General features: G+C 68.9%; 55 protein-coding genes (2 of these 55 only partly in view). 31 read left to right on the top strand and 24 right to left on the bottom strand.

Features of this window, described 5'->3' with window-relative positions:
* Window positions 1–880 carry the 5' portion of a metallophosphoesterase gene (locus WBG06_RS09460; protein WP_336736335.1) on the bottom strand. 41 nt of this gene lie to the left of the window's left edge, so the window shows 880 of its 921 coding nt (coding positions 1–880); it begins with the start codon at window positions 878–880; its stop codon lies beyond the left edge, outside the window.
* A 26-nt stretch (window positions 881–906) separates the two neighbouring features.
* Between WBG06_RS09460 and WBG06_RS09455 the strand changes: the two genes are divergently transcribed.
* Complete coding sequence (locus WBG06_RS09455; RefSeq protein WP_336736334.1) at window positions 907–1,365, top strand: GatB/YqeY domain-containing protein; 459 nt, start codon at window positions 907–909, stop codon at window positions 1,363–1,365.
* 60 nt (window positions 1,366–1,425) lie between these two features.
* On the opposite strand, the gene WBG06_RS09450 is transcribed toward WBG06_RS09455, so the two are convergent.
* Window positions 1,426–3,867: a penicillin-binding protein gene (locus tag WBG06_RS09450; protein WP_336736333.1), complete on the bottom strand. Its 2,442-nt coding sequence runs from the start codon at window positions 3,865–3,867 to the stop codon at window positions 1,426–1,428.
* Between the two features lie 227 nt (window positions 3,868–4,094).
* On the opposite strand from WBG06_RS09450, the gene WBG06_RS09445 reads away from it, so the two are divergent.
* On the top strand, window positions 4,095–4,370 hold the full coding sequence (locus WBG06_RS09445; protein ID WP_336736934.1) for a WhiB family transcriptional regulator: 276 nt from the start codon (window positions 4,095–4,097) through the stop codon (window positions 4,368–4,370).
* Between the two features lie 175 nt (window positions 4,371–4,545).
* On the opposite strand, the gene WBG06_RS09440 is transcribed toward WBG06_RS09445, so the two are convergent.
* From WBG06_RS09440 to WBG06_RS09430, 3 genes are all read right to left on the bottom strand, one after another.
* Window positions 4,546–5,712 carry an ArsA family ATPase gene (locus WBG06_RS09440; protein ID WP_336736332.1) on the bottom strand — a complete coding sequence of 389 codons (1,167 nt, stop codon included), beginning with the start codon at window positions 5,710–5,712 and terminating at the stop codon, window positions 4,546–4,548.
* Window positions 5,709–6,725, bottom strand: a complete 1,017-nt coding sequence (locus WBG06_RS09435; protein ID WP_336736331.1) for an ArsA-related P-loop ATPase — start codon at window positions 6,723–6,725, stop codon at window positions 5,709–5,711. Before WBG06_RS09435 ends, WBG06_RS09440 begins: the two co-directional genes overlap by 4 nt.
* 153 nt (window positions 6,726–6,878) lie before the next feature.
* Window positions 6,879–7,694 (bottom strand): maleylpyruvate isomerase family mycothiol-dependent enzyme, encoded by an 816-nt coding sequence (locus WBG06_RS09430; RefSeq protein WP_336736330.1) that lies wholly within the window; start codon window positions 7,692–7,694, stop codon window positions 6,879–6,881.
* A 92-nt stretch (window positions 7,695–7,786) separates the two neighbouring features.
* Here WBG06_RS09430 and WBG06_RS09425 point away from each other — a divergent pair, with 92 nt between their 5' ends.
* From WBG06_RS09425 to WBG06_RS09405, 5 genes are all read left to right on the top strand, one after another.
* Window positions 7,787–7,942: a DUF4177 domain-containing protein gene (locus tag WBG06_RS09425; RefSeq protein WP_336736329.1), complete on the top strand. Its 156-nt coding sequence runs from the start codon at window positions 7,787–7,789 to the stop codon at window positions 7,940–7,942.
* Complete coding sequence (locus WBG06_RS09420) at window positions 7,939–8,397, top strand: RidA family protein (protein ID WP_336736328.1); 459 nt, start codon at window positions 7,939–7,941, stop codon at window positions 8,395–8,397. Before WBG06_RS09425 ends, WBG06_RS09420 begins: the two co-directional genes overlap by 4 nt.
* Before the next feature lie 138 nt (window positions 8,398–8,535).
* Window positions 8,536–9,411 carry an NUDIX hydrolase gene (locus tag WBG06_RS09415; RefSeq protein ID WP_336736327.1) on the top strand — a complete coding sequence of 292 codons (876 nt, stop codon included), beginning with the start codon at window positions 8,536–8,538 and terminating at the stop codon, window positions 9,409–9,411.
* Window positions 9,408–10,202, top strand: a complete 795-nt coding sequence (locus tag WBG06_RS09410; RefSeq protein WP_336736326.1) for an MBL fold metallo-hydrolase — start codon at window positions 9,408–9,410, stop codon at window positions 10,200–10,202. Before WBG06_RS09415 ends, WBG06_RS09410 begins: the two co-directional genes overlap by 4 nt.
* Before the next feature lie 17 nt (window positions 10,203–10,219).
* Entirely contained in the window at window positions 10,220–10,816 is a 597-nt protein-coding gene (locus WBG06_RS09405) for a YdeI/OmpD-associated family protein (RefSeq protein ID WP_336736325.1), read from the top strand.
* Between the two features lie 154 nt (window positions 10,817–10,970).
* Here the strand turns inward: WBG06_RS09405 and WBG06_RS09400 are convergent, their stop codons facing one another.
* The gene (locus WBG06_RS09400) at window positions 10,971–11,648 is read right to left on the bottom strand and encodes a Crp/Fnr family transcriptional regulator (RefSeq protein ID WP_008356269.1); all 678 of its coding nucleotides are present in this window, start codon (window positions 11,646–11,648) and stop codon (window positions 10,971–10,973) included.
* Window positions 11,649–11,835: 187 nt separating this feature from the next.
* On the opposite strand from WBG06_RS09400, the gene nth reads away from it, so the two are divergent.
* The 4 genes from nth to WBG06_RS09380 are packed head-to-tail and all read left to right on the top strand — an operon-like array spanning window position 11,836 to window position 15,051.
* Window positions 11,836–12,552, top strand: a complete 717-nt coding sequence (gene nth / locus WBG06_RS09395) for an endonuclease III (protein WP_336736324.1) — start codon at window positions 11,836–11,838, stop codon at window positions 12,550–12,552.
* Window positions 12,552–13,199 carry a TlpA family protein disulfide reductase gene (locus WBG06_RS09390; RefSeq protein WP_336736323.1) on the top strand — a complete coding sequence of 216 codons (648 nt, stop codon included), beginning with the start codon at window positions 12,552–12,554 and terminating at the stop codon, window positions 13,197–13,199. The genes nth and WBG06_RS09390 overlap by 1 nt, the downstream gene beginning before the upstream one ends.
* Complete coding sequence (locus tag WBG06_RS09385; protein ID WP_336736322.1) at window positions 13,196–13,876, top strand: NUDIX hydrolase; 681 nt, start codon at window positions 13,196–13,198, stop codon at window positions 13,874–13,876. Before WBG06_RS09390 ends, WBG06_RS09385 begins: the two co-directional genes overlap by 4 nt.
* Window positions 13,873–15,051 carry a MarP family serine protease gene (locus WBG06_RS09380; protein ID WP_336736321.1) on the top strand — a complete coding sequence of 393 codons (1,179 nt, stop codon included), beginning with the start codon at window positions 13,873–13,875 and terminating at the stop codon, window positions 15,049–15,051. The genes WBG06_RS09385 and WBG06_RS09380 overlap by 4 nt, the downstream gene beginning before the upstream one ends.
* Window positions 15,052–15,170: 119 nt before the next feature.
* Here WBG06_RS09380 and WBG06_RS09375 read toward each other — a convergent pair whose 3' ends face one another.
* From WBG06_RS09375 to nhaA, 3 genes are all read right to left on the bottom strand, one after another.
* Entirely contained in the window at window positions 15,171–16,103 is a 933-nt protein-coding gene (locus WBG06_RS09375; RefSeq protein ID WP_336736320.1) for a type IV toxin-antitoxin system AbiEi family antitoxin domain-containing protein, read from the bottom strand.
* Window positions 16,104–16,270: 167 nt separating this feature from the next.
* Complete coding sequence (locus tag WBG06_RS09370; protein ID WP_336736319.1) at window positions 16,271–16,678, bottom strand: phage holin family protein; 408 nt, start codon at window positions 16,676–16,678, stop codon at window positions 16,271–16,273.
* A 43-nt stretch (window positions 16,679–16,721) separates the two neighbouring features.
* The gene (gene nhaA / locus WBG06_RS09365) at window positions 16,722–18,020 is read right to left on the bottom strand and encodes a Na+/H+ antiporter NhaA (protein ID WP_336736318.1); all 1,299 of its coding nucleotides are present in this window, start codon (window positions 18,018–18,020) and stop codon (window positions 16,722–16,724) included.
* Window positions 18,021–18,503: 483 nt separating this feature from the next.
* On the opposite strand from nhaA, the gene WBG06_RS09360 reads away from it, so the two are divergent.
* Window positions 18,504–19,103 (top strand): C40 family peptidase, encoded by a 600-nt coding sequence (locus WBG06_RS09360; protein WP_336736317.1) that lies wholly within the window; start codon window positions 18,504–18,506, stop codon window positions 19,101–19,103.
* A gap of 52 nt (window positions 19,104–19,155) precedes the next feature.
* Here WBG06_RS09360 and acs read toward each other — a convergent pair whose 3' ends face one another.
* The 7 genes from acs to WBG06_RS09325 all read right to left on the bottom strand — a co-directional run bounded on the left by acs (window position 19,156) and on the right by WBG06_RS09325 (window position 27,277).
* On the bottom strand, window positions 19,156–21,141 hold the full coding sequence (gene acs, locus WBG06_RS09355) for an acetate--CoA ligase (RefSeq protein WP_336736316.1): 1,986 nt from the start codon (window positions 21,139–21,141) through the stop codon (window positions 19,156–19,158).
* A gap of 111 nt (window positions 21,142–21,252) precedes the next feature.
* Complete coding sequence (locus WBG06_RS09350; protein WP_336736315.1) at window positions 21,253–22,872, bottom strand: solute symporter family protein; 1,620 nt, start codon at window positions 22,870–22,872, stop codon at window positions 21,253–21,255.
* Complete coding sequence (locus WBG06_RS09345) at window positions 22,872–23,222, bottom strand: DUF485 domain-containing protein (protein WP_336736314.1); 351 nt, start codon at window positions 23,220–23,222, stop codon at window positions 22,872–22,874. The genes WBG06_RS09350 and WBG06_RS09345 overlap by 1 nt, the downstream gene beginning before the upstream one ends.
* A 197-nt stretch (window positions 23,223–23,419) precedes the next feature.
* On the bottom strand, window positions 23,420–24,949 hold the full coding sequence (locus WBG06_RS09340; protein WP_336736313.1) for a sodium/solute symporter: 1,530 nt from the start codon (window positions 24,947–24,949) through the stop codon (window positions 23,420–23,422).
* On the bottom strand, window positions 24,946–25,314 hold the full coding sequence (locus WBG06_RS09335; protein WP_336736312.1) for a hypothetical protein: 369 nt from the start codon (window positions 25,312–25,314) through the stop codon (window positions 24,946–24,948). The genes WBG06_RS09340 and WBG06_RS09335 overlap by 4 nt, the downstream gene beginning before the upstream one ends.
* Before the next feature lie 9 nt (window positions 25,315–25,323).
* The gene (locus tag WBG06_RS09330; RefSeq protein ID WP_336736311.1) at window positions 25,324–26,097 is read right to left on the bottom strand and encodes a LytR/AlgR family response regulator transcription factor; all 774 of its coding nucleotides are present in this window, start codon (window positions 26,095–26,097) and stop codon (window positions 25,324–25,326) included.
* A gap of 76 nt (window positions 26,098–26,173) precedes the next feature.
* Entirely contained in the window at window positions 26,174–27,277 is a 1,104-nt protein-coding gene (locus WBG06_RS09325; RefSeq protein ID WP_336736310.1) for a sensor histidine kinase, read from the bottom strand.
* Between the two features lie 114 nt (window positions 27,278–27,391).
* On the opposite strand from WBG06_RS09325, the gene WBG06_RS09320 reads away from it, so the two are divergent.
* Window positions 27,392–27,865: a hypothetical protein gene (locus tag WBG06_RS09320; protein WP_336736309.1), complete on the top strand. Its 474-nt coding sequence runs from the start codon at window positions 27,392–27,394 to the stop codon at window positions 27,863–27,865.
* Between the two features lie 12 nt (window positions 27,866–27,877).
* On the opposite strand, the gene WBG06_RS09315 is transcribed toward WBG06_RS09320, so the two are convergent.
* From WBG06_RS09315 to WBG06_RS09305, 3 genes are all read right to left on the bottom strand, one after another.
* Window positions 27,878–28,252, bottom strand: a complete 375-nt coding sequence (locus WBG06_RS09315) for a low affinity iron permease family protein (RefSeq protein ID WP_336736308.1) — start codon at window positions 28,250–28,252, stop codon at window positions 27,878–27,880.
* Window positions 28,249–28,710 carry a low affinity iron permease family protein gene (locus tag WBG06_RS09310; protein ID WP_336736307.1) on the bottom strand — a complete coding sequence of 154 codons (462 nt, stop codon included), beginning with the start codon at window positions 28,708–28,710 and terminating at the stop codon, window positions 28,249–28,251. The genes WBG06_RS09315 and WBG06_RS09310 overlap by 4 nt, the downstream gene beginning before the upstream one ends.
* A gap of 140 nt (window positions 28,711–28,850) precedes the next feature.
* Window positions 28,851–30,299 (bottom strand): glucose/sorbosone family PQQ-dependent dehydrogenase, encoded by a 1,449-nt coding sequence (locus tag WBG06_RS09305; RefSeq protein ID WP_336736306.1) that lies wholly within the window; start codon window positions 30,297–30,299, stop codon window positions 28,851–28,853.
* A gap of 163 nt (window positions 30,300–30,462) precedes the next feature.
* Here WBG06_RS09305 and WBG06_RS09300 point away from each other — a divergent pair, with 163 nt between their 5' ends.
* From WBG06_RS09300 to WBG06_RS09290, 3 genes are all read left to right on the top strand, one after another.
* Window positions 30,463–31,410 (top strand): 5'-nucleotidase, encoded by a 948-nt coding sequence (locus WBG06_RS09300; RefSeq protein ID WP_336736305.1) that lies wholly within the window; start codon window positions 30,463–30,465, stop codon window positions 31,408–31,410.
* Between the two features lie 430 nt (window positions 31,411–31,840).
* Window positions 31,841–33,298 (top strand): alkaline phosphatase PhoX, encoded by a 1,458-nt coding sequence (locus WBG06_RS09295; protein ID WP_336736304.1) that lies wholly within the window; start codon window positions 31,841–31,843, stop codon window positions 33,296–33,298.
* A 178-nt stretch (window positions 33,299–33,476) separates the two neighbouring features.
* Window positions 33,477–34,928 carry an MFS transporter gene (locus WBG06_RS09290; protein WP_336736303.1) on the top strand — a complete coding sequence of 484 codons (1,452 nt, stop codon included), beginning with the start codon at window positions 33,477–33,479 and terminating at the stop codon, window positions 34,926–34,928.
* Window positions 34,929–35,027: 99 nt separating this feature from the next.
* Here the strand turns inward: WBG06_RS09290 and trpS are convergent, their stop codons facing one another.
* The gene (gene trpS, locus WBG06_RS09285) at window positions 35,028–35,981 is read right to left on the bottom strand and encodes a tryptophan--tRNA ligase (RefSeq protein WP_336736302.1); all 954 of its coding nucleotides are present in this window, start codon (window positions 35,979–35,981) and stop codon (window positions 35,028–35,030) included.
* 185 nt (window positions 35,982–36,166) lie between these two features.
* On the opposite strand from trpS, the gene WBG06_RS09280 reads away from it, so the two are divergent.
* From WBG06_RS09280 to WBG06_RS09260, 5 genes are all read left to right on the top strand, one after another.
* Window positions 36,167–37,372 carry an acetoin utilization protein AcuC gene (locus WBG06_RS09280; protein ID WP_336736301.1) on the top strand — a complete coding sequence of 402 codons (1,206 nt, stop codon included), beginning with the start codon at window positions 36,167–36,169 and terminating at the stop codon, window positions 37,370–37,372.
* On the top strand, window positions 37,320–37,784 hold the full coding sequence (locus WBG06_RS26515; RefSeq protein WP_442945421.1) for a helix-turn-helix domain-containing protein: 465 nt from the start codon (window positions 37,320–37,322) through the stop codon (window positions 37,782–37,784). The genes WBG06_RS09280 and WBG06_RS26515 overlap by 53 nt, the downstream gene beginning before the upstream one ends.
* A gap of 186 nt (window positions 37,785–37,970) precedes the next feature.
* Window positions 37,971–38,072, top strand: a complete 102-nt coding sequence (locus WBG06_RS09270; RefSeq protein ID WP_008356322.1) for a 30S ribosomal protein bS22 — start codon at window positions 37,971–37,973, stop codon at window positions 38,070–38,072.
* A gap of 14 nt (window positions 38,073–38,086) precedes the next feature.
* A complete protein-coding gene (locus tag WBG06_RS09265) occupies window positions 38,087–39,103 on the top strand; it encodes an NAD-dependent epimerase/dehydratase family protein (RefSeq protein WP_336736300.1) in 1,017 nt (338 codons plus the stop codon).
* Window positions 39,100–40,056 carry a lysophospholipid acyltransferase family protein gene (locus tag WBG06_RS09260; RefSeq protein ID WP_336736299.1) on the top strand — a complete coding sequence of 319 codons (957 nt, stop codon included), beginning with the start codon at window positions 39,100–39,102 and terminating at the stop codon, window positions 40,054–40,056. The genes WBG06_RS09265 and WBG06_RS09260 overlap by 4 nt, the downstream gene beginning before the upstream one ends.
* 103 nt (window positions 40,057–40,159) lie before the next feature.
* Here the strand turns inward: WBG06_RS09260 and WBG06_RS09255 are convergent, their stop codons facing one another.
* From WBG06_RS09255 to WBG06_RS09245, 3 genes are all read right to left on the bottom strand, one after another.
* Window positions 40,160–41,359 carry a DUF5667 domain-containing protein gene (locus tag WBG06_RS09255; protein WP_336736298.1) on the bottom strand — a complete coding sequence of 400 codons (1,200 nt, stop codon included), beginning with the start codon at window positions 41,357–41,359 and terminating at the stop codon, window positions 40,160–40,162.
* 142 nt (window positions 41,360–41,501) lie between these two features.
* Window positions 41,502–42,284: a sigma-70 family RNA polymerase sigma factor gene (locus tag WBG06_RS09250; protein ID WP_336736297.1), complete on the bottom strand. Its 783-nt coding sequence runs from the start codon at window positions 42,282–42,284 to the stop codon at window positions 41,502–41,504.
* 124 nt (window positions 42,285–42,408) lie between these two features.
* Window positions 42,409–43,308 (bottom strand): HAD family hydrolase, encoded by a 900-nt coding sequence (locus WBG06_RS09245; protein ID WP_336736296.1) that lies wholly within the window; start codon window positions 43,306–43,308, stop codon window positions 42,409–42,411.
* Window positions 43,309–43,370: 62 nt separating this feature from the next.
* Here WBG06_RS09245 and WBG06_RS09240 point away from each other — a divergent pair, with 62 nt between their 5' ends.
* The 7 genes from WBG06_RS09240 (at window position 43,371) to WBG06_RS09210 (ending at window position 50,400) form a co-directional block, all read left to right on the top strand.
* Window positions 43,371–43,610 (top strand): glutaredoxin family protein, encoded by a 240-nt coding sequence (locus WBG06_RS09240; RefSeq protein WP_336736295.1) that lies wholly within the window; start codon window positions 43,371–43,373, stop codon window positions 43,608–43,610.
* A gap of 178 nt (window positions 43,611–43,788) precedes the next feature.
* Window positions 43,789–44,514, top strand: coding sequence for a redox-sensing transcriptional repressor Rex (locus tag WBG06_RS09235; protein ID WP_336736294.1), 726 nt, complete (start codon window positions 43,789–43,791; stop codon window positions 44,512–44,514).
* A complete protein-coding gene (locus tag WBG06_RS09230; RefSeq protein ID WP_336736293.1) occupies window positions 44,511–45,806 on the top strand; it encodes a glutamyl-tRNA reductase in 1,296 nt (431 codons plus the stop codon). The genes WBG06_RS09235 and WBG06_RS09230 overlap by 4 nt, the downstream gene beginning before the upstream one ends.
* Window positions 45,803–46,816 (top strand): hydroxymethylbilane synthase, encoded by a 1,014-nt coding sequence (gene hemC, locus WBG06_RS09225; protein ID WP_336736292.1) that lies wholly within the window; start codon window positions 45,803–45,805, stop codon window positions 46,814–46,816. Before WBG06_RS09230 ends, hemC begins: the two co-directional genes overlap by 4 nt.
* Window positions 46,813–48,510: a uroporphyrinogen-III synthase gene (locus WBG06_RS09220; protein ID WP_336736291.1), complete on the top strand. Its 1,698-nt coding sequence runs from the start codon at window positions 46,813–46,815 to the stop codon at window positions 48,508–48,510. Before hemC ends, WBG06_RS09220 begins: the two co-directional genes overlap by 4 nt.
* A 120-nt stretch (window positions 48,511–48,630) precedes the next feature.
* Window positions 48,631–49,614, top strand: coding sequence for a porphobilinogen synthase (hemB, locus tag WBG06_RS09215; RefSeq protein ID WP_336736290.1), 984 nt, complete (start codon window positions 48,631–48,633; stop codon window positions 49,612–49,614).
* 66 nt (window positions 49,615–49,680) lie between these two features.
* Window positions 49,681–50,400, top strand: coding sequence for a TetR/AcrR family transcriptional regulator (locus WBG06_RS09210; protein ID WP_336736289.1), 720 nt, complete (start codon window positions 49,681–49,683; stop codon window positions 50,398–50,400).
* Window positions 50,401–50,612: 212 nt separating this feature from the next.
* On the opposite strand, the gene WBG06_RS09205 is transcribed toward WBG06_RS09210, so the two are convergent.
* Window positions 50,613–51,872, bottom strand: coding sequence for a lytic transglycosylase domain-containing protein (locus tag WBG06_RS09205; RefSeq protein ID WP_336736288.1), 1,260 nt, complete (start codon window positions 51,870–51,872; stop codon window positions 50,613–50,615).
* Window positions 51,873–52,231: 359 nt separating this feature from the next.
* On the opposite strand from WBG06_RS09205, the gene WBG06_RS09200 reads away from it, so the two are divergent.
* The 3 genes in view from WBG06_RS09200 to WBG06_RS09190 are tightly spaced (at most 43 nt apart) and all read left to right on the top strand, a layout consistent with a single transcriptional unit that may run on beyond the window.
* Complete coding sequence (locus tag WBG06_RS09200) at window positions 52,232–54,040, top strand: LamG-like jellyroll fold domain-containing protein (protein WP_336736287.1); 1,809 nt, start codon at window positions 52,232–52,234, stop codon at window positions 54,038–54,040.
* A 43-nt stretch (window positions 54,041–54,083) separates the two neighbouring features.
* Window positions 54,084–55,412, top strand: a complete 1,329-nt coding sequence (gene hemL, locus WBG06_RS09195; RefSeq protein ID WP_336736286.1) for a glutamate-1-semialdehyde 2,1-aminomutase — start codon at window positions 54,084–54,086, stop codon at window positions 55,410–55,412.
* Window positions 55,409–55,510 carry the 5' portion of a histidine phosphatase family protein gene (locus tag WBG06_RS09190; protein WP_336736285.1) on the top strand. 585 nt of this gene lie beyond the right edge of the window, so the window shows 102 of its 687 coding nt (coding positions 1–102); it begins with the start codon at window positions 55,409–55,411; the stop codon falls past the right edge of the window. The genes hemL and WBG06_RS09190 overlap by 4 nt, the downstream gene beginning before the upstream one ends.

The raw sequence follows: 55,510 nt of genomic DNA, 5'->3' as shown, positions 1-55,510 counted from the left end.
TGGCCTCGGGACGGCAGGCGATGCGGATCCGGGTGTAGGGCGAGGTGCCGAGACCGGCCGATACGTGGAGCCAGGCCTGCCGCCCACCGTGGGTGTGGGTGTGCAGACCGCGTGCCCGCTCAGGATCGATGTCGCAGTTGGTCGCCAGGGCGCGCCCGCCGGGCAGGCAGACCTGACCGCCGTGGGTGTGGCCGGCCAGGATCGCGTCGTAGCCGTCGGCGGTGAACTGGTCCAGGACCCGGAGATAGGGAGCGTGAGCGACCCCGAGACGTACGTCTGCCGACGGGTCGGCAGGGCCGGCGACCGCAGGCAGGTCATCGAGCCGGAGGTGGGGGTCGTCGACGCCGGCGAAGGCGATCTCGATGCCCTTGACGGTGAGGGAGGAGCGCGTGTTGGTGAGGTCCAGCCAGCCGGACTTGCTGAAGGAGGCGGAGAGGTCGCGCCAGGGAAGCTCAGGAACATTCGTACGCCGCTTGCCGCGGTCCGGCAGCAGGTAGCCGATCGGGTTGCGCATCCGCGGCTCGTAGTAGTCGTTGGAGCCGTGCACGAAGACGCCGGGTGCGTCGAGCAAGGTGCCGAGCGCGTTGACGACCGCCGGCACCGCCTGTCGATGGGCGAGGTTGTCCCCGGTGTCGACGACCAGGTCCGGCTTCAGCGCAGCCAGCGAGGCGATCCAGTCGAGCTTCCGGTGCTGCGTGGGCACCACGTGCATGTCGGAGAGGTGGAGCACCCGGAGCGGCTCCGCGCCCTCCGGGAGCACCGGCAGCCGCACGTGGCGGAGCGTGTATTGACGGGCCTCCCACAGGGCGTACGTCGTCAGGGCCGCGCCGGTGGCAAGCCCGGTGCCGAGTGCTGTGCCGATCACTGAGGCGAGCCGCATGGCTCCACCCTGCCACAATGGGTTTCATGAGCTCTTTGAAGGACCGTCTCCGCACCGACCTGACCTCCGCGATGAAGGCTCGTGACAAGGACCGTGCCGGGACGCTGCGCATGGTCATGGCGGCGATCAGCGAGGCCGAGGTCGCCGGCAAGGAGGCCAAGGAGCTCAGCGACGACGAGATCACCACGATCCTCACCCGCGAGGCCAAGAAGCGCCGCGAGGCGGCCACGGCCTTCGCCGAGGGCGGTCGCACCGAGCAGGCCGAGAAGGAGACGGCGGAGGCTGCGGTGATCACCGAATACCTCCCCGCTCAGCTGAGCGCCGAGGAGATCGCCGACCTGGTCAGCCAGGCCATCGCCACGACCGGCGCGGCGGAGGAGGGGATGCGTGCGATGGGCAAGGTCATGGGCATCCTGACCCCGCAGACCAAGGGCCGTGCGGACGGTGGTGCTGTGGCGGCGGAGGTACGCAAGCAGCTCGGCTGAGCAGCACCCGAGAACGCCCGTGGCCCCCACCGGATCGGTGGGGGCCACGGTGATGTCAGATCAGCCTGTCGGCCATTCCCAGCCGAAGTCGGGCTCGTCCTCGACGGCGGCCGGCTTCTCGTCGCGACCGTTGTCCGGCTTCTTCTTGTCGGGCTGCTTCTTCTTCTCGGGCTTGGGATCGGGCTTCGGCTCCGGGCCGAGCGAGGTGTAGATCGTGATCGGCGACCCCTCGGCGGCGTCGCCGGACGGGGTGGTGAAGGCGACCAGGCCCTGGTCGTAGTCCGAGTAGGCCTCGGGGCCGACCTGGACCTGGAAGCCCGCGCTCCGCAGCACCTTCGTCGCCTTCTCGACCGTCATGCCGCCGACCCAGGGGACGTCGACCGTGTTGCCAGCGATCACCTTCGGGTCGGGCTCGTGGAAGTCCACCGACTTGAGATACTTGTCGATCACCTTCATGGCATCGCCCCACATGGGGCCTGCGAATCCGGATCCGGATGCGGTGTAGATGTAATCGCCGCCGATGTATTGGCCTTGGAGGCCTTGGGGCGTACCGGAGTAGTTGGCGCCGGCGATCATCGCCGCGGTGGCCAGCTTCGGGGTGTAGCCCATCAGCCACACAGCCTTGTTGTTCTGGGTCGTGCCGGTCTTGCCTGCGCTGGGCACGGACAGGGCCTGCCCGGCAGCGAACCCGCCGCCCTCCATCACGCCGCGGAGGATGTCGTTGACGGCGTCGGCGGTGCCCTTGGCCATGACTTGCTGGCAGGTGGGCTTGTAGGTCTTGATCACTTTGCCGTTGGCATCGAGGATCTCGTTGACCGGCACCGAGTCGCAGTGGGTTCCGCGGGCACCGAACGTCGCGTACGCCTCGGCCATCTCCAGCGGGCTGACGTCGACGACGCCGAGGGTGAAGGTGGGGACGCGCTCGGCGCCGCCGCAGCCGGTCTCGCTCGGCTTGCACGCGTGTCCGTCCTTGAAGCTGACGCCGAAGGGAGCGGTGAGCTTGACGCCCATCTTCTGAGCCAGCTTGTAAGGCGTGCACATCCCGGTGAGCTGGAAGAGCTGGGCGTAGAAGGTGTTCACCGACTCCCGAGTGCCGGTGTAGGCGTCCTTGCTGCCCGAGGTGGTGGAGTTGTGGAAGGTGTGGCTGCCGACGCGGTTGCCGTCGCCCGGGCAGCCGGCGAAGGTGGACTCGTTGAGCGTCAGCTCCTCCGGTGAACTGATCTGCTGCTTGAGCGGGAAGCCCTGCTCGATGGCCGCGGCCAGCGTGAACGCCTTGAAGGTCGATCCTGCCTGGAAACCGTTGGAGTCGCCCGCCTTCTCCTTGGGAACCAGGTAGTTGAGGTAGGACTGGCCCTTCTTCTTGTTGTCACCCATCGGGCGTGACTGGGCCAGCGCTCGCACCCGGCCGGTGCCGGGCTCGACCATCGCCAGCGCGCCGATGGCTTGGTCGGTGGCGTAGACGTGGTCCTCGACGGACTCCTGAGCGGCGTCCTGGAAACGCTGGTCGAGCGTGGTCTTGATCGTCAGTCCGCCGGACTTGATCAGTGCGAGCCGGTCGGCTTCGGTCTCGCCGAAGGCCGGGTCCTTGACGAGGTAGCGGAGCACGTAGTCGCAGAAGAACTCCGCAGACGAACCGAGGCAGCCGTTGCGCTGCTTCTGGACGTTCAGGCCGAGGCTGGCGTCCTTCAGCTTCTCCGCCTCGGGGCGGGAGACGACCTTGAGCGCGGCCATCCGGTCGATGACCACGTTGCGGCGGGCGATGGTGGCGTCGGGGTAGTTGGTCGGGTCGTAGCCCGTCGGGTTCTTGACCATCCCGGCCAGCATCGCGGCCTGCTGCCAGTTGAGGTCGGAGGCATTGACGTTGAAGTAGTGCTTGGCGGCCGCCTGGACGCCGTAGGCGCCGTCGCCGAAGTAGGCGGCGTTGAGGTAGCGCTCGAGGATCCAGTCCTTGGAGTGCTTCTCCTCCAGCGCGATCGCGTAGCGCAGCTCGCGGATCTTGCGGGCGGTCGACTTCTCGATCGCGGCCTTGCGCTCGGCCTCGGTCTTCGCGGAGTAGACCAGCGTCGTCTTCACCAGCTGCTGGGTGATCGAGGAGCCACCCTGCACCGAGTCGCTGGCCTGGTTGGTGATCAGCGCGCGCAGCGTGCCCTTGAGGTCCATCGCGCCGTGCTGGTAGAAGCGGTAGTCCTCGATCGCCAGCAGTGCCTTCGTCATGTTGGACGAGATCTGGTCGAGCGGGCGGTAGACCCGGTTCTGGTCGTAGAGCGTCGTGATCAGGTTGCCCTTGCGGTCGACGATCTTGGTCGTCTGCGACAGATCGTCGACCTCGAAGGCCTGCGGGAGCGAGTCCATCTGCTCGGCGGTCTCTTTGGCGGCGATGCCGGCCACCCCGGCGAACGGGATGGCCAGACCAGCGGCGACCACTCCGAGGACGGCCGCCACCCCGCACATGACGGCGAGGTGCTTGAGCACGGTCTGCGGGCGCAGCGACGGCGAGGACATGCTGGTCATCGTAGGTGATCACGGCTAATAGCACACGATTCGCAACAGGGCCCCGACAGGGCGGTCACCAGCGAGTCCCGGGACCCCTCCTAGTCATTTAGGACTACGTACTTTGGGTAAGAAGGGTGTGTCACTCGACAGGTTCGGGTCCTTAACCTTTAGTCCGCACGGGCGCCCACGCCGTCAACTGGGGAGGGCGAAGCGCTCCGATGAAGGGATGGCACACAATGTGGGTTGATGAATGGTCCTTGCAGGCCGCGTGTCGTGAAAATGAGCCCGACGAGCTCTTCGTGAGGGGAGCCGAGCAGAACAAGGCCAAGATGGTCTGTTCTGGCTGCGTAGTTCGCACCGAATGCCTCGCCGAGGCGCTCGACAACCAGATCGAGTGGGGCGTCTGGGGCGGCATGACCGAGCGCGAGCGTCGTGCCCTGCTCCGTCGCAGCCCGAACGCCTCGTGGCGCGCCGTGCTCGAGGCCGCGCGCACCCGTGCCGAAGTGGAGTGAGCACTCGTCCCCTACTCGAGTGGATCGCTGAAGATCTTGGTTGAGCCAGGACGTACGTGAGCGAGCGTCAGCGAGCGAACCAGACAACCCACACGCCGCCGTGTCCGTAAACTCGCGCTTGCGCTACGGACGTGGTGGCGTGACGTGCGTCCTGGCTCGACTCGTTTCCGGCTGCTCAGCCCTGGGCCAGCAGGCGGCCGATCTCCCGGAGCCCGTCCAGATCGTGTACGTCGCCGGGCAGCGCGGGCACGACGGCGGTCGGGACCTGCGGGTGGGCGACGGCGAAGCGCTCTCGCAGCTGATGCTGGCGCTCGACCAGCAGGGCGCGGTCGGCGTGCAGCCGCAGTAGCCCGGCGGTGAGGGGCGCATCCGGAAGCCGCTCCGAGGCTGCGCCGGCGGCAGCGGCGGTGAGGGAGGCGTCGTCGGGCAGGGTCGCGCGGTTGACGACCAGCCCCTGGAGCGGCATCCGGTCTCCGGAGAGCCGCTCGACGAAGTAGGCAGCTTCCCGGAGCGCGTCGGGCTCGGGCGCCGCGATCACGAGGAAGGCGGTCTCGTCGGCCTGGAGGAGCGCGTACGTCTCCTGGGCCCGCTGCCGGAACCCACCGAAGACGGTGTCGAGCGCGGTGACGAAGGTCTGCAGGTCGGTGAGCATCTGCCCGCCGAGAACCTTCTTGAGCGCATTGGTCACGATGTTGATCCCCGCCGACATCAGCCGGACCGGTCCCTTCGCAGGCGCCAGCATCAGCCGCAGGAACCGGCCGTCGAGGAAGCTGGAGAGCCGCTCGGGGGCGTCGAGGAAGTCGAGGGCGCTCCGGCTCGGGGGCGTGTCCACGACGATCAGGTCGTAGTCGCCGTTGCCACCGTTGTGGGCGAAGGAGTCGCGATAGAGCTGGCCGAGCTTCTCCATCGCCATGTATTCCTGCGTGCCCGCGAAGCTGGAGCTCAGTGCGATGTAGAACTGGTTGTTGAGGATCTGCTGCGCCTTCTCGGGGCTGGCCTGGGACTCGACCACCTCGTCGAAGGTGCGCTTCATGTCGAGCATCATCGCGTCGAGCCGGCCCGGACCGATCCCGGGAACCGGGCGCGGGGTGTTGTCGAGCTGGGCGATGCCCATCGACTGGGCGAGCCGTCGGGCGGGGTCGATGGTGAGGACGACGACCTTGCGTCCGCGCTCGGCTGCCCGGAGTGCGAGCGCGGCGGAGGTGGTCGTCTTACCCACGCCACCGCTGCCGCAGCAGACGATGATGTGGGTGTCCCGGTCGTCGAGCAGCCGGTCGACCTCGAGGTGTCGGGTGTCGTTCGCGTGGGCGGCCAGCGGGCCGACGCGTGGATGTGACGTCATGCCAGCCCCTGGTCCTTGAGCTCCGCCGCGAGCTCGTAGAGCCCGCCGATGTCGATCCCGCCCGCGATCCGGTCGAGCTCGTAGGTCGGGACGCCGAGACCTGCGACGAGGCCACGCTGGGCATCCTCGAGGGCGCGCCGCTCGGCGTACTCCTTCGCCTCGGCGGTCAGAGCGGACACCAGGGCGGGGTCGGGTTCGACACCGGCGCGGTCGAGGTCCTTGGCGATGGCCTCGGCGTCGAGGGTGCCGGCCAGGGCGGGAGCGAGGGAGTCGTCGGGGAGGTCACGGGGGCGGACCTGGTTGACGATGACGCCGCCGACCGGGAGGCCGGCGGCACGCAGCTCGCTGATGCCGTCGGTGGTCTCCTGGACCGGCATCTCCTCGAGCAGCGTGACCAGATGGACGGCGGTGCGGCGGGAGCGGAACAGGGTCATCATCGTGTCGGCCTGGTTCTTGATGGGGCCGACCTTGGCCAGGCCCGCGACCGACTCGGACACGTTCAGGAAGGTGGTGATCCGGCCGGTCGGGGGAGCGTCGAGCACGACGGCGTCGTAGGTTCGCGCTCCCTTGTTGCGGCTGTTGCGCTGGACGGCCTCGAAGAGCTTGCCGGTGAGAAGGACGTCGCGGACGCCGGGCGCGATCGTGGTCGCGAACTCGATGACGCCGAAGCGGTCGAGCGCGCGGCCGGCGGGGCCGAGCTTGTAATACATCTTGAGGTATTCGAGGAGGGCTTCCTCCGGCGCGATGTGCAGGGCGTAGACGTTGCCCGGCTCGGCGTCGGCGCCCGACCGGGTCCGCATCCGCAGTCCGGTCGCGATGCGGGTCTCGGCGTAGGGCAGCGGGTCGACGTCGAACATCCTCGCCACCCCCTGGCGCCCCTCGACCTCGCACAGCAGGACGTTCTTCCCATGGGATGCCAGCCCGAGCGCCAGCGCCGCGGCCACCGTCGACTTGCCGGTGCCGCCCTTGCCTGTCACCACATGCAGCTGCACGTGGGGCCAGTCGGAACTCATGCCGCCGCCTCCGTAGCGCAGGCGCCAGAATACGGACGCAGCGGCATGAGGCCGATGGTCACTCGCTGGCGCTCGCTCATGACCCCGACTGTATCCAGCCACCGGGAGTTGTGAACCTCAGAGTGACCTATACGTCACTCTCGGCTTCACAACTCAGGGGGTGATGTTGAGGTTCTCGACGATCTTGGTGCCGAGGGTGGTGTCGCCGGTGATCGTCACCTTCGAGGGGTCGGCGGACGCACGGCCACCGGCCAGGAGGACGTACGTCTCGCGGTCGGCGGAGAGCGTGACGGTCGGAGTGCTCACGGGGTCCGCGACCGGGACCCCCTTGCCGTCCTTGGTGACCGAGAACGCGTACGGAGCGTGGCCCTCGACCTCGACGACGACCGTCGAACCGGGCTCCCCGCCGGCCTTCTTGGCGAGCACGAAGCCGACGCCTTCGAGGAGGTAGTCGGCGGTGTGGAGGGCGCCGGCGGTGTCGAGACTGCCCGGCCGGCCGGTCGCGCGGCGGATGTCCTGCTCGTGCATCCAGACGTCGAGCGGTCGGTTGCGGAGCAGCTTGCCGGTGCTCCACCCGATCGCGCCGAACACCCCGGGCGCGGGTGCTGCGGGGTCCTCCGGCGGGGAGGCGAGCAGCTCGTCGTGGCGTACGGCGGAGTAGCGGCGGATCTCCTCGATGATGCTCGCTGGCGCGGCGTCGCGACGGGTGAGGACGCCGATCTCGGTGAACTGTCCCATCGGGGACGTGATGTGGGCCGACTCCGGGACCTCCGCCTCCTCGCGCGGTGCGCCACCGGTGAGGCCCTCGAGGTGAGCGACGTGAGAGGCGATCGCGCGTACGTCCCAGCCCGGCAGGTCGGTGGCCAGGTCCCAGTCGGTCTCGGACAGGTCGTCCAGGAGCGCGAGGAGATCCTGCACCGAGGACCACCAGGTGTCGACGTACGTCTTCAGCTGCTCTGTGGAAGTCACGGCCCCGACGGTAGTGCGTCCGTGCTCCGGTCGGAAGGGTCAATCCTGTCGCCGGGGGACCGGCTGGCCGGGTCGGGAAGTAGGGTGCCGCTATGACCAAGTGGGAATACCAGGTGGCGCCGGTCCTCAACCACGCAGCGGCGCAGATCCTCAACAACTTCGGCGCCGACGGGTGGGAGCTCGTCTCCATCCTCGACAACGGCACCGGCAACTACGTCGGCTTCTTCAAGCGGGCGGTCTCGGAATGAGCGCGCCCGAGGAGGTCCTCGCCGAGCTCGGCCTGAGCGTTCCGGAGGTGGTGCCTCCGGTGGCCGCCTACATCCCGGCGATCCGGTCGGGCAACCACATCTTCACCTCGGGCCAGCTCCCGATGAAGGACGGCGCGCTGCTCTCTGTCGGCAAGGTCGGCGGGGACGTCTCGGCCGAGGAGGGCTACGCCGCGGCGCAGCAGTGTGCGCTCAACGCCCTGGCCGCGGTCAAGGCCGAGATCGGTGACCTGTCGCAGGTCAAGCGCATCGTCAAGGTGCTGTGCTTCGTCGCCTCCACTCCTGACTTCACCGGTCAGCCGGGTGTCGCCAACGGTGCCTCCGAGCTGTTCGGGAAGGTGTTCGGCGACGCCGGCCGGCACGCGCGCTCGGCCGTCGGCGTGCCCGTTCTGCCGCTCGACGCGCCGGTCGAGGTGGAGATCATCGTCGAGATCTGAGCCTCGGACGGCGCTTGCGCCGGCCGAACGCGAAGAGGTCGAGCGAGCGCACGGCTGAGCTTGCGAAGCCGTGACCGCGGGTCGAGACCCAGCAAGTTGGAGATCGTGCTGCGGGTGAGCGTCGCTACAGTGACGAGCGTGCGCATCCCGATCCCTCCAGTCCGGCTTGGTGACGACATCGTGGCGTTGGCCGGGGAGTACGCCCAGGGCGTACGCACCCCGGTCGAGCCGCGCGACGCGGCGACGGTCCTGTTGCTGAGGCCGGGAGCGGGCTCTGGCCCCGAGGTCTACCTGCTCCGCCGCCAGCTGACGATGGGGTTCGCCGCCGGCATGGCCGTCTTCCCCGGCGGCGGTGTGGACGTACGCGACGCCGACCTCCCCGACTCCTGCTGGGCCGGGCCGTCGGCCGGCGAGTGGGCCCGCCGGCTCGGCGTCGACGAGTCTCGCGCGCGGGCGCTCGTCGCCGCGGCCGTGCGGGAGACGTTCGAGGAGAGCGGGGTGCTGCTCGCCGGGGCGTCCCCCGATTCCGTGGTCGGCGACGTGTCGGGCGCGGAGTGGGAGGCGGACCGGGTCGCGCTGGAGTCGCGGTCGCTGTCGTTGACCGAGATGCTGACCCGGCGCGGGCTGGTGCTGCGTACGGACCTGCTGGCGCCGTGGGCCGCCTGGACGACGCCGATCTTCGAGCCGAAGCGCTTCGCGACCTGGTTCTTCGTCGCCCGGCTGCCCGAGGGGCAGGTCACCCGCGATGTGTCGAGCGAGTCGTCCTCGGTGGACTGGTTGGCGGTCTCCGATGCCGTTGCCCAGGTCGAGGCCGGTGAGCTGGCGATGATGCCGCCGACCTATCTCAACTGTCTCGAGGTCGCCTCCCTCGGCACCGAGGACGAGGTTCTCGCCGCTGCCGCAGAGCGTGTGCTGACGATGTTCACGCCGTCCGTGACCGAGGTCGACGGTGGTCACATCCTGTCGATGATGCCGCTGCACGCGAACCTCATCGCCGGGAGGTCGCGCGCATGAGCGAGACCTGGGCCGGCGGGGTGTTCGGTGAGCGAGGGCGGTGCATCCTCGCGCCCAACCCCGGGATCATGTCGCTCGACGGCACCAACACCTGGATTCTCCGTGAGCCCGGCGCGCGCCGGTCGGTCGTGATCGATCCCGGGCCCCTCGACGAGGGACACCTCGATGCGGTCGCGGAGGCGGCCGGCGAGGTGGCGACGGTGCTCCTGACCCATCATCACTACGACCACTCCGAGGCGGCTCGCGCCTTCGCCGAGCGGATGGGGTGTGGCGTACGCGCTCTTGATCCGGAATACCGCCTCGGGTCCGAGGGGCTCGGGGACGGCGACGTCGTCGAGGTCGACGGGCTCGAGGTCCGCGTCGTCGGCACGCCCGGCCACACCTCCGACTCGCTGTCCTTCTGGCTTCCAGCGGACGGCGCGGTGCTGACCGGGGACACCGTCCTCGGTCGCGGGACCACGGTCGTCGCCCACCCCGACGGCGAGCTGGGCGCCTACCTGGATTCCCTCGACCGTCTTCACGCCTTGGCCTCCGAGCACGGCATCGGCAACGTCTGGCCAGGTCACGGCCCGGTCATCGGCAACGCCCTCGGCGCGCTCGACTACTACATCGCCCACCGCCGCGAGCGCCTCGGGCAGGTCGAGGCTGCTCTTGCCGGACTGGGTGTCACGCCCGCCGAAGCGGATCCGCGAGCGATCGTCGAGATCGTGTACGCCGATGTCGACCAGGTCCTCTGGGGCGCCGCCGAGCTCTCCGTCCGAGCGCAATTGGCTTACCTCGCTCAGCGCTGAGGCCTACTGTTCGACTCATGGCGACCCTGTCCGGAGACGAGCTCCTGCTTCCCGATCCGCCCGCGTGGCGGGCCTGGCTGGAGGTGCACCATGCCGACACCCGCGCGGTCTGGCTGGTGCTGACCAAGAAGGGCGGGACGCTGACCACGCTGACGTGGCAGACCGCGCTCGATGAAGCCCTCTGCTTCGGCTGGATCGACGGTCAGGCGCGACGACGCGACGAGCAGTCGTCGTTCCAGCGGTTCACCCCGCGCGGGCCGAAGAGCCGCTGGTCACTGAGGAACGTCGAGCACATCGGTCGACTCGAAGCCGAAGGCCGGATGACCGCGGCCGGGCGGGCCGCCGTGGAGGCGGCGAAGGCGGACGGGCGGTGGGAGGCGGCGTACGCCGGTCCTGCCACCGCCGAGACCCCGCCCGACCTTCTCGCTGCGATCGCCGCGGTGCCCGAGGCGCAGGCGATGTACGACGTCCTCACCTCGCAGAACCGCTTCGCCCTCTACCACCGCATCACCTCCCTGAAGACCGAGGCCGCACGGGCGCGCAAGATCGAGGAGTACGTCGCCATGCTCGCCCGGCACGAGACGCCCCACCCCCAGAAGCGCCGGCCTCAGTAGCCGCGTTCCCGGAAGCGAACGCCGATCTCGCCGAGAAGTCAGTTTTTGACGCCGACACGTCGAAAACTGACGCCGAGAGGTCGATTCTCGAGCGTTCCGGTTGTTGCCGGCTCCAGAAACTGACTTCTCGGCGTCAGAAAATGACGTCTCGGGGTTAGCGGGCTCGGCGGGCCATGCGCTCGATGTCCATGATCACGACGGAGCGCGGCTCGAGGCGGAGCCAGCCGCGGCTGGCGAAGTCGGCCAGCGCCTTGTTGACCGTCTCGCGGGAGGCGCCGACGAGCTGGGCGAGCTCCTCCTGGGTGAGGTCGTGGTGGACGTGGACGCCGTCGTCGGCGGTGCGGCCGAAGCGGTCGGCGAGGTCGAGGAGCGCCTTCGCGACACGGCCGGGGACGTCGGAGAAGACGAGGTCGGCGACGACGTCGTTGGCCTTGCGGAGGCGGCCGGCGAGCTGGGCGAGGAGACCGCGGGCGACGACCGGGCGGCCCTCGAGCCACTTGAGGAGGTCCTCGTGCGACAGGCTCGCGAAGGCGGAGTCGGTGACCGCGGTGACGGTGGCCGAGCGGGGGCCGGGGTCGAAGAGGGAGAGCTCACCGAACATCTGGCCCGGGCCCATGATCGCGAGCAGGTTCTCGCGGCCGTCCGAGGAGGTGCGGCCGAGCTTCACCTTGCCGTCGATCACGACGTACAGCTTGTCGCCGGAGTCGCCCTCGTGAAAGAGCACCTCTCCGCGGCGGAGCTTCGACTCTGCCATCGAGGCGTGCAGGGCCGTCATCGACTCGTCATCGAGTGCGCTGAAGAGCGGTGCCTGACGGAGTACGTCGTTGTCCATTGCGGCCATTCCTCCTGGATTTTCCCCACATCCGCGGGTATTACATCGGGAATCCTATCTGTGGAACGTCTCACAAGTGCACATCACCCACCGATAAGGGCAGAAAGTGCATGTATGGGGCGGTATTCGTGCTAGTCGTCTGCTGGGCCGGATCGGGATTGTCGGTGCGGCCGCGTAGCCTTGCTGCGTGCCTGCCCAGAAGTTTGCGACTGAGACGCGCCTGGGTCTGGTGCGTCGCGCCCGTCGGATCGACCGCATCCTCGGTGAGACCTACCCGGACGCGAAGGCCGAGCTCGACTTCACCAACCCGTTCGAGTGCCTGGTCGTGACCGTGCTGAGCGCGCAGACCACGGACAAGCGGGTCAACCTGGCTTCACCCGCTCTGTTCGCGGCCTATCCGTCCGCCAAGGAGATGGCGGCGGCACCCCGGGAACACCTGGAACAGCTGGTCGGTCCGCTCGGTTTCTTCCGCGCCAAGACCGACGCCCTGCTGAAGCTGAGCGCTGTGCTGGTGGAGGAATACGACGGGGAGGTGCCGTCCCGGTTGGAGCAGCTCGTGAAGCTGCCCGGCGTCGGGCGCAAGACCGCCAACGTGGTCCTCGGCAACGCCTTCGGCAAGCCCGGCATCACCGTCGACACCCACTTCGGCCGGCTCTCACGGCGCTTCGGCTGGACGACCGAGAAGGACCCGGTCAAGGTCGAGCACGAGGTCGGCGCGCTGTTCGAGAAGCGGGACTGGACGATGCTGTCCCACCACGTGATCTGGCACGGGCGGCGGATCTGTCACGCCCAGAAGCCGGCGTGCGGTGCTTGTCCGGTGGCACAGCTGTGCCCGGCGTACGGAGAGGGTCCGACCGACCCGGTCGCGGCAGCGAAGCTGGTCCGCACGGAGGGCCGCAACTGATGGTTCGTGTCCTTGGGAGCAGAGCCCGGGCCGCGACGACAGTTGCACTGCTGGTGGTCGCTCTGGCCGGGTGCGGCAGCGCGCCGCCGGACGGAGGTGGGCAGGCCGGTGCTCCGCTCACCGAGAGCTCGTCCTCGACTGCGGAGAGTGTGGCCACCCCGGAGATGGTGGCTGCGAAGAAGGCCTCGAAGGTGGAGGACTGTCGCCCCGGATCCGCGAGCGACGGTGGACTGCCGGCGGTCGAGCTGCCGTGCCTCGGCGGTGGCGAGTCGGTCGACCTCTCCTCGTTCGAGGGCCCGATGGTGATCAACCTCTTCCAGGGCTTCTGTGCGCCCTGCAAGGAGGAGATGCCGGCGCTGCAGGACTTCTACGAGACCTATGGCGACGAGGTGCCGGTGATCGGCATCGACGTCATGGACACGGTTCCGGGGGTCGCGCTCGAGGAGGCGATCTCTCGCGGGGTGACCTTCCCGATGTACGCCGATCCCGAAGGTGAGCTGCAGGGCGGGTCGCTCACGGCGCGGGCGGTGCCCACGACCTACGTCCTGTCTTCTTCCGGGGACGTCGAGCTGCTGCAGATGGGCGGCATGACCAGCGCGAACGAGGTCAAGGACCTCGTGGAGAAGAAGCTGGGGATCACGCTGTGACGGTCGGGGCGCTACCGGAATGGTTCGAGGAGATCGTCGACGCCGCGGCTCGGATCCAAGGAGAGGACATCTCGCAGTTCCTGCCCCCGACGGATGGGAGCGCGCGGGAGTCTGCCGTGCTCATGCTCTTCGGTGAAGGTCCGTCTGGTCCCGATCTGCTGCTGACCGAACGTTCGCACACGATGCGCTCGCACCCCGGCCAGGTGTCGTTCCCCGGGGGCAGGCTCGATCCGGGCGAGACCGTCGAGGAGGCGGCGCTCCGTGAAGCCTGGGAGGAGACGGGGCTGGACCCGGCGGGGGTCGACGTGGTCGGCCGGCTGCCGGCGCTGTGGATCCCGTTCTCCAACCATGCGGTGGTGCCGGTCCTCGCCTGGTGGCGGGAGCCCTCCCCGGTGACGAACCGATCGGTCGAAGAGGTGCACGCGGTCTATCGGGTGCCGTTGTCCGAACTGACCGACCCGGCCCACCGGATCCAGGTGGGCTTCCCTTCTCGCAAGGACTGGCTCACTCCCGCGTTCTTGATCGGACCGGAGAAGGATGTCATCCTCTGGGGCTTCACCGGTGGAATCATCAACCGCTTCTTCACCTATCTCGGGTGGATCTCGGAGATTCCGGACGCCCCGATCAAGGAGTTGCCCGAATACATGCTGCAGGGACGCGAACGGAACCGGCCATGAACTTCCTCGACTGGATCCTGATCATCCTCGTCGCGGCCTATGCGCTCTCCGGCTACTGGCAGGGCTTCATCACCGGTGCCTTCGCCACCGGTGGACTGCTGCTCGGTGGTTTCCTCGGCATCTGGCTGGCGCCCAAGGTGCTCGGCGGTGCCACCCCGTCGTTGTGGGTCTCGCTCGGTGCCCTGTTCGTCGTGATCGCGTGCGCGTCCATCGGTCAGGCGGTGCTTCAGTACGGCGGCGTACGTGTGCGCGACGAGATCACCTGGCAACCCGCGCGGATCGTCGATGCGCTCGGCGGGGCGCTGCTCAGCGCTGCCGCTGTGCTGGTCGTCGCCTGGGCGCTCGGCGTCGCGGTCTCCGGGGCGCAGATCAACGGACTGACGCCGGCTGTACGCGGGTCGGCGATCCTGGCCAAGGTCGACTCGATCATGCCGGCGCCCGCCGACCGCGCGCTGGGCGCGTTCAACGACGTCGTCGGCACTTCGTTCTTCCCGCGCTATCTGGAGCCCTTCGCCCGTGAGCGGATCGTCGAGGTCGGACCCGGGCCGCGCCGCATGCTCACCGATCCCGACGTCGTGCGCGCCGGAGAGTCGGTCCTCAAGATCCGCGGAGCCAACGAGTGCGGCAAGGGTGTCGAAGGCACCGGGTTCGTGATCGGTCGCGGATATCTGATGACCAACGCCCACGTCGTGGCCGGGGTCGACGACCCCAACGTGATCATCGGAGACGGGGCCAACGACGCCAAGGTCGTCCACTACGACCCCAAGATCGACATCGCCGTCCTGAAGTTCAAGGGTGGCGGCAACCTCAAGCGTCTCGAGTTCGACAGCTCCGCAGCCGCAGAGGACCCGATCGCGGTCCTGGGGTATCCGCAGGACGGCCCCTTCGACGTACAGCCTGGCCGCATCCGTGCCGAGCAGCGCCTCCGCTCGCCGGACATCTACGGCGTCGGCACCGTCATCCGTGACGTCTACTCCGTGCGCAGCCTCATCCGTCCCGGAAACTCGGGCGGCCCCATCGTCGACTCCGAAGGTGACGTCGTCGGTGTCGTCTTCGCCGCGTCGGTCACCGACTCGGAGACCGGCTACGCCCTCACCACCGACCAGGTCATCGAGATCGCCCGCGAGTCGCGCTCGCAGACCGCGGCTGTCGACACCGGAGCCTGCGCGAGCTGACACACGGCCGAGGCGTCACCCGCGTCGGCCGAAACGTCGCTCCCGTCGGGCGAGTTGGCAACGCAGTGCCAACTCGCCCGACGGGGCTGACGCTTCGGCCGACGGGGTTGACGCTTCGATCAGAACCGGCGGGAGGTGTAGGCCGGGGTCAGAGCTTCCTTGATCTCGCGGAGCCAGGCATCGAGGCGGTCTCCGGTGAAGTCTCCCTTTCGGACGATCACGATCGTCCAACCGTGATCGATCAGCCACCCGCGGCGCTCCTCGTCGTAGATTCGCTGGTCGGGATCGTCGTGGTCGTCACCTTCGTATTCGATGGCGACCTTGGCGAGTCGATAGGCGAAGTCGAGGCGGTAGGTCGGGATTCCCTCGACATCCACCCAGACCTGTGCTTCGGGAAGAGGCAGTCCAGCATCGCTGATCGCGAGCAACGTCCACGACTCGCGCTGGGATTCGAGGCGGCGGTTGATGAGCGGAACGAGCTCGCGGAGCTGGACGACACCGCGACGTCCCCGAAAACGCGGCAGCTGCTGGTCGAGAGCGCTCCGAGTGATCCCGTGGTGTCGAGCGAACTCGTTGAGCGCGGCCATCGCCTCGCGCCGGTTCAGGTTGCAGCCGAGGTCGAGCGCGGTCCGCAGCGGCGTCGTCACCCGTACGCCACCGATCACGGTGATGTCATCGGGGAGAAGGTCGCGCGAGCGCCCATCGGTTCCGGGACGCCTGGTGCGGGTGTGGCCGCGCAGGGCACATGTCTCCACGGCCGGGAGCTGAGCCATCTCGGCCTGGGTGAACGTGTTGACGCCGTGCACCCACGCTGCGGTGCGGTCGCTGATCACCTGGTGCTCGGATAAGACATGGACGAGCGCCTCGGCCCGCTTCACCGGATCGTCCTCCGCCTGGGCTGGAAGATAGACGCCTCGAAACGGGCGGCGAAGGTCGCCATGGCGGATCGCCTGAGCGAGTGCGTAGCGGCTGGTCGCCACCGACTCGATGTCCGACGTGGTGAAGGGACGCTCAGGCAGGGTGCTGCCGGTCTTGACGAGTGAGATGTTCATGGCCGCAGCGTGCGCCAGCTCGCGTACGAAATCATCCGCAATCGCAGAGGCTGTGGATAACTCCGGATTCAAGGTCACCTGTGGACAGATTCTGGCCCGTCACGGTGACGTCTCGGCCGACCGGAGTGACGCCTCGGCCGGCGGGGGTGACGCCTCGGCGATGTGGGTCAGCGCTGACCCTTGAGAGCCCGGGGGATCTCCTTGCCCTGAGCGATGGCCTTCTCGGGAGCCTTGACCTTCTTCACCTTGAGTACGCCGATGTAGCCGAGCAGGGCGGCGATGAGGACGTAGAAGGCGAAGACGATGAGGAAGGACCAGTGAAGGCCGAGGCCGGTCAGGTGGATGAAGTAGGCCGCCGAGACGGAGAGCATGATCACCGCGAGGACCAGCAGGAACGCGGTGGCGGCGAAGAGCCCGACGCCGACGCCGGCGTTGGTCATCGAGACCTTGAGCTCCTGCTTGGCGAGCGTGATCTCCTTGTTGACCAGCTCGGAGATGTCTCGGGTGGCGTCGACGACGAGCTTCCCGATCGTCGGGTCCTCGTCACCCGGGGACTTCACGATGTCGGCTGCCATGGGAACCCTTCGCTGTTACGTGTGTTGTCGAGCGGCTCCGACCTTACCGGTCGCGACCCTCTTCCTCTTCGAACACGTCCGGCACGCCGTCCTTGTTGGCATCGATCGTCTCCAGCTCCTCGATGCGGCGATAGACCTTGTTGCGGGCGCGCAGCACCACTGTGGCCAGCGCAGCGGCGAGGACGGACCCGAACAGAACACCCACCTTCATGTGGTCGTGCGCGGACGGATCGGAGTGGAAGGCCAGCTCACCGATGAGCAGCGAGACGGTGAACCCGATGCCCGCCAGCATCGCCATGCCGATCACGTCCCACCAGGCGAGGTCGTCGTCGAGGGACGCCTTGGTGAACCGGGACAGCAGCCATGTCGAGCCGGCGATGCCGACCGTCTTGCCGACGACGAGGCCGAGGATGATGCCGAGCGTGATGGGGTCGCGCAGCGCACTGGTCACGCCGTCCCAGCCGCCTAGCGACACGCCGGCGGCGAAGAAGGCGAAGATCGGCACCGCGACACCGGCCGAGATCGGCCGGACCAGGTGCTCGAAGTGCTCGGCGAGGCCGCGCTTGGCCTCGGGGTTCCGGGCCATCACCGGCACCGTGAACCCGAGCAGGACGCCGGCGACGGTGGCGTGAACACCGCTGGCGTGCACCAGCGCCCAGGCGACGAGGGCGAGCGGGAGGAGCAGCCACGGGCTGCGTACGCGGCGCTGGACGAGAAGCGCGAAGAGCCCGATCGGGATGAGCGCCAGCAGCAGGTAGCCGATGTGCAGCTCCGAGGTGAAGAAGACCGCGATGATGATGATGCCGAGCAGGTCGTCGACGACGGCGAGAGTCAGCAGGAACGTACGCAGCCCGGCGGGCAGGTGCGTGGAGATCACCGCCAGGATCGCGACCGCGAAGGCGATGTCGGTGGCCACCGGGGTCGCCCAGCCGGCAAGCGATCCGTCGCCGATGACGTTGATGGCCACATAGACCAGCGCCGGCGCGATCATGCCGCCGACCGCGGCGGCGATCGGCAGGGCGGCCCGTCGCGGGTCACGCAGGTCGCCGGAGACGAACTCCCGCTTCAGTTCCAGGCCGGCGACGAAGAAGAAGATCGCGAGCAGCCCGTCGGCGGCCCAGGTGCCGATCGTCAGGTCGAGATGGAGCGCGGCCGGCCCGATGCGGAAGTCACGGACCGCCTCGTAGGCGTCTTGCCAGGGGCTGTTGGCGAGGATGACCGCGATCACCGCGGCGATGATGAGCAGGATCCCGCCGGTGGTCTCGGCGCGCAGGATCTCGGCGGTGCGCGATGTCTCCAGCCACGAGCCTCGGGTGAACAGGCGGTTGCGGGTGTCGGTCACGGGTGGGCCTCCCAGGGCTCATGGGGTCGAGAAAGTCACGCCGACCAGACTTCCCGGCACACCTGATCCTGACCCTAGCAAGCACCTCGGCCCGCATTCGAGAAGTGGTCACGATCGGGTCGGCGACCCCGATCGCGAGATTGGTAAAGATATTCAAACACAGGCAAACAGATGAAACATGCCTCCAAGTTTTGCCGTAGAAGCACCATTGAGCCCCGATTCCGTTGCATAGTGGGTCCAGCCCTCGCCGAATGGTGAGGCCGCTCCGGTCGCGCCGAGGCCCGTCACAACCGGAGGAGAACCGAGTCAGACCTAGGTGGCGGGCACGGGGGAGCCAAGCAGTACGCCGGACGCCAGAGACAAGGCCGACGGCTTGGGGTGAAGGCGCACCACGGAACACAGGGATTCCAGCGCCCGGGCATCAGCAGCCCGAATCCGACAGGTCAACCTTCGCAGGTGTCGCTGCATCGGGGGAACCTCGAAATGATCGGATCGTGCATCCGTGCGCTGTCGCGCGCGCCCAGGAAGATCAGTAGAAAGATCGGTGTCGGCGCGGTGACCGCGCTCGTGGTCGGGCTCGCGCTCGTCGCCGTACCCAACCCGTCCGCCACCGCCACGGCCCCGCCGCCCACGAGCGTCCAGAGCAGCGCTCATACCGGCGTCCAGTCGGCCTCGACCACCACCGAGAAGAAGGCCAAGAAAAAGAAGAAGTCGCGCGGCATCCGAGCGCTGCGCCGAGCCAAGAGCCGCGCCGGTGCGCCCTACTCCTACGGCGGCGACGGCCCACACTCCTTCGACTGCTCCGGACTGACCCAGTGGGTCTACAAGAAGCTCGGTCGCAAGCTCCCGCACAACTCGGCAGCGCAGGTCGGCCACACGTTCAAGGTCAAGAAGCCCCGCAAGGGCGACCTGGTCTTCTTCTACGGCCGCGGCGGCGTCTACCACGTCGGCATCTACGCCGGGAAGCACGACGGGCGCCGCTGGATCTGGCACTCGCCCAGGTCCGGCGAGACGGTCAAGAAGGACCCGATCTGGACCGACAGCCACTTCATCCGCCGGGTGAAGTACGGCAAGAAGGGCTAGTACGCAGCTGCCCGGCCACCCGCGAAGGGTGGCCGGGCAGCGCCGCTGGACGCTAGTCGTCCGTCGCCGTCGTCTTCCCGGCCGCGATCAGGTCCATGATCGTCTGGTCGGCCAGCGTGGTCGTGTCGCCGACGCCACGGCCCTCGGCGAGGTCGCGCAGCAGGCGGCGCATGATCTTCCCCGAGCGGGTCTTGGGCAGCTCGGGCACGATCATGATCTGACGCGGCTTGGCGATCGGGCCGATCTCCTTGCGGACGTGGTCGGAGAGCTCCTTGTGGCAGTCCTCCGGCGACCCGTCGCGCAGGATGACGTACGCCACCACGGCCTGCCCCGTGTCGGGGTCGGTCGCGCCGACCACGGCCGCCTCGGCCACGTACGCGTGAGACACCAGCGCCGACTCGATCTCGGTCGTGGAGAGCCGGTGCCCGGACACGTTCATCACGTCGTCGACGCGACCGAGGACCCAGACGTCGCCGTCTTCGTCCTTCTTGGCCCCGTCGCCGGCGAAGTACCAGTGCTCATTTTCTGGGCCTGAGTCCTTGAACCGCGCCCAGTAGGTGTCCACGTAGCGCTGGTCGTCGCCCCAGATCGTACGCAGCATCGACGGCCACGGCTGGGTGAGCACGAGGTAGCCGCCGGAGCCGTTCGGCACGGAGACGCCGTTGTCGTCGACCACGTCGGCCCCCACGCCCGGCAGGGCCTTCATCGCCGACCCGGGCTTCCCGGCCGTCACGCCGGGGAGCGGCGAGATCATGATCGCGCCGGTCTCGGTCTGCCACCAGGTGTCCACGACGGGCACCGCGGAGCCGCCGATGACGTCGCGATACCAGATGTAGGCCTCGGGGTTGATCGGCTCACCGACGGACCCGAGCAGGCGGACCGAGGAGAGGTCGCGGGCGTCCGGGATGGCGCGGCCCTGCTTCATGAACGTCCGGATCGCGGTCGGGGCGGTGTAGAAGAGCGTGACGCCGTACTCCTCGATGATCTGCCACCAGCGACCCTTCTCCGGGAAGTCCGGGGTGCCCTCGTAGAGCACCTGGGTCGCGCCGTTGGCCAGCGGTCCGTAGACGATGTAGGAGTGGCCGGTGATCCAGCCGATGTCGGCGGTGCACCAGTAGACGTCGGTCTCCGGCTTGAGGTCGAAGACCTCCCAGTGGGTGAACGCCGCCTGGGTGAGGTAGCCACCGGTGGTGTGCAGGATGCCCTTCGGCTTCCCGGTGGTGCCGGAGGTGTACATCACGAAGAGCGGGTGCTCGGCATCGTGGGCCACCGGGGTGTGCTCGGTCGACGCGCTGTCGACGACGTCGGACCACCACGTGTCGACGGAGTCGTTCCACTCGACGTCCTGGCCGGTGCGGCGGACGACGAGGACGTTCTCGACCAGACCGGGCTGGGACTCCTCGACCTTGGTGACCGCCTCGTCGACGGCGGGCTTCAGTGCCGACGGAGCGCCCCGGCGGTAGCCGCCGTCGGAGGTGACGATCAGCTTCGCGCCGCAGTCCACGACGCGGGTGGCGAGGGCGTCGGCGGAGAAGCCGCCGAAGATGACGGTGTGGATCGCCCCGATCCGCGCGCAGGCCAGCATCGCGACGACGGCCTCGGGGATCATCGGCATGTAGATAGCGACCCGGTCGCCCTTGCCGACGCCAAGAGCCTCGAACGCATTGGCGGCCTTCGAGACCTCGTCCTTGAGCTCGGCGTAGGTGATCGTGCGCTTGTCGTCGGCCGGCTCGCCGACCCAGTGGATCGCGACCCGGTCCCCGAGCCCGGCCTCCACGTGACGGTCGACGGCGTTGTAGGCGACGTTGATCTCGCCGCCCTCGAACCACTTCGCGAACGGCGGGTTGTCCCAGTTCAGGACGCGATCGAACGGCTTGGACCAGGTGAGCCGCTCCGCGGCCGCAGCCCAGAAGGCGTCACGGTCCTCGGCTGCCGCGTCGTACGCATCGGCCTTGACGTTGGCGGCGGCGGCGAGCTCGGCCGGAGGCTCGAACCGGCGCTTCTCGTGCAGCAGGTTGGACAGGGTCTCGTCGGTCACAGTGACTCCTACGTACGAAATGTTGTGGCTCAAGCCACAGGGTAGTGCGGGGGAAAGAATGATGGCGGGCCGTCGTACAAGAGCAGATGTACGACGGCCCGCCGTGGAGGATCAGTGCGTGATCGCCTTCTCCGAGCCGGCGCCGGTGAGGGCGCGCACCTCGAGCTCGACGTAACGCTCAGCGGTCTCCGGCTCCTTCGACGTCACCGTGCCCAGCCAGCCCAGGAAGAACCCGAGCGGGATGGAGATGAGGCCGGGGTTCTCCAGGGGGAACCAGGAGAAGTCGATGCCGGCCGGGAACAGCGAGAGGCTGTCTCCGGTGACCGGGTCGACCTTGCCGGAGACGACCGGTGAGAAGAACACCAGGCCGACGCAGGAGATCAGGCCGCCGTAGATCGACCAGGTCGCACCACGGGTGTTGAACCGCGCCCAGAACATGTTGTAGATGATCGCGGGCAGGTTGGCCGAGGCGGCGACCGCGAAGGCCAGGGCCACCAGGAACGCGATGTTGAGCGACTGCGCCGGGATGGCCAGCAGGATCGCGACCAGGCCGATGCCCGCCGCGGCCCAGCGCGAGACCTTCATCTCCTCCTTCTCGGTGGCCGTGCCACGCTTGATCACCGAGTTGTAGATGTCGTGGGCGACGGAGACCGAGGAGGTCAACGTCAGCCCCGCGACCACGGCGAGGATCGTGGCGAAGGCGACCGCGGCGATGAGAGCCAGCAGTACGGCGCCGCCGACGGAGCCTTCACCGCCACCGACCTCCTGGGCGAGCAGTGGCGCCGCCAGGTTGCCGGCCTTGTCCAGGGTGGCCGGGTCGACCAGCGCGGCCGCACCGAAGCCCAGGACCAGGGTGAACAGGTAGAAGACACCGATCAGGCCGATCGCCCACAGCACCGACTTGCGAGCATCCGCCGAGGTCGGGACCGTGTAGAAGCGGATCAGGATGTGCGGCAGGCCGGCGGTGCCGAGCACCAGGGCGAGCCCGAGCGAGACGAAGTCCAGCTCGCTGGTGAAGCTCGCGCCGTACTTCAGGCCCGGCTGCAGGAAGGCGTCGCCCTTGCCCGAGGCGTCGGCGGCGGAGCCGAGCAGCTCGGAGAGGTTGAAGCCGAACTGGGCGAGGACCAGGATGACGATCAGCGCCGAGCCGGTCATCAGCAGGACGGCCTTGACGATCTGCACCCAGGTGGTGCCCTTCATCCCGCCGACGGTGACGTAGAAGATCATCAGCGCGCCGACGAACAGGATCACGATGTTCTTGACCGCCTGGTCCTCGACGCCGAGCAGCAGGGCCACCAGGGCGCCCGCACCGACCATCTGAGCCAGCAGGTAGAAGATCGAGACGACGACCGTGGAGGTCGCCGCCGCCAGCCGGACCGGGCGCTGCTTCATCCGGTACGCCAGCTGGTCGGCCATCGTGTAGCGACCCGAGTTGCGCAGCACCTCCGCGACCAGCAGCAGCGCCACCAGCCAGGCGACGAGGAAGCCGATCGAGTAGAGGAACCCGTCGTAGCCGGACAGAGCGATCGCGCCGGAGATGCCGAGGAACGACGCCGCCGACATGTAGTCGCCACCGATCGCGAGACCGTTCTGGAAACCGGAGAAGCCGCGGCCACCGGCGTAGTAGTCGGCCGCGGTCTTCGTCTGCCGGCTCGCCCAGAAGGTGATGCCGATCGTGACCGCGACGACCGCGAGGAAGAGGACCGTGGTGAGGATCTGGCTACCGTCCATCAGAGCTGCCTCTTCTCGATCTCGTATTCCTCGTCGAGCTTCCGAGCCAGCGGGTCGAGGTGCTTGTTGGAGTAGTTGGCGTAGAGGTAGGCGATGCCGAACGTCGTCACGAACTGCAGGAGCCCGAAGACCAGCGCGACGTTGATGTTGCCGAACAGCTTGTAGTTCATGAAGTCCTCTGCCCAGTTCGAGCAGAAGACGTAGAGGAGGTACCAAGCGAGGAACGCCACCGTGGCCGGGAATACGAACTTCCGGTACGCCGACCGCAGAGCGCGGAACTCTGCCGTGGCGTGCAGTCTGTCGTAGACCGGGTCGTGCCGGCGGGCTTGGTCGTGCGCTTCGTCGCTCACGTGCTGACCCTTTCCGTAGACGAGGCCGTCCTTCGTGGGGGAGGACGGACGACGTGTGATCGCAGTCACAGTAGGGGTCTGTCGGGTCGCCCGTCGCGGGGTGACGACCGGTCCCTCGGTAGACGGCACCGTCGCGCGACGAGCGGTCGATTTCGTACGTCGAGTGGCTGGTCCCCTGCAGGCTGCCCCGAGCGTTGTCAGCGCGGCGTCGAGGTTGCGACGGCGGGTTCGAGCGTCGGCTCGGGGGTGTGGAGGCGTACGAGCAGTCGGGTGGTGTGGGGCGGGACGTGGGCAGCGGTGGCGAGGCTGACGAGGATCATCACCGCGAAGGAGAGCGGGACGGTCCAGAGGGCGGGCTGGGTGAGGGCGACGTCGGCCCAGGTGTCGGTACGCGACCCACTGATCGTGAACACCACAGCCGATCCGGTGGTGACCAGGCCGGTGACCAGCCCGGTGGCGGCGCCGTAGGCGGTCAGCCGGCGCCACCAGATGCCGAGCAGGAGGAGCGGGCAGAAGGTGGCCGCCGCGAGCGCGAAGGCCAGGGCGACGCCGCGGGCGACGCCGACGCTGGGGGTCAGCAGGGCGCCCGCGACCGGGACGAGGACGGCGACCAGGGACGCGATCCGGAAGGCGGCGACGCCGCCGTAGCGACTGCCTCGGCGACGCAGCAGCGGCACGACGACGTCCTGGGAGAGCACGCCGGAGACGGCGATCGCCAGGCCTGACGAGGTCGACAGGAAGGCTGCGAAGGCCCCCGCACACACCAGCCCGGTGAGGGCGTCACCTGCCCAGCCGGGAACAATCAGCCGGGGCAGCTCGAGCACCAGGGTGTCGGCGGAGGCCGGGGTGGCTGCGTACACCCGGCCCAACAGCCCGAGGATCGGCGGCAGCAGGTAGAAGACGCCGAGGAGGGCCAGGACGACCAGGGTCGTGCGGCGGGCGGCGCGCCCGTCGGGGTTGGTGTAGAAGCGGACGCCGACGTGTGGCAGGCCCATGGTGCCGAGGAAGGTCGCCGCGATCAGCGAGTAGGTGGCGTAGAGGCCGGTTGCGCCGTCGGTGCCCATCGGCAGCGACCAGGTCTGGCTGAGGTCGGTGGCGCGGGGCGCGCCGTCGCTGCCCCAGACCGCGACCAGCACCCCGACAGGCACCAGGAGCGCGGTCAGCTTGAGCCAGTACTGGAAGGCCTGGACGAAGGTGATCGAGCGCATCCCGCCGGAGAAGACGCTGACCAGCACGACCGTCCCGACCAGCACCGGCCCCACCCAGCGAGGTGCGCCGGCGACCAGCTCCAGGGTCAGTCCGGCCCCCTGGAGCTGGGGCAGCAGGTAGAGCCAACCGATGCTCACGACCAGCAGGGAGCAGAGCCGTCGCACCCCACGCGAAGCGAGCCGTTCCTCGGCGAAGTCGGGCAGCGTATATGCCCCTGACCTGCGCAGAGGCGCCGCGACCAGGGTCAACAGCACGAGGTAGCCGGCGGTCCAGCCGATCGGGTACCAGAGCATCTCCGCGCCGGAGGTGAACACCAGGCCGGCGACTCCGAGGAAGGAGGCGGCCGAGAGATACTCCCCGCCGATGGCGCTCGCGTTGAGGCCGGGCCGGACCGACCGGGAGGCGACGTAGAAGTCGCTCGTGGTCCGGCTGAACCGCAGCCCCCAGGTGCCGATCGTCAGCGTCGCCAGGGTGACCAGGGTGACCGCGACGATCGCCGGTGCGGAGTCGAGGGTCATGGCGTCTCGTCGTCCGAGCGGAGCAGATCGGCATAGCTGGCCTCGTTGCGTTCCGCGCCGCGCAGATACCACCGGCCGAGGAGGAACAGGAACGGATAGACCAGCACCCCGAGGAGCAGCCACGGCAGCGGTACGCCGAACGGCGCGGTGTGGACGAGCCCCGGAGCCAGCCAGAACAGCAGCGGGAGCGAGCCGACGCCGAGGAAGAGCACGGCGAGGGTGCGGATCGCGATCGCGAGCTGGGCGCGCATCAGCGAGCCGAGGTAGATCTCGCCGAGCCGGGTGTCCTCGCCGACGTCGACCCGGCGCACGGCCGGGCGTCGCCGGGGCGGTCCGGTGACGCGTACGCGTTGGGGCTCAGTCATCGGATCGGGTCATGAGCGTCGGGCGAGCAGGTCCTTGAGCTGGCGGGTGTGGCGGCGGCTGACCTGCAGCTCGGTGCCGCGCGAGGCGCCGCCGACCACGACCGAGCAGCGACCTGCCTCCGACCTCAGCTCGGTCACATGGGCGAGGTTGACGAGGAGGGAGCGGTGGATGCGTACGAACCGGGCGGAGGCCCACTCCTGCTCCAGCTGGGTCAGCGGGACCCGCACCAGGTGGGAGGCGTCCGCGGTGTGCAGCCGGGCGTAGTCGCCTTGCGCCTCGACGTGGGTGATCTGGGAGCGCCACACGAAGCGCGTGACGCCGCCGAGCTCGACCGGGATCTGTACGTCGCCGCTCGGCTCCTCCTCCGGCATGGTGCCCATCAGCCGGGTGACGGTCTCGGCCAGCCGCTCGGCGCGCACCGGTTTGAGCACGTAGTCGACCGCGCGCAGGTCGAACGCCTCCAGCGCGTGCTCCTCGTGTGCGGTGACGAACACGACTGCCGGCGGTGACTTGAAACGCGCCAGCAGCCGGGCGACCTCGAGCCCGTTCAGGCCGGGCATCTGGATGTCGAGGAACACCGCGTCGACGCCCGACCCCTGCAGCTGCTGCAGCCCGTCGGTCGCGTTCAGGCAGGTGCGCACCTCCGCCACCCGAGCGTCCTGGGTCAGCAGGTAGGAGAGCTCGTCGGCCGCCGGTGGCTCGTCGTCGACGACGAGGATGCGGAGCCGGCCTCCCGGCGCCCCTTGTCTGGCGGCGAAGGCCTGCGTCGTACGGCCGTTCATGTCGCCGCCTCCATAGAGGAAGGCGAAGAATACGGAAGCGGCGACATGTTGCCCATCGCCGCTCGCTGGCGCTCGCTCATGTGTGCACTCCTGGGGCGAACTTCGGGATCCTGAGAATGACCTTCGTGCCGGCGCCGGGAGCGGTCTCGACGACCAGGCCGTAGTCGTCGCCATAGGCGTTGCGGAGCCGGGCGTCGACGTTGCCCAGCCCGACGGAGTCGGCACCGCCGGCCAGCGCGTTGCGGACCTTCTCCGGGTCCTCGCCGGCGCCGTCGTCCTCGACCTCGATCACGCACTCGGTGCCGCTGTCGGCGGCTCCGATGGAGATGTGGCCGGTCTGCGCGTCGGCCAGCCCGTGGCGTACGGCATTCTCGACCAGCGGCTGCAGGCACAGGAACGGCACCGCGATCGGCAGCACCTCGGGCGCCACCGAGAGCCTGACCGAGAGCCGGTCCCCGAACCGCGCCTGCTCCAGGAGGAGGTAGCGCTCCACCGAGCGCAGCTCCTCCGAGAGCGTGGTGTATTCGCCGTGAGTCCGGAACGAGTAGCGGGTGAAGTCCGCGAACTCCAGGAGGAGCTCGCGTGCGCGCTCGGGATCGGTACGTACGAAGCTGGCGATCGCGCCCAGCGAGTTGTAGATGAAGTGCGGGCTGATCTGCGCGCGCAGCGCGCGGACCTCGGCCTCCATCAGCCGCCGCCGTGACGCGTCGAGCTCGGCGAGCTCGAGCTGGCCGGAGACCCAGGTGGCGACCTCGTCGGTGGCGCGGACCATCATCGCGGAGGTGTCCGGTGCGTACGCCTGCAGCGTGCCCACCAGCCGGTCGTCGACGACCAGAGGGCTGACCACGGCGGAGTGCAGCGGGCATCCGGCCTGGCCGCACTCCAGGTCCACGCGGTCGTAGAACCGGGTCGCGCCGCGCTCGAGCGTCGACTCGGCCAGCTTCGTCACGTGCTCCTGGTGGTGGGTGCCGATGCCCTCCCAGGCGAGCAGGCCGTCGGTGTCGGTGATCGCGAGTGCGGGCGCGGCCAGCAGCGCCTGGAGGTGAGGGGCGGCACGCTCGGCGCTGTCCACGGTCAGGCCGCCACGCAGCGCCGGGCTCGCCAGCGATGCATTGTGGAGGGTGCGGAAGGTCGCCCGGTCGGCTTCTGTGCCCAGGTGGGTGCGCCGCCAGCGCCGCATCCGCGCTCCTTCCGTCCATCGACCGAGTCCGTGAGACCCGAGACCTCCAGTGTGACGGCGCCCACGGTATCTGTCATCCAGGGCCGTCGCGGAGGTGCGAGGTAGGTTGGGCGCATGCGACTGAGTCGAGTGATCCCGGGTCTGCTGGCGGCCGGCGTGGTGGGCGCGGGTGCCGCCTTCGTGATCGGCATGCGCAACAAGTCGCCCTGGCTGCAGGACCGTATCCGGGCCTTCTCGAAGCGGTTCGCCGCCGAAGCGCTGAAGACCGCCGGTGGGGAAGGGGCCACCAACGGCGTCATCCTGCACGTCGGACGCGCGAGCGGACGGGAGTACGCCACCCCGATCACGCCGTTCCCGACCCCCGACGGCTTCGTGATCAACCTGCCCTACACCTCGAAGGTCGACTGGGCCCAGAACGTCCTGGCCGCCAACTCGGCCACGATCGTCCACGACGGCGTCGACCACCGGGTCACGGACCCGCGCGTCGTTCCGTACGCCGAGGTCGCACCCCTGCTCCCGAAGGCCGCCGGCGTGTTCCGCGCCGTCTTCGACGTCCAGGAGTTCCTCCGCGTCACCAAGGTCGACTGACGCCGCACTCCGCTACCGCTGATGCCGGTCGCGGATGTCCTCCTGATCCTCCAGGCCGCGGTCCTCCATGGCGATGACGTCGTTGTCCGCGCCGTCGACGGCCTCGACCAGCTCGTCGAGCTTGAGCAGGATGGCCTTGGTCTGGCGGTTGGTCATGTGCTGGATGCTGAAGAGCACCAGCAGGCTGACGATGGAGGCGGCTGCGTAGACGAGGCTGTGCCACCACGCCGCGAACCCGGCGACCAGACCGGTGATCAGCAGGCCGGCGACCACCACCATGCTGATCCCGCTGGCCCAGGCCGACCCGGCAGCGCCGGCGAGGCCGTAGGCGGCAGCGGAGAACCGGTCGCGTACGTAGTGATTCGAGTCGAGATCGGGGTGGCTCATTCGGCGCTCTCTCTATCCTCCAATCCGACCGCCTGCCGCAGCTCGTCGCGGTCGTCGCGGAGCTCGGGATGGTCGCGGGCCAGCCTCCCCATCAGTCCGGCGAGCCCCTCGGCGATGGCGTTCAGCTTCTGCTGGACCGCGTCGTCGGCGCGCTTCTGGGTGTTCTGCAGGAGCGCCACCAGGAGGAACGTGACGATCGTCGTCAGGGTGTTGATGATCAGCTGCCAGGTGTCGATGTCGGGGAGCACGAGGAAGGACGGCGCCCAGATCACCACCAGCAGCACGCACAGGACGAAGAACCAGGCCCTCGACACGAATGCGCTCGCGTGGGTGGCGAACCGGTCGAAGATCCCGACGTCGCTCCCGACCTGCGAGGGCATCCTCGCCTCGCGCTCGTGCCGCGCCGTACTGTCGGACTGGTCCCGTCCGGAATGATGCTGGTCCGCTTCGGTCGACATCACTACCTCCTGCTCGCCCGGTCTGGCGCCCGACGCCGCCTCGTCCGGTACCCCGCTCGGGGCGCGTCATGCCCACCGACGACAACGGACCGGGCCGCCCGTCGGCGACCCGGTCCGTCGAGACCTGAGATTCCGGTGCGTCAGTTCCTGACCGGGAACGCGAGCAGCGAACCCGGGTGGGTGAGGTCGGTGGTCGGGACGTCGTCGTCGCCGCGGACGAGCCCCGCGGTGTCGGTGATCGCGTAGACCGTCTTGCCGTCAGGGCTGACGATGGTGGCGCGGAACCGGTCCTGGTCGGTGTAGAGCGGCTCGACCGCGACCACGTCCGTCTCGGTCCAGTTGAGGCCCAGGCGGTAGATCGTGCCGTCCTTGAGGCTGGTCATGATCACCGAGTTCTCCCAGCCCGGCATCGCCCGGCCGACGGCCGGCTTGTAGTAGGTCAGGCTGGACGGGGCGATGGTCGGGTAGCAGATGTAGTAGAGACCCGACGCGTCGCACGGGGCACCGGTGAAGTCGTGGTCCCAGGTGACCGAGGTGCCGAAGGTGTCCAGCGGCTCGTTGAAGCGAGCCGTGAACTCCGACTCCTTCCACGTCGGCACGTCCTCGTGGATCTCGAAGTCCGAGTGGGTCAGCTCCGCGCAGGGCGTGGGGGAGGAAGCGCTCCAGTCGCCGTAGACGTACGCCGACTCGTCGTCCTGGTAGCCGGCCACGTTCGGCCAGCCGTAGTTGCCGCCGGCCCGGAGCAGGTTGATCTCGTCGTCGGTCTTCGGGCCGTGCTCGGCCTCGAGGAGCTTGCCGGAGGGGGTGAAGGCGAAGCCCTGCGGGTTGCGGTGACCGTAGGTCCAGATGTGGCTGCGTACGCCGCCGATCGTGGGGTTGTCGATCGGGATGGAGCCGTCGCGGTTCAGCCGCAGGGTCTTGCCCTGGTAGGCGAACCAGTCCTTCGCCGCGACCTCGGCCGCGGTCGGGAGGGTCTGGGCCTGGTTCTGGCGGCAGGCCAGCGAGTACTGGTTGGTGCCCTGGTCGCCGATCGCGTAGTAGAGCTTCCCGTCGGGTCCGATCAGCAGCCGCCCGCCCTGGTGGTCGATGCTGGCCGGCAGGCCGGAGATGACCGTGGACGGCCGGACCAGCTTCTTGGTGGCGTCGTCATAGCTGTAGCGGACGATCTTGGTGCGGCGGGTCTCGCCCGTGGACTCCTCGGCCTGGCCGGAGTCGTAGGAGTAGGAGACGTACGCATAGCCGCGGGCGTTGCTCGTGACCGACGGCTCCACGGCCAGACCCAGCACGCCGTCCTGGCCGCTGGAGACGGCCTGGGTGGAGAGGTCGAGCAGGGTGCTCCTGGCCCCGGTCGTGGGGTCGACGCTGAGGACGGACTTGCCGCTCTTCTCGGTGAGCCACAGCTTGCCGCGGGCTCCCCAGGCGAGCGAGTAGGGGTTGTTGAGACCGTCGGCGACCACGCTCGGTGCGCCCAGGGCCGCGTCGGCGCCGGAGGCGGCCGCGGGGAGCGTGGCGGCGGGGAGGGTGGTGGCGGCGAGTGCTGCCAGGGCAGCGGATCCGGCGGCGAGACTCAGGCTTCGTTTGATGCTCATGAGACGTACTTCTCCTCCAGGGGTTGGGGGATCGAAGGAAAATGCAGCAGCGATCCTCCCCGAGAGTGTGGCCGGTGCCACGAGGACGCTGGCGGGAACTATGTCGGAAGCGAGTTGATCTGGCAACGACTTCGTCTCGGCTCGGAGCGGTAGGTTGCTGAGCGTGGGATTCGAGCTGGGAGAGCGGTTGGTCGTCGGGATCGCGTCGAGCGCGCTCTTCGACCTGACCGAGTCGGATGCGTACTTCCGCGAGCATGGCGAGGAGGCTTACCGCCGCTACCAGGACGAACGCATCGACGACCCGCTCCGGCCGGGTGTGGCCTTCCCCTTCATCAAGCGGCTGCTGAGCCTCAACGACCTGGTCGATGACGCCGAGGACGGTCTCGTCGAGGTCATCGTCGTCTCGCGCAACGACCCCAACACCGGGCTGCGGGTGATGCGGTCGATCGAGCACCACGGCCTGCCGATGACGCGCGCCGTCTTCACCCAGGGCCGCTCGCCCCACCGCTACATCGGTGCGCTCGGGATGTCGCTGTTCCTCAGCGGCAACCGGGACGACGTCATCGCCGCCAACCGCGAGGGGTTCCCGGCTGGTCACGTGCTGCCGTCGGCGGCGACGTACGACGAGACCGACCGCTCCGTCGTGGTCGCCTTCGACTTCGACGGCGTGCTCGCCGACGACGGCTCCGAGCGGGTCTTCCGGGAGGAGGGGATCGAGGCGTACCGGGTCTATGAGGCGAGCCGCAAGGCCGAACCCCTCGCCCCGGGGCCGCTGCAGCCGCTGCTGCGCGACCTCAACCTGATCCAGCAGATCGAGGAGCGGCGCCGGCTGTCCGACCCGTCCTATGAGCCACGGCTGCGGATCGCGCTGGTCACCGCCCGCGGCGCCCCCGCGCACGAGCGGGCGATCCGGTCCCTGCAGTCCTGGGACGTCTACGTGAACGAGGCGTTCTTCCTGGGCGGGGTGGAGAAGGTGCGGGTGCTCGAGGTGCTCCGCCCGCTGATCTTCTTCGACGACCAGACGACCCACCTGGACGAGGCGGTCGGATCGATCGCCGGCGTGCACATCCCCTACGGCGTGGCCAACGCGGAGGACACTCGGGCTCGATAAAGCCTTGACAGTTCGGCCGCAGGACGATTTCCCGACTGGATGGCATGCCCGTTGCTGTGTCACCCTGGATGCAGTTGTACAGATTCTGTTCACGCGAGAAGTGGAAGGAGTTCACTCGATGACGTCGGTCATGTGTGCCAAGTGCACCGAAGACGAGGAGATCCGGGTCCTCTCGCGTACGGCGGGGGGCCGCCGGCGACTGATGTGCTGCAGGTGTGGGTACGCGTGGGAGAGCGGCCGTCCCGGTGCCGCCCGGAGGACCGGCCTGACCGGCCTGTTCGGAGCGGCCTGAGCCGCCACCGGCGTACGTTTCACGTTGCTGTCGCCTGAGATTCACCGCAGGCGGGCGCGTAGGTGGTGCGGAGTGGCTTGGGTAGAGGGCTGAGTCCTGTCTCGGGATCCCCTACCACGCTCCGAGGAGTACCCACCCATGTCCGCAACCCGACGCTCCCTGCTCACCGGAGGAGCCGCGGCCGGGGTCGGCCTGGCCGTCGCCGGCGCCGTTCCTGCCCTGGCCGAGGCGAAGCCGGCGAAGCCCGGCACCCTGGGGCGCAAGCGCGCCCGCGAGCCGTTCCCCCCGCTCGTGGACGACCCGAAGGGGATCCTGGCGCTGGCCGAGGGATTCACGTACGCCATCGTCACCTCGGCCGGGGAGACGACCCTGACGACGGGTGAGAAGACGCCGTCCAACCATGACGGGATGATGGTGCTCGGCGGCAAGCGCGGGCGCTACACGCTGATCCAGAACCACGAGATCGAGCCCGGCGAGGGCATCCCGGTCCCGCTCGTCGAGGGCACCGTCTACGACCCGGGCGCACCGTCCGGCGGCTGCACCGTGATCACCACCGACGCGGGCGGCGCCAACTTCGGTGAGTTCGTCGCGATCTCCGGCACCTCGACCAACTGCGCCGGCGGTCCGACGCCGTGGGGGACCTGGCTGACCTGCGAGGAGACCGTCAACGACGCCGGTGAGGAGTGGGAGGGCGAGGACGGGACGACGGGGGTCTACGAGAAGGACCACGGCTACGTCTTCGAGGTCTGGGCCGACGGCTCGGCCGACCCGCGCCCGATCAAGGCCTTCGGCCGCTACGACCACGAGGCGCTGGCGATCGACAAGAGCCGCACCCGCGTCTACCTGTCCGAGGACGCCGACGAGCCCAACGGGCTCTTCTACCGCTGGACCGCCCCGGCCGGGGTGAAGCTCGGCCCGGGCGTACTCACGTCGCTTGCTGATGACGCCGGCACGCTCGCCGCGATGCAGATCATCCTCCCTGATGGTTCGGTCCTGCCCGACGTGGCCTACCTGACCTCCGCGCAGATGGGTCAGCCCTTCCCGGTGAGGTGGAAGACCGTGCCGGAGCGTGACGCCCAGGAGACGCCCTGCCGGGAGCAGTTCGCCGACGGCGAGGTCACCCGTGGCCGCAAGTTCGAGGGCGTGTGGGGCACCGACGAGGGCGTCTACGTGGTCAACTCGTACGCGTGGGAGGAAGGTGACATGCCCGCCGACGCGTCCCCGCACGACGGCATGGTCTGGTTCTACGACTATGCGGCCGAGACCATCCAGCTGGTGACGTACTTCCCGCACCAGACGCAGTCCGAGGACGATGCACCGGCGCCGAAGTACGGCGACCTCACCTTCGACGGTCCCGACAACGTGACCGTCACGCCGTGGGGCTCGCTGGTGCTCGCCGAGGACGGCTCGGGCGCCTCGCACGTGCTCGGCGCGTTCCCGGGCGGCCCGTCGTACGCCATCGCCCGCAACGACCTGAACGACTCCGAGTTCTGCGGCCCGTGCTTCTCGCCCGACGGCAAGGTTCTCTTCGTCAACATGCAGGACCCCGGCTACACCCTGGCCATCACCGGCCCGTGGGAGCGCTACCTCGGTTGATGCTCCGGGGGCGGGCCGCTCGGGCCGCCCGCCCCGTACGTCGCGGTGAGGTCGTGAGCCCTGTGAGGCCGTGAGCGGAAGTTGACGGGCTCGCACGCGAGTGCCGGCGGCTGCTGAAACCTGGGCTGGCCATCGTGGGTGGCAACTCTCGCCGACTGCCGCATCAGAGGAGCCCATCATGAGCCGCCGCCACTGGATCGACGACTGGCGTCCGGAGGACGCCACCTTCTGGGAATCGACCGGGGCCGGGGTCGCCCGCCGCAACCTGATCTGGTCGATCTTCGCCGAGCACCTCGGCTTCTCGGTCTGGCTGATCTGGTCGGTCTCTTCTGCCTTCCTGGTCGCCCAGGGCTTCGACTTCACGCCGAGCCAGCTGTTCTTCCTGATCGCCATCCCGAACCTGGTCGGCTCGCTGCTGCGCGTCCCCTACACCCTCGCGGTGCCGAAGTTCGGCGGCCGCAACTGGACGATGATCTCGGCCGGGCTGCTGCTGGTCCCGACCCTCGGCTTCGCGTACGCCGTCACCCAGCCGTCCACCCCCTACTGGGCCTTCTGCGTCATCGCCGCCACCGCCGGGCTCGGCGGCGGGAACTTCGCCTCCTCGATGGCGAACATCAACTTCTTCTACCCCGCATCCAAGAAGGGCGCGGCGCTCGGCCTCAACGCCGCCGGCGGCAACCTCGGCGTCGCGCTGATCCAGTTCCTGCTGCCGGTCATCGTCGGAGGTGCGGGCATCTTCGGGCTGATCAAGGCGTCCGAGGGCGGGATCCACCTCGAGCGCGCCGCGTACGTCTATGCCGGACTCGCCGTGATCGCGATCCTCGCTGCCTTCTTCTTCATGGACAACATCACCTCCGCGAAGTCGCCAGTGCGTGAGCAGCTCTCGGTCGTGAGGTCGAAGCAGACCTGGATCATGTCGTTCCTCTACATCGGGACGTTCGGGTCCTTCATCGGCTACTCCGCCGCGATGCCGCTGCTGATCAAGCTCAACTTCTGGGTGCCGTCTCCGGCACCGCTGGGCACCGGCATCTACTTCGCCTACTTCGCCTTCCTGGGTGCGCTGATCGGCTCCGCGACGCGGCCGCTCGGCGGATGGCTGGCCGACCGCTGGGGCGGCGCGAAGGTCACGCTCGGTGCCTTCGTCGGGCTGGTCGTCTTCACTCTCGCGGTGCTGTGGACCCTGATGCAGCTCACCCCGAACCCGGACGCCTCGCCCGCGATCGCGCTCGAGAACCAGTCGTGGTTCCCGGTGTTCCTGGGCTTCTTCATGCTGGTCTTCGCCTCGACCGGCATCGGCAACGGATCGACCTACAAGATGATCCCGTCGATCTTCCGCCGCGAGGCCGAGCTGGCCACCACGCCGGGCACCACCGAGCGTGAGGCCGCACTCGCCCAGGCCACCAAGAAGTCCTCCGCCGCCGTCGGCATCATCGGCGCTGTCGGTGCGGTCGGCGGGTTCCTCATCCCCATCGCGTTCAACAGCCCGTGGGTCTCCAACCCTCTCGACGCGACGAAGTCCGCGTTCATCGCGTTCACGATCTTCTACGCGATCTGCGCCCTGATCACCTTCGCGGTCTACCTGCGCCCGCAGCGTGCGCGCCTGGGGGAGCTGGTCGACGTGCGGATCTGACCGTCGCGCCCGCTGTAACACGCTGTTCGTAGTACTTCTCGCCTTTTCAGAACGACCGGACAGAAGTTGTAACAGCGTGTTACAGGGGGCCGGGCGGCTTCAGGCCAGGCCGATCGCAGCCTCCGCGGCCGCCAGGACCGGGGCGGTCACCTCGCGGCAGCGAGCCGCTCCGGCGGCGTACACCTCGGTCACGTACGCCCGGTCGGCGGCGAGCTCGCGGTAGCGCTTCTGGAGCGGCTCGAGCTCGGCGACGACCGCGTCGGTGACCGCAGCCTTCAGGGCGCCGTAGCCCGACAGCCCGGCAGCAGAGCCGCCGCAGGCCTCCAGGATGTCGATCAGGTTGGTGACGCCCGGTCGCTCCGGATCCCGGGAGACGTCCCCGGTCGAGTCGGTGACCGCGCGGGCGACCTTGCGGCGTACGACATCGGGTTCGTCCAGCAGGAAGATCGAGCCGGGGTGCGCGTCGCCGGAGGACTTCGACATCTTGCGCGTCGGGTCCGCCAGGTCCATCACCCGCGCTCCGGCGACCGGGTGCACCGCCTGGGGGACGGTGAAGACCCGGCCGTACGTGGTGTTGAACCGGATCGCGATGTCGCGGGCGAGCTCGACGTGCTGGCGCTGGTCGTCGCCGACCGGCACCTCGGCGGCACCGTAGAGCAGGATGTCGGCCGCCATCAGCACCGGATAGGTGAACAACGAGGCGCGCACCGAGGCTCCGGAGCGGCGCGACTTCTCCTTGAACTGGATCATCCGCCCCAGCTCACCGGTGTGCGCGACGCACTCGAGCAGATAGCCGAGCGATCGGTGCGCGGGGACGTGGGACTGGATGAACAAGGTGGCCGGCTCGAGCCCTGATGCCAGCAGGAGGAGGGCCATCTCCTCGGTCCGCGTACGCAGCACCGACGGTTCGTGCGGCATCGTCAGCGCATGCAGGTCGGAGAGCCCGTAGAAGGCGTCCGAGTCGGCCGCGGCAGCCATCGGCCGCAACGCGCCGAGGAGGTTGCCGAGAGTGAGCCGGCCGGAGGGAGTGATGAGGGAGAGTCGCGTGGTCATGGTGGGACCTTTCGGGATGAGGCCCACGGGTCAGCGACGATCACCTATGAAAGAGGCCGCCCGTGGGCGGCCTGATGTGAATGCTCAACAATCGGGTGGACCGCCTAGGAGGCGGACCACCACTGGGTCGAACGAATGCTGAACACCTCGCCATTGTCGCACACGTCACGGATACCGTGTGGCCCATGACGACTCTGCCGACCACGGGCCCGAACACCTGCCACGCGCAGTCGACGGTCGTCTTCGACGAGAGCCTGGCCGACTACGACTTCGGCCCGACCCATCCGATGGCCCCGATCCGGGTGGACCTGACGATGCGCCTGGCCGGCGAGCTCGGGGTGCTCGACCATCTGAAGGTCGTCGAGGCGCCGATGGGCACCCCGGAGCAGCTGCTCACCGTCCACGACGAGAGCTACATCGAGGCCGTGATCCGGGCGGGGAAGAGCGGCGACGCCGATCTGTCGCACGGCCTCGGCACCGAGGACGACCCGATCTTCCCGCACATCCATGACGCCAGTGCGCACATCGTCGGCGCGAGCATCGAGGCGTGCCGCCAGGTCTACTCCGGTGAGAGCCTGCACAGCGCCAACATCATGGGCGGCCTCCACCACGCGATGCGCGGCCGCGCCTCCGGGTTCTGCATCTACAACGACGTCGCCGCCGGCATCCAATGGCTCCTTGACCAGGGCGTCGAGAAGATCGCCTACGTCGACGTGGACGTGCACCACGGGGACGGCGTCGAGCGGGCCTTCTGGAACGACCCACGGGTCCTCACGATCTCGATCCACGAGACCGGGCAGCTGCTCTTCCCCGGCACCGGGTTCGCCGAGGAGATCGGCGGTCCGGAGGCCGAGGGGAGCGCGGTCAACGTCGCCCTGCCGCCAGGCACCGCCGACCACGGCTGGCTGCGCGCCTTCCACGCCGTCGTGCCCGATCTGGTCCGCGAGTTCCAGCCGGAGATCCTGATCACCCAGCAGGGCTGCGACTCGCACACCGACGACCCGCTCGCCGACCTGGCTCTCAGCGTCGACGGCCAGCGAGCGGCGTACGTCGCCCTGCACGAGCTCGCCCACGAGGTGTGCGCGGGCAAGTGGGTGGCGTTCGGAGGTGGCGGTTATGCGGTGGTCGACGTGGTGCCACGCGCGTGGACCCACCTTCTTGCGCTAGTCTCGGGACATCCCTTGGAGCCGACGCTCGACGTGCCAGGTGGCTGGCGCGACCACGTGCAGACGCGCCTCGGGAGGGTTGCGCCGTTGCGGATGACGGACGGACGTGAACCGGCCTACCGCGACTGGGGGAGCGGATACGACCCCGGTACGTGGCTGGACCGGCAGGTCCATGCGACTCGCACAGCGGTGTTCCCGCTGCACGGGCTCGACCCGATGCCGTAGTCCCGGTCATTGGTTTCGTGACGGTTTCGAAACCGTGGTTCGTTGCACCCAAAAGCAACTCGACACGCCGTGGCGATGTGAGATTCTAGGGGTGTCCCCTTCCCCATCAGTCACATCAGGCCCTATTCTCACTTTGGGATCGCGTTTTGGACCAGAGGTGGGGAAGCCGCTGGCGTCGCGATCACTCGAGAGAGAACGGTGGAAGCAGATGGTTACTCCTTCTGGAGACATCTCTGACAGCAAGTTCCTGACCGTTGCCGAGGTTGCGTCGATGATGCGCGTCTCCAAGATGACGGTCTACCGGTTGGTTCACTCGGGCGAGCTGCCTGCGGTGCGTGTCGGTCGCTCCTTCCGGGTTCGGGAGGACGACGCGAACGAGTACCTCAAGAGCTCGTTCTACAACGCGGGCTAGTTGTCGGACCCCGCGCCCGGGCACGACGGGCGCGGGGGCAACACCGGTCTCATCCGGGTCACCGATTCTTTCTGGGTGCCCTGACTTCGTTAGTCTTACCGCCTAGGTCTGTTTGCCGCTCGCTGCGGTGAGTGGCCGCGTCGGCACCGGGCCGGCATTCTCTGCAACGATCGTGAAGGGTTCCCCGTGGGTTCTGTCATCAAGAAGCGTCGCAAGCGCATGGCGAAGAAGAAGCACCGCAAGCTGCTCAAGAAGACTCGCGTCCAGCGCCGCAAGCTCGGCAAGTGACGTACGTGGCGTAGGTGGCGGAACGCGTCGGACCCGGTCGGGTCCTTCTGGTCACCGGGGTCTCGCGTGACCTCGGTCGCCGTTTTGCGCGCGCTGCCGCCCGCCACCCGAACGTCGAGCGGGTGATCGGCGTCGACGTCGCCCCGCCACGTGGGGACATCGGCAAGGTCGGGTTCGTCCGAGCCGACATCCGCAACCCGGTGATCGCCAAGGTGATCGCCAAGGAGGAGGTCGACACCGTCGTCCACCTCAGCGTCATCGCGACCCCCGGCTCCACCGGGGGTCGTTCGACGATGAAGGAGCTCAACGTCATCGGGACGATGCAGCTCCTCGCCGCGTGCCAGACCGCGCCGTCCCTGCGCCAGGTCGTGGTGAAGTCGACGACCCAGGTCTACGGAGCGAGCAGCCGCGACCCGGCGATGTTCACCGAGTCGATGGAGCCACGGCGCACCCCGTCGTCGGGCTATGCCCGCGACGTGGCCGACATCGAGTCCTACGTACGCGGCTTCGCCCGCCGTCGTCCGGACGTCGCGGTCACGGTGCTGCGCTGCGCCAACGTCCTCGGGCCGAGCGTGGAGAGCCCGATCGCGGCCCACTTCCGGCGCACCGTCGTGCCGAACGTGCTCGGTTTCGACCCCCGTCTGCAGTTCCTCCACGAGCAGGATCTCTACGGCGTCCTCGAGCATGCCGTACGCACCGGCGTACCAGGCACGTTCAACGTCGCCGGCGACGGCGTCCTGACGCATGCCCAGGTCGCCCGCAGGCTGCAGCGGGTGACCGTGCCGATCCCGGAGCCGCTGTTCGGCCTGGCGAGGTTCGGTGGCGGTGAGTATCCCGCCGAGCTGAAGGCGCTGCTCACCTACGGCCGCGGTGTCGACACCACCCGGATGCGCTCCTTGCTGGGTTTCGAGCCGCGGTTCACGACCGAGCAGACGGTCGCGGACTTCGCGGAGAGCGTGCCGCCGTCCGCCAACCGCACCGACCGAGCTCTTGCCGCCGTGGAGAGCCGACTGACAGGAGTGCCCCGGTGACCGAGTCGGCCGCCCGGGGGTTCACGGGCACCACCACGCGCGAGCGCCACCCGCTGCGGGCCATCCCGGCGACCGACTGGGCCGCTGCCCTGGAGAGCGCCGCCAAGGAGATCTTCGGTGCCGAGTGGGAAGAGCAGCTCGCGCGATTCATCGTGTTCCTGCGGCGCCGGATCTCGGGCGCCTACTCCGTCGACGAATACGGCTTCGACCGGGAGCTGACCCAACGCTTCCTGCTCGCCGTGCTGCGGCCGATCAAGGAGAAGTGGTTCCGGGTCGAGGTGCGTGGGATCGAGAACATCCCGACCGACGGCGGTGCCCTGATCGTCTCCAACCACTCCGGCACGATCCCCATGGACGGCCTGATGACGATGGTGTCGATCCACGATGCGCTCGGGCGCGACCTGCGCCCGCTCGGGGCCGACCTGGTCTTCCGGCTGCCGGTCGTCGGCAACATCGCCCGCAAGGCGGGTGCGACCCTGGCCTGCAGCGAGGACGCCGAGCGGATGCTGCGCAACGGCGAGCTCGTCGGCGTCTGGCCTGAGGGCTTCAAGGGCATCGGCAAGCCCTACACCGAGCGTTACAAGCTGCAGCGCTTCGGCCGTGGTGGTTTCGTCTCCTCCGCGCTGCGCACCGGCGTCCCGATCGTGCCGCTCTCCGTGGTCGGTGCCGAGGAGATCTACCCGCTGGTCGGCAACATTCCGGCCCTGGCCAAGGTCCTCGGCGTGCCCTACCTGCCGATCACGCCCTTCTTCCCGCTCCTCGGTCCGCTGGGTCTCGTCCCGCTCCCGTCGAAGTGGCTCATCGAGTTCGGTGAGCCGATCCGCACCGACGCCTACGACGCCTCAGAGGCCGACGACCCGATGCTGGTCTTCAACGTCACCGACCAGGTGCGCGAGACGATCCAGCAGACCCTCTACCGCCTCCTGGGCGAGCGCGAATCGGTCTTCGGCTGACCCCTGCCGAAGCGTCACCCCCGTCGGCCGAAGCGTCACTCCGGTCGGCCGAAGCGGCACCTCAGTGCCATCTCGGCCGACGCAGCTGACGCCTCGGCAGGGGTTAGGGGAGCAGGAGCCCGGTGGCGCCGGCGAGCACGTCGCCGACCAGACCGGTGACGCCGGTGACGAGGCCGGTGACGGGGCCCTTCACGGTGCCGGTGTCGGGGTCCGGCTCAGGGGCGGGTTCCCCGGACGGATCGCCGTCGGACGGCGCGGTCGGCGTGGGCAGGATGCTGTCGACCGCATCCGGCGCGTCGGAGGGCTTCTCCTGACCTTCCTCGCCCTTGGGGTCGGTCACCGAGCCGGGACCGATCTTGTCGGGGTCGATGGAGGGCAGATCGAGGGCGTTGTCGTCCGGGGTGAGCGGAGGCAGCGCCTCGGCCTCGACGACGGTGTCGGCCGGAAGGAGCCCGTCGATCTCGGAGGTGAGGCTGGAGACCAGCGTGGCCGGGAGCTCGGTGATGCCACCCTCGCAGGTGGGGCAGAGCTGGGCGGCAGCCTGGTCGATCAGCACCAGGGTCTGGGCAGCGTCGGAGACCGCGGGCTCGGCCCGCTCGGGGACGTGCGGTCCGAGCTTGGCCAGCTCCTCGACGCCATCGGCCGCAAACGTACGCAGCTGGGCGAGCGAGTCGTTGTCCTGGGACTGCTCGAAGTCGCTGATCAGCAGGTCCGAGCCGTGGGCGGCCTGCCGGGAGAAAGTCTCGAGCGTCGAGGTGACCTGCTCGGCGTCGGTCATCGGTGCATCGGCGACCAGCGACTCGGCCTCGCGCAGTCGGGTGCCGGCGTCCTCGAGGATCCGGATGCCCCGGGCCTGAGTGCTGACGGTGAAACCGGCGGAGACGTTCTCCACGGCACGCTTGACCGGGTAGAGCGAGTCCCCGGGAAGTGCGGTCTGGGACGCGGCGGCCGCGCCTGCGGTCCCGCCGACGATCGCCATCGCGGCGAAGGCGACGGCCAGCTTGCGCTGGCGCCGGGGCCTGCTCACGCGGCCGACGGTGAGCTTCCGCTCGACGGCCCGCTCGGGGTGCGGAGCGGGCACGAGCTCGGTGTCGGCGGCCTCCATGAGGCGCTCACGCAGCGAGACGGAGAAGTCTCGGCTGGGGACAGCGGAGTCGCTGAGGCTGGAGAGCGACGAAGCGAAGACTGCCAGTTCGCGAAGCTCGTCGGCAGTCGCCGAGGAACGCCGATCAGCCGCGGCAGGGGCCGCGACCATTCGGTCGAACTCTTCGGCACGCTTTCGCGCCGGGAACGCCGGGCTCATCGGAAGGTTCCTACTCGGTGTCGGCAGTGAGGGATTCGTCGAAACAGCTGAACGCAAGGAGCAGCCATGTCGGACAACGAGTCGCCCCGGCCGCGGGTTACGGCAACCGGTCGAGCATTCAAGGTGGTGCGGAACACAGTCATCAGCGGATCCCGTCAGGCATCTGCTTGGCGAGATTGCGGATCCCGCGCAGCTGGAGCTGTTTCACGGCTCCGTCGCTGCGTCCGAGGATAGCGGCTGTCTCCGCAATAGACAGCCCTTGGAGGAAACGCATGATGATGCAGTCACGCTGCTCGTCGGGGAGCTTGGAGAGCGCGCCGAGCAGCATCTCGTTGGTGACGCCCGCCATCACGATCTTCTCCGGGCCGTCGGCCGAGGAGTCGTGCAGGCCCATGTCCTCGGTGGTCATCTCCAGGCGCGTACGTCCCGCCTTGAAGTGGTCGGTGGCCAGGTTGCGGGCGATGGTCATCAGCCAGGCGCCGAAGTCCTTGCCCTGCCAGCGGAAGCCGGTCATCGAGCGCAGTGCCCGGAAGAACGTCTCCGACGTGAGGTCCTCGGCGACCTGGGTGGAGCGGGTCCGGTAGAAGAGGAACCGGTAGACCGCGCCGTGGTAGTGGTCGTAGAGCAGGCCGAAGGCCTCCTTGTCGCCCTTGCGGGCGAGCTCGACCAGTGCGATCAGGCGGGTGCGGTCGGCCTCGCTCTCCTCGGAGGAGGCGGCGAGGTCGGTGTCGTCGTCGGGCTCGTTGTCGGAGCGGGGCTTGGTCTCGTGGGTGCCGCCCGAGCCGCGACGCTCGGGCTCGGCGAACGGTCCCGAGGCACCGGCGACGCCGACGTAGGCGGGTTCGTAGCCCTCGTTCATCAGGAGCTCGACCGCAGCGCGCAGCGCATCCAAGCGACGATGGACGTCATTGGTGCGGCGCGACATGTGGGTCCCTCCCGAAGACTCCCCCTGAGCGAGTGCCACCTTACGGGTTAGGGCATCCCGATGTCAGGTCCAGCGCCGAACTTCTGTCGGCGTGTGGTGGCAATTTCGTTAACGAACGGGTGGATCACTGGCGTTTGCCTCGAAGTGCGATGGCCACCGCGATGGCTCCCGTGGCCGCACCGCCCATCGCCGCGGTCATCAGGCCGGCCCGGGCGGCCTTGCGGCCGGTGCGATAGTCACGGATCGGCCAGCCCTTCGCGCGCGCGTGGGCGCGCAGGCGCGCATCCGGGTTGATGGCACACGGATGACCGACCAGCGAGAGCATCGGCAGGTCGTTGTAGGAGTCCGAGTAGGCCGAGCAGCGAGACAGGTCGAGGCTCTCCCGGGCGGCGATCGCCTTGACCGCCTCCGCCTTGGCCGGCCCGTGGAGCATCTCGCCGACCAGCTCGCCGGTGTAGACGCCGTCCTCGGTGGCCGCCACCGTGCCGAGGGCACCGGTCAGCCCGAGCCGCCGGGCAATGACCCGCGCCGCCTCGACGGGTGCCGCGGTCACCAGCCACACGCGCTGCCCCTGGTCGATGTGGGTCTGTGCGAGCGCCCGCGTGCCGGGCCAGATCCGGTGGGCCATGCCTTCGTCGAAGATCTCCTCCATCAGGCTCTCGACCTCCTCGGCGCGATGGCCACGGATGAACGAGAGTGCCGACGAGCGCGCCGACTCCATGTGGGCGGGGTCCTCGACCCCGGCCACGCGGAAGTAGGCCTGCTTGTACGCCGCCGAGGCGATGTCCCGCGTACGGAAGAACTTGCGCCGATGCAGGCCGCGGGCCAGGTGGAAGATCGTCGCGCCCTGCATGATCGTGTTGTCCACGTCGAAGAAGGCTGCCGCCGCCGGGTCTCCGGCCGCCGGATAGAGCCAGGCCTCGATCTCCGCGGCCGCGGCCGATGCCTCGCCGGCGAGCGCCGAGCGGCGTTTGAGGTCTTTTCGCCGCAGCTCGGCGCGGCGGCGGTCGCTGGCGCTGCTCATTGCGCCAACAGTAGTGGCCCGGAGGCCGTTGTGGGGACAGTGCTGCGTGCCAAGATGGTCGGGTGGAACCGCGAGTGACCTTCTACTCCCGTCAGGGCTGTCATCTGTGCGACGAGGCGAGACTGGTCGTCGAGAGGGTGGTCGGAGACGACTACACCGAGGTCGACATCGACGCCGACGAGGAGCTGCGCGAGCGCTTCACGAACGAGGTGCCGGTGACGTACGTCGACGGGAAGCAGCACGACTTCTGGCGAGTCTCCGAGGAGCGGCTGAGGGCAGCGCTGGCGCGCTCTCCAGAATAACTGTCGATCGGCCCAATACCCCGAACAACCCCCCTCTGCCAACTCCGCAGGCACGTGTGCTAGCCAACGGTCTGCGAGTTTGTTCTCGCGGTCACAAACTCCGTATGGTGGCGGAGCCGCAGGGCGATCCCGGGCTAAAAAGCCCCCGTCTGTGGCGCCGGCATTGAAAGAGCAGAGCGTGACGGCACGGAGTACGAATACGGGCGAGGGCAGCAGTGCCCAGGACCCCCACCGGGACATTCCCGAGGCGACAGTCGCCCGGCTCCCGGTCTACCTCCGGGCTCTGACCTCGCTCGCCGAGCGCAACATCGCCTCCTGCTCCTCCGAGGAGCTCGCGACGGCCGCCGGGGTCAACTCCGCCAAGCTGCGCAAGGACCTCTCCTACCTGGGCTCCTACGGCACCCGTGGCGTCGGCTACGACGTCGACTACCTGAGCTACCAGATCGCCCGTGAGATCGGCGTGACCCACGACTGGCCGGTCATCATCGTCGGTATCGGAAACCTGGGCCAGGCGCTGGCCAACTTCTCCGGCTTCAGCAGCCGCGGCTTCCGCACCGTCGCGCTGCTGGACGCGGCCGAGCAGATGCAGGGCCGGACCGTCGCCGGGCTCGAGGTCCGGCCGTTCGCCGACCTCGCCGAGATCGTCGCGGCCGAGCAGGTCTCGATCGGGGTCATCTCGGTGCCGGCGACCGCGGCCCAAGACGTCGCCGACGCGATGGTCGCCGCCGGCATCAGCAGCATCCTCAACTTCGCGCCTGCGGTCCTGAACGTGCCGCCGGGCGTCGACGTACGCAAGGTCGACCTCTCCATCGAGCTGCAGATCCTCGCGTATCACGAGTCGCGCAAGGCTGCAGAAGCAAACGGGGCGGTAGATAATGGTTCCGAGGAAGGGATGCCCGCATGAGTGTTCTGGTCGTCGGAATCTCCCACAACTCTGCGCCGGTCTCGATGCTCGAGGCCGCCTCGGTGGACGCGGAAGGGCTGCAGAAGCTCCTCACTGACGTGGCTGGTTGTGAACATGTCAGCGAGGCAGCGGTCATCGCGACCTGCAACCGCCTCGAGATCTATACCGAGGTGGACCGCTTCCACGGTTCCGTCGAGGAGCTCTCCCGCCGGATCATCGAGGGTGCCGGCCAGACGCTCGAGGCGATGCTGCCGCACCTCTACGTCCACTACGACGACGGTGCCGTCTCCCACCTGTTCAAGGTGGCGGCCGGCCTCGACTCGATGGCGGTCGGCGAGGGCCAGATCCTGGGCCAGGCGCGCGCCGCCCTGCAGCTCGGCCAGGAGATGGGCACGGTCGGTCCGGCGCTCAACAGCCTGTTCCAGCAGGCGCTGCGGGTCGGCAAGCGTTCGCGTGCGGAGACCGACATCGATCGGGCAGCGCCATCCCTGGTCACCGCTGCGCTGGGTCGTGCCGCCCGAGCCGTGGGTGACGTACGCGGCAAGCGGGTCGCCGTCGTCGGAGCCGGAGCGATGGCCGGGCTGGCCACCGCGACCGTCTCCCGGATGGAGGCCGCCGACGTCGTCGTGGTCAACCGCACCACGGCCAACGCCGAGCGTCTCGCTCAGGAGTACGCCGCGCGCGCCACCTCCCTCGACAAGCTGGCCGAGGAGGTCGCGGCCGCCGACATCGTCATCACCTGCGCGGGCGCGAGCGGGCTGCTCGTGCCGGCCGACATGGTCGGTGACCGCAGCAGCCGCCCGGTCGCCCTGATCGACCTGGCGCTGCCGCACGACATCGACCCCGCCGCGGGCGCGCTTCCCGGCGTCACCCTGATCGACCTGGCCGCCCTCGCCGACGAGCTGCACGCCTCGCCCGCCGGCCGGGAGGTGCTCGCGGTCCGCGACATCGTCACCCAGGAGGTCGCGGCCTTCCTGAGCGCTCGGCGCCAGTCCGCGGTCACCCCGACGGTCGTGGCGCTGCGCAGCATGGCCACCGGTGTCGTCGACACCGAGATGGAACGCCTCGACAACAAGCTTCCCGACCTCGACGAGGCGACTCGTGCCGAGGTCCTCCGGACCGTACGCCGCGTGGCGGACAAGCTCCTCCACGAGCCGACCGTCCGGGTCAAGGAGCTCGCCAACGAGTCCGGTGCGGTGTCCTACGCCGCGGCCCTCGCCGAGCTTTTCGCGCTCGACCCCGAGGCCGTCTCCGCGGTGACCCGGGCCGACGTCCCAGGAGACCACTCATGAGAACCCTTCGCCTCGGCACCCGCCGATCCCAGCTCGCCGTCACCCAGTCGACCCTCGTCGCCGACATGCTGCGCGCCCAGGGCCACATCGTCGAGCTGGTCGAGATCGTCTCCGACGGTGACCGCACCCAGGCCTCGAACACCCCGCTGACCAGCGCGAACTCGACCGGCGTCTTCGTCAGCGCGTTGCGTGACGCGCTCCACGCCAAGGAGATCGACCTCGCGGTCCACTCGCTCAAGGATCTGCCGACCTACCCCGAGGAGGGCATCGAGCTGGTCGCGATCCTGCCGCGCGAGGACCCGCGCGACGTGATCGTCGCCCGCGACGGCCTGACCCTCGGTGAGCTCCCCGCGGGCTCGCGCGTCGGCACCGGCTCGCCGCGACGCGTTGCCCAGATCAAGGCTCTCGGCCTCGGTCTGGAGCTGGCCGGCATCCGCGGCAACGTCGACACCCGCATCAGCAAGGTCCGCTCGGGCGAGTTCGACGCGATCGTCCTCGCCCGCGCCGGCCTGGCCCGCATCGACCGGCTCGACGAGATCACCGAGGTCCTCGACCCGATCCAGGTGCTGCCGGCTCCTGGTCAGGGGGCGCTGGCGGTCGAGTGCCGTGACGGCGACGCCGATGCCGACGTACGCAAGATTCTGACCTCCCTCGACGATGCGCCCACCCGAGCGGCTGTCGAGGCGGAACGCGCGGTGCTCGCCACCCTCGAAGGTGGCTGTGCTGCGCCCATCGGGACCCTCGCCGACGTGGTGGAGGGTGAGGAAGGACCAGAGCTGTGGGTGCGGGCAGTTGCGCTCTCACTCGACGGCTCGCTCTCGGTGCGACTCTCCGCATCCGGGCCGCTCGACGACGCCGCCGGCGTCGGGCGCCGGCTCGCCGAGGAGATGCTCGCCGAGGGTGCAGCAGACCTGACCGACGATCCCACCACTGACCCAGGCCAGGCTGTCATGGACACGGGCGGTTCCCCCCAGACCGCTCCCGAGCAGGACAAGGTGCACAACGCATGACCCGAGCAAAGACCACCGAGCAGAAGGCCGAGCCCGGCTCGGCCACCCCACTGGGCTGGGTGTCCTTCGTCGGCAGCGGTCCCGGTGACCCTGAGCTGCTGACGGTACGGGCGATCGACCTGTTGAAGCAGGCCGATGTCGTCGTGACCGAGGCCCCCGAGCACGAGTCGATGGTGCGCGGCGTTCTCGGCCTCCCCGAGCCGGTCGAGCCGGCCGAGGGTGACACTCTGCCCAAGGAGGGCCAGGAACCGGCCGGACCCGAGTTCATCGACGGCGGGTTCGGCGTGGACGGCCAGCCCCTGGCCAACGCAGCCCGTGCCAAGGCCGTCGTCAAGCAGGCGAAGCTGGGCAAGCGCGTCGTGCGCCTGATGACCGGCGACCCGTTCCTCTACGCCTCTGGCCCCGAGGAGGCGCAGTCGTGCGCCAAGGCGGGCATCGGCTTCGAGATCGTCCCGGGCGTCTCCTCGGTGTCGGCGGTCCCCGCCTACGCCGGCATCCCGCTGACGACCAAGGACCACCACGAGGTCGCGGTCGTGACCTGCAACGAGAAGATCGACTGGAGCCAGTACGCGGACAACCGCACCCTCGTGCTCCTCTCGGGCGTCGGCATGATCGGTGACATCGCCAAGGAGCTCGTCGCGGCTGGTCGTCCGGCCAAGACCCCGGTCGCGATCACCCGCGTCGGCACCACGACCGAGCAGGCGACGGTAGAGTCGACGCTGGAGAACATCGCTGTCGACGCTCGTGCCGCACGGATGGCGCCGCCGGCGATCGTGGTGATCGGCAAGGTGGTCAGCTTGCGTGAGACGCTCTCGTGGTTCGAGACGAAGCCGCTCTTCGGCTGGCGCGTGCTCGTGCCGCGTACGAAGGAGCAGGCGCCGGCGCTGTCGCTGAAGCTGAAGGGCTTCGGCGCCGTGCCCGAGGAGGTCCCGACGATCTCCGTCGAGCCGCCGCGCAACCCGCAGCAGATGGACAAGGCCGTACGCGGTCTCGTCGAGGGCCGCTACAACTGGATCGCCTTCACCTCGATCAACGCCGTGCGCGCGGTCCGGGAGAAGTTCGACGAATACGGCCTGGACTGCCGTGCCTTCTCCGGTCTGAAGATCGCCGCCGTCGGCGAGAAGACCGCGCAGGCGCTGGAGGCCTGGGGTCTGCGCCCCGACCTGGTGCCGAACACCGACAACCAGTCGGCCGCGGGCCTGCTCGAGGTGTGGCCGGAGTACGACGAGGACCTCGACCCGATCAACCGGGTCTTCCTCCCGCGTGCCGACATCGCCACCGAGAACCTCATCGCCGGCCTGGTCGACCTCGGCTGGGAGTGCGACGACGTGACCGCCTACCGCACGGTCCGGGCGGCTCCGCCGCCCGCGCCGACCCGCGACGCGATCAAGACGGGCAAGTTCGACGCGGTGGTCTTCACCTCCTCGTCCACGGTCCGCAACCTGGTCGGCATCGCGGGCAAGCCGCACACCTCCACGGTGATCGCGGCGATCGGTCCGGCCACCGCCAAGACCGCCGAGGAGCACGGCCTGCGGGTCGACGTGATGTCGCCCGAGCCGTCGATCGAGGCGCTCACCGAGGCGCTCGCCGACTTCGGCGCCGCGCGTCGAGCCGCGCTGGTCGAGCAGGGTCTGCCGGTCACCAAGCCGTCTGACCGGCGCCCGGCCTCGCGCCGCCGTTCTCGCACGAGCTGATGCCGCGATGTTCGTCAAGGTACGCAGACCAACCGTCACATCCCGTGCGGAATTCCGCGAGGGGAGTGGCTGTTCTGCTGCATACCTTGACGAACATCCACCCCTAACCCAGGAGCACCGATGAGCATCGAGAAGCCGGTCGTACGTCCCCGCCGGCTGCGCCGCACGCCGATCATGCGCCGGATGGTCGCGGAGACGGCCGTACGTCCCGCCAACCTGGTCCTGCCCGCGTTCGTGCGCGAGGGGATCAGCGAGCCTGTCCCGGTCTCGACGATGCCGGGCGTGGTCCAGCACAGCCGGGAGACGCTGCGCAAGGCCGCGGTCGAGGCCGCTGCGGCCGGCATCGGCGGGATCATGCTCTTCGGCGTCCCCGAGACCAAGGACGCGGTCGGCTCCGGCGCCCTCGACCCTGACGGCATCCTCAACGTCGCCATCGCCGACGTCGTCTCCGAGGTCGGCGACGCGCTCACCGTGATGAGCGACCTGTGCCTGGACGAGTTCACCGACCACGGCCACTGCGGCGTGCTGGCCGAGGACGGCTCCGTCGACAACGACGCCACCCTCGAGATCTACGCCCAGATGGCGATCGCCCACGCCGAGGCCGGCGTCCACATGGTGGGCCCGTCCGGGATGATGGACGGTCAGGTCGCGGTCACCCGCGATGCTCTCGACGGCGCCGGCCACACCGACGTCTCGATCCTCGCCTACTCCGCGAAGTACGCCTCGGCCTTCTACGGCCCCTTCCGCGAGGCGGTCGACTCCGCGCTCAAGGGCGACCGGCGCACCTATCAGCAGGACCCGGCCAATGCGCTCGAGGGCGTCCGCGAAGCGCTCCTCGACGTCGCCGAGGGCGCCGATATCGTGATGGTGAAGCCCGGACTGCCGTATCTCGACGTCCTCCAGCGAGTGCGTGAGGCTGTCGATGTTCCGGTGGCGGCGTACAACATCTCGGGGGAGTACGCGATGGTGGAAGCTGCCGCGGCGAACGGCTGGATCGACCGCGAACCGGCGATCCTGGAGTCCCTCACCGCCTTCAAGAGGGCCGGCGCCGACGTCATTCTGACCTACTGGGCGACCGAGGCAGCAGGCTGGCTGCGAGGCTGACGACCTCGTCTGAACAGCCGGGCAGCCCTGTGACGTGAAACACCTCAGGACGCTAGACTCGAGAGCGTGACCAATCGAGAGTTGGGCAGCCCGAGACGCACCGGTCGGCCGCGCAACAGCGGACGCGATTCGGCCAATCCCCGGGAGGAGATCCTCAAGGAGGCGTCCCGGCTCTTCACCGCTCAAGGGGTCGCGGCGACGACGATCAGTCAGATCGCCGAGTGCGTCGGGCTGCGCCAGTCCTCGATGTACTACTACTACAAGTCCAAGGAGGAGATCCTCTCCGCCTTGATGGAGAAGAACCGCGAGTCGCTCACCCTCGCGGAGAAGCTTCTCGACGAGGACGGTCCGGTCGCTCCGCGCCTCTACGCCTTCCTCTACACCGACGTACGCCAGCTGTGCACCGCCCCGCTCGACTTCTACGAGCTGGAGATCGCCGCGCTCGCGCAGCCCCAGGTCTTCGAAGGCTTCGAGGAGGACGGCGACAAGCTGCGCGCCGCGGCCGCCCGGTTCCTCGCGATGGGCGTCGACACCGGCGAACTGCGCCAGATCGATCCCACGGCGACCGCGCAGATGCTGCTCTCGCTCAACGAAGGCGCCCAGCATCGGCTCTGGCACGGCTGCCGAGAGGACGAGAAGGCAGCGGTCAGCACCGACGCCTTGGCCGAGTCGGTCGCCGACTACCATCTCAACTCCCTGCTGGCCGACGCGTCCGCCCTCGCCGCCGTCCGCGAGGCCGGCCGCGACTTCGTCACCGAGTACGAGGACGACGAACCCGCCGCCTGATCGGCCAGTCACGCAGTTCGGTGAGCGGTGCTCGCTGGGCTCGTGCGCGCGCTGTGCCGGCTGTAACACGTCGTTCGTAGTACTACTCGCCCTATCAGAACGACCGGATAGAAGTTGTAACAGCGTGTTACATGTCGGGTGAGCGGCGCGCACCGCCCCCGACAACGCGAACGGCCCCGCCGGATGGCGGGGCCGTTCGTAGTGCGCTGGGTCTATCTGACCAGGCCGAGAAGCTTGAGCAGGCCGGTCAGGATGCCGCCGACGGCCGAGGTGGCCTCGGGGAGCGTCTTCCCCTGCAGCTGCGCGACACAGTCGGTGATCGTGCTCTTCGGGACGGTGCGAGCGAGGACGGATCCGAGCTGGTCGATGACGGCATTGGTGCAGACCGTCGTGAGCTGTGCGGTCGTCGCGACCACCTTCTCGACAGGCTTGGTCACCGGCTCCAGCGGCTTCACGGGGTCAGGAGTGGTGGTGCCGCCGTCACCGTCGCCGCCGGTGCCCCCGCCGATGCCGCCGGGAGTCTCTTCGGCCGGGGCCTCGCTCGACGGGCTGGAGGGAGACTGCGAGGAGCCGCCGCGCGGGCCGGACTGCTGCTGGCCGCCGGCCTTGACCTGGCGGTCCTTCTGCTTCGTGGTCTTCGGGGCTTCCATCCGCGGGATGGCGTAGTCGACCGGGACCGTGCTGTTCGGGATCGAGGTGAAGTCGCCGGAGCGGTAGGCCTCGGCGACACCGAGCACCGTCGTCACGTAGGACTGGCTGTGGTTGTAGCGGAAGACCGCCGCCCGCGCGCCCTTGTCGGTGGAGAGGTCGTCTGCTCCGGAGCAGAGGTAGACCGCGGTCGCGAGGGCGGCGTCGTTGATGTCCTGGGGGTTGCGCTTGCCGTCGCCGTCGGCGTCCACGCCGACCATCGCCCAGGTGGAGGGGATGAACTGCATCGGGCCGATCGCGCGGTCATAGCTGGTGTCGCCGTCGTACTGACCACCGTCGGTGTCGGTGATCTGGGCGACGTTGCCCTTGCCGTTGAGCGGCACTCCGAAGATGCCGGGGGTGGAGACGCCCTCGGCGGTGAGGCGGTTGTCGTTGGCGCGCCCGTGGTTGGACTCGACTCGGCCGATCGCGGCGATCAGCGGCCAGTCGATCTTGCAGGCGGCGTCCGCGGCGTTGATGACCGTGGCTGCGCGCTGGTAGGCGGCGAGCGCGGCGGACGGGATGCCGGCGGCACTGGCGGTGCCGGGGAGCGACTTGTCACCCTGGTTGGTGGAGGCGGAGACGCTGGCCGGCGCCTCGATCGCCTCGGCCGGGACCGAGGTGCCGTCAGGCAGGCTGAAGGCGTCGTCGTAGCTGGCCGGACCGGATGCTGTGGCACTCGACTGCGTCAGACCGGTGACGTTGACCGTCCACGCCGCGCTCAGCAGCGCGAGCGGAACGAGCGCGGTCGCCTTCTGAAGGCGGTTGTAGCGCGTAGCGGACATCAAATCTCCCTTTCAATCCCCGGACCTGAAAGCTCCGGGTCTTGCTCCCCATTCGCAACGTTCACAACGAACCGTCTCACGTCAAAGTTACGCACGTCACGTTTTACTGGCACATTGCGTTCCAGTTAACGAGACGCTGATGAGACGCCCGTTGTTGCAGTTCGTGACGCAGAACGATGACGTCCGCACCTGGATGCGTTCCTGCGGCCAGAGTAAACGAGAGTCCACAGATCCGGAACGACCGATCCAAGGCGAAGTTCGAGGATCTTCGCGATGGCAGGGTGACGCGTGCCGCTCCGACTCGGGTCCCGGATCGTGCTTCCTCGGTCTTCTCGTGTCTGGAGTCTTGTATGGCTTACGTGTCGTCGCGCCTTGTCGCCGGTCTGGGGGTGGCGCTGGCTGCCTCGATCTCCTTCGCGCCACAGGCTGCAGGAGCCGCCGCCCCGCCGTCGGCTCGACCGATCGGCGCGCTCGACGATGCTGCGCCCCTTGCTCCCGTGGTGACGAGCACGTCCTTCCCCGAGTGCTCCACCATGTGTCCGCACGACGGCACGCCGGTGGGTGTCGAGGGCACCTTCGAGGTGGGGGCGGCCAAGGGCGACACCGATGTCGACGCGTACCGCTGGGCGATCCTCGGTCCGGTCGAGGGGGAACCGTCCGCATACAGCGAGACGATCCTCACGAAGGCGGGTCGGGCGCGGTCGATCTCGTTCACGTCGCACAAGACGGGACTTCGCAACCTGCAGGTGCAGGCGCGCGACAAGGCGGGGGTGTGGGGCCACACCGCGTCCTACAGCTTCTACGTCCCCGCCAACGAGGTGGTGACGGAGTGGTCCTTCGGTGATCCTTCGGACCCGGGGGCGAACTCCGGGGCCGACCCGACCACGGGCACTCTCGACCTCGGTGGCGCGGTCACCTCCTCGGTGGGACGCAGGGACACCGGACTCCAGCTCCGAGGAGGAGCACCGGCGACCGCCGCGAGCACGGGTGTGTCGACCGGGCAGGACTTCGCGGTCGCTCTGTGGGCGCACGTCGACGCGGCGGAGTCGGTCACCCTGATGTCGGTGCCCACGGCTGAGGGCAACGCCTTCGAGATCGGGTACGACGCGACCGACGGCAGCTGGCTGGCCGGCCGACGTTCCGCGACGGGCGCAGAGCTGGCCTCGGCGCCGGGAGGCCGAGGGGCCTGGACCCACCTGGCGGCGACGTACGCATCGTCGGACGACGCGCTCACGCTGTGGGTCAACGGCAAGGCCGTGGACACCGTCGCCTACAGCGGTGAGGCGTGGGACGGATCTCGCTGGCAGCTCGGCTGCGGCAGCGTGGCGCTGCCGGAGCCCCGTTGCGGGGATGCGACGGTCGACGAGATCGGTCTCTGGGACAACCGAGCCTCGGCTCCTGCCATCGCCGAACGGTTGAGGCTGGAGGACGAGACCGGCTACGCGACCAGCATGGCTGCGGAGTGGAACCTCGGCGTCAGCACGGACACGGTCGAGTCCGGCGTACTGACTGATCGCTCCTTCGGGGCGCCGTTGCAGGTCGCGGGAATCGGTGACCAGTACCTCTCGGGTGGATTCCTCGCCTTGCCCGGCACGACCGGGCAGAGCCTCACGCTCGGTCATCCCGTGACGGACTCGGCAGTGTCGTTCTCGGTCGCCGCGTCTCTCCGCCTGACCGACCCGACCCGGGGAGGTGTGATCGCCCAGCAGGCCGGTGAGAACGCGGCCGCGTGGACGCTCGGCTATCGCCTCAAGAGCGACGGATCCGGCGGACAGGTGTACTTCCAGATGGCCGATGGCGACAGTGTCGACGCCACCGTCGCGGAGGTCCGCGCGGATGTCTGGACGCCGGAGGAGGTCAACGTCGTGGTCGCTGTCTACGACGTTGACCTCCGTCGGATCGAGATCTACCTCAACGGCATGTCTCCGGCGTTCGGGGACGGGAGCCCCGAAGGCGAGATGCCGGAGGCGTCGTTCACCATGCCGTGGACCGCTCGCGGTCCCTTCGCGGTCGGGAACGGGACGACCACGCTCGACCTGGCCGGCCCCGAGGCACCGCTCGCCGCCGAGGTGAAAGGCGTGTGGCAGTACGCCGGTCAGCTCAGCGCCAACGACATCTTCAACGCCGACATCGGCCTGCCTCCGGGGGCCGCGACCCCCGGCGGCTGAGGCCGAAGTGGGGTTTCGGGGCGACCTCGGAGAGAATGCGTGAGTGCCTGACGACATCTCACCTCTGTCCGCAGCGGCATCCGAAGCGCTCTTCGCCCGCGCGAAGGCTGTGACGCCGGGCGGCGTGAACTCGCCCGTGCGCGCCTTCAACGCGGTCGGCGGGACGCCGCGCTTCATCCGGGAGGCGAAGGGGGCATGGCTGACCGACGTCGACGGGAACGACTACGTCGACCTGATCTGCTCCTGGGGCCCGATGCTGCTGGGTCACGCCCATCCCGAGGTCCAGGCCGCGGTCCTGGAGGCGGTCGCGCGGGGAACGTCCTTCGGGACGCCGACGACCCCTGAGGTCGAGCTCGCGGAGGAGATCGTGAGCCGGGCGCCGGTCGAGAAGGTGCGGTTCGTCAGCAGCGGCACCGAGGCGACCATGTCGGCCATCCGGCTGGCGCGAGGGTTCACCGGACGCGACGTGATCCTGAAGTTCGCCGGCAACTACCACGGCCACGTGGACTCGCTCCTCGCCAGCGCCGGCTCAGGGCTGGTCACCCACGCCATCCCCGGCACCCCGGGCGTACCCGAGAGCAGCACCGAGCTCACCGTCGTGCTGCCCTACAACGACCGGGCAGCGGTCACCGCGGCGTTCGAGGAATACCAGGGTCGGGTCGCATGCCTGATCACCGAGGCCTCGCCGGGCAACATGGGTGTGGTGCCGCCGGAGCCCGGGTTCAACGAGTTCCTCGCGACCACCTGCGGGGCCAACGGTGCCCTGTTCATCTCCGACGAGGTGATGACCGGGTTCCGAGCCAGCAAGCAGGGTCAGTGGGGCCTGGACGGCAAGCACGAGAGCTGGACACCCGACCTGGTCACCTTCGGCAAGGTGATGGGCGGCGGCTTCCCGGCCGCGGCCTTCGGGGGCCGCGCCGACGTGATGGGCTCGCTCAGCCCCGACGGGCCGGTCTACCAGGCCGGCACGCTGTCCGGTAACCCGGTCGCGACCACCGCCGGTCTCACGACGCTGCGGCTGGCGACCGATGAGGTCTACGACCACATCTCCCGTGCGGCGGAGACCGTCAAGGAAGCGGTCGCGGCGAGCTTCACCAAGGTCGGGCTCCCGCACACGATCCAGTCGACCGGCACCATGTTCTCGGTCTTCTTCACCGACAAGCCGGTGCGCAACTTCGACGAGGCGAAGACGACCGACGAGGCGGCGTACAAGGTCTTCTTCCATGCGATGCTCGACCAGGGCGTCTACCTGCCACCGAGCGCCTACGAGGCCTGGTTCCTCTCCTCCGCCCACGACGAGCGCGCGATCTCCCGGATCACGGACGCGCTTCCGTACGCCGCCGAGGCGGTTGCTGTAAAGGTGAAGGCATGACGTCCCAGGAGAACGGCATCGAGACCACGGTCCACCTGCTGCGCCACGGCGAGGTGCACAACCCGGACGGCATCCTCTACGGGCGTCGCCCGGGCTAC

Source organism: Nocardioides sp. CCNWLW239, from assembly GCF_037137035.1.
Lineage (GTDB): Bacteria > Actinomycetota > Actinomycetes > Propionibacteriales > Nocardioidaceae > Nocardioides.
Note: the sequence above shows the minus strand (reverse complement) of the source record. Positions and strands in the feature narration are given on the sequence as shown.

Excerpts from the sequence above, each read along its gene's own strand:
- WBG06_RS09410 (WP_336736326.1), top strand. The coding sequence starts at position 9,408 with ATGAGCGAGACCTGGGCCGGCGGGGTGTTCGGTGAGCGAGGGCGGTGC.
- WBG06_RS09280 (WP_336736301.1), top strand. The coding sequence starts at position 36,167 with ATGACGACTCTGCCGACCACGGGCCCGAACACCTGCCACGCGCAGTCG.
- WBG06_RS09335 (WP_336736312.1), bottom strand. The coding sequence starts at position 25,314 with ATGACTGAGCCCCAACGCGTACGCGTCACCGGACCGCCCCGGCGACGC.
- WBG06_RS09325 (WP_336736310.1), bottom strand. The coding sequence starts at position 27,277 with ATGCGGCGCTGGCGGCGCACCCACCTGGGCACAGAAGCCGACCGGGCG.
- WBG06_RS09400 (WP_008356269.1), bottom strand. The coding sequence starts at position 11,648 with ATGGACAACGACGTACTCCGTCAGGCACCGCTCTTCAGCGCACTCGAT.
- WBG06_RS09425 (WP_336736329.1), top strand. The coding sequence starts at position 7,787 with ATGACCAAGTGGGAATACCAGGTGGCGCCGGTCCTCAACCACGCAGCG.
- WBG06_RS09250 (WP_336736297.1), bottom strand. The coding sequence starts at position 42,284 with ATGTCGCGCCGCACCAATGACGTCCATCGTCGCTTGGATGCGCTGCGC.
- WBG06_RS09455 (WP_336736334.1), top strand. The coding sequence starts at position 907 with ATGAGCTCTTTGAAGGACCGTCTCCGCACCGACCTGACCTCCGCGATG.
- WBG06_RS09370 (WP_336736319.1), bottom strand. The coding sequence starts at position 16,678 with ATGGCAGCCGACATCGTGAAGTCCCCGGGTGACGAGGACCCGACGATC.
- trpS (WP_336736302.1), bottom strand. The coding sequence starts at position 35,981 with ATGACCACGCGACTCTCCCTCATCACTCCCTCCGGCCGGCTCACTCTC.
- WBG06_RS09330 (WP_336736311.1), bottom strand. The coding sequence starts at position 26,097 with ATGAACGGCCGTACGACGCAGGCCTTCGCCGCCAGACAAGGGGCGCCG.
- WBG06_RS09380 (WP_336736321.1), top strand. The coding sequence starts at position 13,873 with ATGAACTTCCTCGACTGGATCCTGATCATCCTCGTCGCGGCCTATGCG.
- WBG06_RS09245 (WP_336736296.1), bottom strand. The coding sequence starts at position 43,308 with ATGAGCAGCGCCAGCGACCGCCGCCGCGCCGAGCTGCGGCGAAAAGAC.
- WBG06_RS09435 (WP_336736331.1), bottom strand. The coding sequence starts at position 6,725 with ATGAGTTCCGACTGGCCCCACGTGCAGCTGCATGTGGTGACAGGCAAG.
- WBG06_RS09445 (WP_336736934.1), top strand. The coding sequence starts at position 4,095 with ATGTGGGTTGATGAATGGTCCTTGCAGGCCGCGTGTCGTGAAAATGAG.
- WBG06_RS09220 (WP_336736291.1), top strand. The coding sequence starts at position 46,813 with ATGACCCGAGCAAAGACCACCGAGCAGAAGGCCGAGCCCGGCTCGGCC.
- hemC (WP_336736292.1), top strand. The coding sequence starts at position 45,803 with ATGAGAACCCTTCGCCTCGGCACCCGCCGATCCCAGCTCGCCGTCACC.
- WBG06_RS09450 (WP_336736333.1), bottom strand. The coding sequence starts at position 3,867 with ATGTCCTCGCCGTCGCTGCGCCCGCAGACCGTGCTCAAGCACCTCGCC.
- WBG06_RS09295 (WP_336736304.1), top strand. The coding sequence starts at position 31,841 with ATGTCCGCAACCCGACGCTCCCTGCTCACCGGAGGAGCCGCGGCCGGG.
- WBG06_RS09420 (WP_336736328.1), top strand. The coding sequence starts at position 7,939 with ATGAGCGCGCCCGAGGAGGTCCTCGCCGAGCTCGGCCTGAGCGTTCCG.
- WBG06_RS09350 (WP_336736315.1), bottom strand. The coding sequence starts at position 22,872 with ATGGACGGTAGCCAGATCCTCACCACGGTCCTCTTCCTCGCGGTCGTC.
- WBG06_RS09290 (WP_336736303.1), top strand. The coding sequence starts at position 33,477 with ATGAGCCGCCGCCACTGGATCGACGACTGGCGTCCGGAGGACGCCACC.
- WBG06_RS09320 (WP_336736309.1), top strand. The coding sequence starts at position 27,392 with ATGCGACTGAGTCGAGTGATCCCGGGTCTGCTGGCGGCCGGCGTGGTG.
- WBG06_RS09310 (WP_336736307.1), bottom strand. The coding sequence starts at position 28,710 with ATGTCGACCGAAGCGGACCAGCATCATTCCGGACGGGACCAGTCCGAC.
- WBG06_RS09405 (WP_336736325.1), top strand. The coding sequence starts at position 10,220 with ATGGCGACCCTGTCCGGAGACGAGCTCCTGCTTCCCGATCCGCCCGCG.
- WBG06_RS09315 (WP_336736308.1), bottom strand. The coding sequence starts at position 28,252 with ATGAGCCACCCCGATCTCGACTCGAATCACTACGTACGCGACCGGTTC.
- WBG06_RS26515 (WP_442945421.1), top strand. The coding sequence starts at position 37,320 with ATGCGACTCGCACAGCGGTGTTCCCGCTGCACGGGCTCGACCCGATGC.
- hemB (WP_336736290.1), top strand. The coding sequence starts at position 48,631 with ATGAGCATCGAGAAGCCGGTCGTACGTCCCCGCCGGCTGCGCCGCACG.
- WBG06_RS09360 (WP_336736317.1), top strand. The coding sequence starts at position 18,504 with ATGATCGGATCGTGCATCCGTGCGCTGTCGCGCGCGCCCAGGAAGATC.
- WBG06_RS09375 (WP_336736320.1), bottom strand. The coding sequence starts at position 16,103 with ATGAACATCTCACTCGTCAAGACCGGCAGCACCCTGCCTGAGCGTCCC.
- WBG06_RS09305 (WP_336736306.1), bottom strand. The coding sequence starts at position 30,299 with ATGAGCATCAAACGAAGCCTGAGTCTCGCCGCCGGATCCGCTGCCCTG.
- WBG06_RS09390 (WP_336736323.1), top strand. The coding sequence starts at position 12,552 with ATGGTTCGTGTCCTTGGGAGCAGAGCCCGGGCCGCGACGACAGTTGCA.
- WBG06_RS09340 (WP_336736313.1), bottom strand. The coding sequence starts at position 24,949 with ATGACCCTCGACTCCGCACCGGCGATCGTCGCGGTCACCCTGGTCACC.
- WBG06_RS09255 (WP_336736298.1), bottom strand. The coding sequence starts at position 41,359 with ATGAGCCCGGCGTTCCCGGCGCGAAAGCGTGCCGAAGAGTTCGACCGA.
- WBG06_RS09440 (WP_336736332.1), bottom strand. The coding sequence starts at position 5,712 with ATGACGTCACATCCACGCGTCGGCCCGCTGGCCGCCCACGCGAACGAC.
- WBG06_RS09205 (WP_336736288.1), bottom strand. The coding sequence starts at position 51,872 with ATGTCCGCTACGCGCTACAACCGCCTTCAGAAGGCGACCGCGCTCGTT.
- WBG06_RS09230 (WP_336736293.1), top strand. The coding sequence starts at position 44,511 with ATGAGTGTTCTGGTCGTCGGAATCTCCCACAACTCTGCGCCGGTCTCG.